This window comes from Streptomyces sp. NPDC126497 (assembly GCF_040302425.1).
Taxonomy (GTDB): Bacteria; Actinomycetota; Actinomycetes; order Streptomycetales; family Streptomycetaceae; genus Streptomyces.
Genome location: NZ_JBEORT010000058.1, coordinates 1 through 43,466 on the forward strand (window position 1 = coordinate 1; position 43,466 = coordinate 43,466).

General features: G+C 72.4%; 39 protein-coding genes and 1 pseudogene. 14 read left to right on the plus strand and 26 right to left on the minus strand.

Annotated features, from left to right (window positions below):
• Positions 1-249: 249 nt before the first annotated feature.
• From ABTY20_RS22650 to ABTY20_RS22660, 3 genes are read right to left on the minus strand one after another with little or no spacing between them, the layout of a single operon-like run.
• On the minus strand, positions 250-1,146 hold the full coding sequence (locus ABTY20_RS22650) for a carbohydrate ABC transporter permease (protein WP_351998832.1): 897 nt from the start codon (positions 1,144-1,146) through the stop codon (positions 250-252).
• 1 nt (position 1,147) lies between these two features.
• Positions 1,148-2,050 (minus strand): carbohydrate ABC transporter permease, encoded by a 903-nt coding sequence (locus tag ABTY20_RS22655; RefSeq protein ID WP_351998833.1) that lies wholly within the window; start codon positions 2,048-2,050, stop codon positions 1,148-1,150.
• Entirely contained in the window at positions 2,047-3,357 is a 1,311-nt protein-coding gene (locus ABTY20_RS22660; protein ID WP_351998834.1) for an extracellular solute-binding protein, read from the minus strand. Before ABTY20_RS22660 ends, ABTY20_RS22655 begins: the two co-directional genes overlap by 4 nt.
• Before the next feature lie 486 nt (positions 3,358-3,843).
• On the opposite strand from ABTY20_RS22660, the gene ABTY20_RS22665 reads away from it, so the two are divergent.
• Positions 3,844-4,872, plus strand: a complete 1,029-nt coding sequence (locus ABTY20_RS22665; protein ID WP_351998835.1) for a LacI family DNA-binding transcriptional regulator — start codon at positions 3,844-3,846, stop codon at positions 4,870-4,872.
• Between the two features lie 161 nt (positions 4,873-5,033).
• Here the strand turns inward: ABTY20_RS22665 and ABTY20_RS22670 are convergent, their stop codons facing one another.
• Positions 5,034-6,053, minus strand: a complete 1,020-nt coding sequence (locus ABTY20_RS22670) for a helix-turn-helix transcriptional regulator (protein WP_351998836.1) — start codon at positions 6,051-6,053, stop codon at positions 5,034-5,036.
• Positions 6,054-6,212: 159 nt separating this feature from the next.
• Here ABTY20_RS22670 and ABTY20_RS22675 point away from each other — a divergent pair, with 159 nt between their 5' ends.
• The 3 genes from ABTY20_RS22675 (at position 6,213) to ABTY20_RS22685 (ending at position 9,145) form a co-directional block, all read left to right on the plus strand.
• Complete coding sequence (locus ABTY20_RS22675) at positions 6,213-6,635, plus strand: VOC family protein (protein WP_351998837.1); 423 nt, start codon at positions 6,213-6,215, stop codon at positions 6,633-6,635.
• A 236-nt stretch (positions 6,636-6,871) separates the two neighbouring features.
• The gene (locus tag ABTY20_RS22680; protein WP_351998838.1) at positions 6,872-7,966 is read left to right on the plus strand and encodes a winged helix DNA-binding domain-containing protein; all 1,095 of its coding nucleotides are present in this window, start codon (positions 6,872-6,874) and stop codon (positions 7,964-7,966) included.
• A 162-nt stretch (positions 7,967-8,128) separates the two neighbouring features.
• A complete protein-coding gene (locus ABTY20_RS22685) occupies positions 8,129-9,145 on the plus strand; it encodes a LacI family DNA-binding transcriptional regulator (RefSeq protein WP_351998839.1) in 1,017 nt (338 codons plus the stop codon).
• 25 nt (positions 9,146-9,170) lie between these two features.
• Here ABTY20_RS22685 and ABTY20_RS22690 read toward each other — a convergent pair whose 3' ends face one another.
• The 5 genes from ABTY20_RS22690 to ABTY20_RS22710 all read right to left on the minus strand — a co-directional run bounded on the left by ABTY20_RS22690 (position 9,171) and on the right by ABTY20_RS22710 (position 14,734).
• Positions 9,171-10,871 carry a CocE/NonD family hydrolase gene (locus ABTY20_RS22690; protein WP_351998840.1) on the minus strand — a complete coding sequence of 567 codons (1,701 nt, stop codon included), beginning with the start codon at positions 10,869-10,871 and terminating at the stop codon, positions 9,171-9,173.
• Positions 10,872-10,924: 53 nt separating this feature from the next.
• Entirely contained in the window at positions 10,925-11,440 is a 516-nt protein-coding gene (locus ABTY20_RS22695) for a hypothetical protein (RefSeq protein ID WP_351998841.1), read from the minus strand.
• Positions 11,441-11,512: 72 nt separating this feature from the next.
• The gene (locus ABTY20_RS22700; protein ID WP_351998842.1) at positions 11,513-12,406 is read right to left on the minus strand and encodes a carbohydrate ABC transporter permease; all 894 of its coding nucleotides are present in this window, start codon (positions 12,404-12,406) and stop codon (positions 11,513-11,515) included.
• Positions 12,406-13,434 carry a carbohydrate ABC transporter permease gene (locus tag ABTY20_RS22705; protein WP_351998843.1) on the minus strand — a complete coding sequence of 343 codons (1,029 nt, stop codon included), beginning with the start codon at positions 13,432-13,434 and terminating at the stop codon, positions 12,406-12,408. The genes ABTY20_RS22700 and ABTY20_RS22705 overlap by 1 nt, the downstream gene beginning before the upstream one ends.
• 10 nt (positions 13,435-13,444) lie before the next feature.
• Positions 13,445-14,734, minus strand: a complete 1,290-nt coding sequence (locus ABTY20_RS22710; RefSeq protein WP_351998844.1) for an ABC transporter substrate-binding protein — start codon at positions 14,732-14,734, stop codon at positions 13,445-13,447.
• 386 nt (positions 14,735-15,120) lie between these two features.
• On the opposite strand from ABTY20_RS22710, the gene ABTY20_RS22715 reads away from it, so the two are divergent.
• Positions 15,121-16,668 carry a GH39 family glycosyl hydrolase gene (locus tag ABTY20_RS22715; RefSeq protein WP_351998845.1) on the plus strand — a complete coding sequence of 516 codons (1,548 nt, stop codon included), beginning with the start codon at positions 15,121-15,123 and terminating at the stop codon, positions 16,666-16,668.
• A 134-nt stretch (positions 16,669-16,802) separates the two neighbouring features.
• Positions 16,803-17,483, plus strand: coding sequence for a 2-phosphosulfolactate phosphatase (locus ABTY20_RS22720; protein WP_351998869.1), 681 nt, complete (start codon positions 16,803-16,805; stop codon positions 17,481-17,483).
• Positions 17,484-17,601: 118 nt separating this feature from the next.
• On the opposite strand, the gene ABTY20_RS22725 is transcribed toward ABTY20_RS22720, so the two are convergent.
• From ABTY20_RS22725 to ABTY20_RS22735, 3 genes are all read right to left on the minus strand, one after another.
• On the minus strand, positions 17,602-18,486 hold the full coding sequence (locus ABTY20_RS22725) for a fructosamine kinase family protein (protein ID WP_351998846.1): 885 nt from the start codon (positions 18,484-18,486) through the stop codon (positions 17,602-17,604).
• Positions 18,487-18,714: 228 nt separating this feature from the next.
• The gene (locus tag ABTY20_RS22730; protein ID WP_351998847.1) at positions 18,715-19,626 is read right to left on the minus strand and encodes a DMT family transporter; all 912 of its coding nucleotides are present in this window, start codon (positions 19,624-19,626) and stop codon (positions 18,715-18,717) included.
• Positions 19,623-20,441, minus strand: coding sequence for an SDR family NAD(P)-dependent oxidoreductase (locus ABTY20_RS22735; RefSeq protein WP_351998848.1), 819 nt, complete (start codon positions 20,439-20,441; stop codon positions 19,623-19,625). The genes ABTY20_RS22730 and ABTY20_RS22735 overlap by 4 nt, the downstream gene beginning before the upstream one ends.
• Before the next feature lie 141 nt (positions 20,442-20,582).
• Here ABTY20_RS22735 and ABTY20_RS22740 point away from each other — a divergent pair, with 141 nt between their 5' ends.
• On the plus strand, positions 20,583-21,158 hold the full coding sequence (locus ABTY20_RS22740) for a TetR/AcrR family transcriptional regulator (protein WP_502991864.1): 576 nt from the start codon (positions 20,583-20,585) through the stop codon (positions 21,156-21,158).
• A gap of 84 nt (positions 21,159-21,242) precedes the next feature.
• Here ABTY20_RS22740 and ABTY20_RS22745 read toward each other — a convergent pair whose 3' ends face one another.
• Positions 21,243-22,307, minus strand: a complete 1,065-nt coding sequence (locus ABTY20_RS22745; protein WP_351998850.1) for a GNAT family N-acetyltransferase — start codon at positions 22,305-22,307, stop codon at positions 21,243-21,245.
• A gap of 30 nt (positions 22,308-22,337) precedes the next feature.
• On the opposite strand from ABTY20_RS22745, the gene ABTY20_RS22750 reads away from it, so the two are divergent.
• Together ABTY20_RS22750 and ABTY20_RS22755 are read left to right on the plus strand one after the other, a co-directional pair.
• Complete coding sequence (locus tag ABTY20_RS22750; protein ID WP_351998851.1) at positions 22,338-22,802, plus strand: MarR family winged helix-turn-helix transcriptional regulator; 465 nt, start codon at positions 22,338-22,340, stop codon at positions 22,800-22,802.
• A 91-nt stretch (positions 22,803-22,893) separates the two neighbouring features.
• Positions 22,894-23,904, plus strand: coding sequence for a questin oxidase family protein (locus ABTY20_RS22755; protein ID WP_351998852.1), 1,011 nt, complete (start codon positions 22,894-22,896; stop codon positions 23,902-23,904).
• 139 nt (positions 23,905-24,043) lie between these two features.
• Here ABTY20_RS22755 and ABTY20_RS22760 read toward each other — a convergent pair whose 3' ends face one another.
• On the minus strand, positions 24,044-24,823 hold the full coding sequence (locus tag ABTY20_RS22760; protein WP_351998853.1) for a DUF429 domain-containing protein: 780 nt from the start codon (positions 24,821-24,823) through the stop codon (positions 24,044-24,046).
• A 401-nt stretch (positions 24,824-25,224) separates the two neighbouring features.
• Between ABTY20_RS22760 and ABTY20_RS22765 the strand changes: the two genes are divergently transcribed.
• Positions 25,225-25,644, plus strand: coding sequence for a hypothetical protein (locus ABTY20_RS22765; RefSeq protein WP_351998854.1), 420 nt, complete (start codon positions 25,225-25,227; stop codon positions 25,642-25,644).
• A 24-nt stretch (positions 25,645-25,668) separates the two neighbouring features.
• Here the strand turns inward: ABTY20_RS22765 and ABTY20_RS22770 are convergent, their stop codons facing one another.
• Complete coding sequence (locus ABTY20_RS22770) at positions 25,669-26,190, minus strand: DUF4396 domain-containing protein (protein ID WP_351998870.1); 522 nt, start codon at positions 26,188-26,190, stop codon at positions 25,669-25,671.
• A 585-nt stretch (positions 26,191-26,775) separates the two neighbouring features.
• Positions 26,776-27,921 (minus strand): SGNH/GDSL hydrolase family protein, encoded by a 1,146-nt coding sequence (locus ABTY20_RS22775; protein ID WP_351998855.1) that lies wholly within the window; start codon positions 27,919-27,921, stop codon positions 26,776-26,778.
• A gap of 225 nt (positions 27,922-28,146) precedes the next feature.
• Here ABTY20_RS22775 and ABTY20_RS22780 point away from each other — a divergent pair, with 225 nt between their 5' ends.
• Both ABTY20_RS22780 and ABTY20_RS22785 read left to right on the plus strand, forming a co-directional pair.
• On the plus strand, positions 28,147-28,443 hold the full coding sequence (locus ABTY20_RS22780) for a hypothetical protein (RefSeq protein ID WP_351998856.1): 297 nt from the start codon (positions 28,147-28,149) through the stop codon (positions 28,441-28,443).
• A 578-nt stretch (positions 28,444-29,021) separates the two neighbouring features.
• Positions 29,022-29,471 carry a VOC family protein gene (locus ABTY20_RS22785; protein WP_351998857.1) on the plus strand — a complete coding sequence of 150 codons (450 nt, stop codon included), beginning with the start codon at positions 29,022-29,024 and terminating at the stop codon, positions 29,469-29,471.
• A 145-nt stretch (positions 29,472-29,616) separates the two neighbouring features.
• On the opposite strand, the gene ABTY20_RS22790 is transcribed toward ABTY20_RS22785, so the two are convergent.
• The 4 genes and pseudogenes from ABTY20_RS22790 to ABTY20_RS22805 form a co-directional block, all read right to left on the minus strand.
• Positions 29,617-30,969, minus strand: coding sequence for an endonuclease domain-containing protein (locus ABTY20_RS22790; RefSeq protein ID WP_351998858.1), 1,353 nt, complete (start codon positions 30,967-30,969; stop codon positions 29,617-29,619).
• Between the two features lie 251 nt (positions 30,970-31,220).
• Positions 31,221-31,583, minus strand: a pseudogene (locus ABTY20_RS22795) (MFS transporter); the annotation flags it as partial.
• Positions 31,584-31,726: 143 nt separating this feature from the next.
• The gene (locus ABTY20_RS22800; RefSeq protein WP_351998859.1) at positions 31,727-33,895 is read right to left on the minus strand and encodes an MMPL family transporter; all 2,169 of its coding nucleotides are present in this window, start codon (positions 33,893-33,895) and stop codon (positions 31,727-31,729) included.
• 26 nt (positions 33,896-33,921) lie between these two features.
• Positions 33,922-34,470, minus strand: a complete 549-nt coding sequence (locus ABTY20_RS22805; RefSeq protein WP_351998860.1) for a TetR/AcrR family transcriptional regulator — start codon at positions 34,468-34,470, stop codon at positions 33,922-33,924.
• A gap of 177 nt (positions 34,471-34,647) precedes the next feature.
• Here ABTY20_RS22805 and ABTY20_RS22810 point away from each other — a divergent pair, with 177 nt between their 5' ends.
• Complete coding sequence (locus ABTY20_RS22810) at positions 34,648-36,849, plus strand: TerD family protein (RefSeq protein WP_351998861.1); 2,202 nt, start codon at positions 34,648-34,650, stop codon at positions 36,847-36,849.
• 135 nt (positions 36,850-36,984) lie between these two features.
• Here ABTY20_RS22810 and ABTY20_RS22815 read toward each other — a convergent pair whose 3' ends face one another.
• The 5 genes from ABTY20_RS22815 to ABTY20_RS22835 all read right to left on the minus strand — a co-directional run bounded on the left by ABTY20_RS22815 (position 36,985) and on the right by ABTY20_RS22835 (position 41,302).
• Positions 36,985-37,221, minus strand: a complete 237-nt coding sequence (locus tag ABTY20_RS22815) for a hypothetical protein (protein ID WP_351998862.1) — start codon at positions 37,219-37,221, stop codon at positions 36,985-36,987.
• Positions 37,212-37,544, minus strand: a complete 333-nt coding sequence (locus ABTY20_RS22820; protein WP_351998863.1) for a DUF952 domain-containing protein — start codon at positions 37,542-37,544, stop codon at positions 37,212-37,214. The genes ABTY20_RS22815 and ABTY20_RS22820 overlap by 10 nt, the downstream gene beginning before the upstream one ends.
• 110 nt (positions 37,545-37,654) lie before the next feature.
• Positions 37,655-38,212, minus strand: a complete 558-nt coding sequence (tpg, locus tag ABTY20_RS22825; RefSeq protein ID WP_351998864.1) for a telomere-protecting terminal protein Tpg — start codon at positions 38,210-38,212, stop codon at positions 37,655-37,657.
• A 12-nt stretch (positions 38,213-38,224) separates the two neighbouring features.
• Entirely contained in the window at positions 38,225-40,435 is a 2,211-nt protein-coding gene (gene tap / locus ABTY20_RS22830; RefSeq protein WP_351998865.1) for a telomere-associated protein Tap, read from the minus strand.
• A gap of 282 nt (positions 40,436-40,717) precedes the next feature.
• Positions 40,718-41,302, minus strand: a complete 585-nt coding sequence (locus tag ABTY20_RS22835) for a TetR/AcrR family transcriptional regulator (RefSeq protein ID WP_351998866.1) — start codon at positions 41,300-41,302, stop codon at positions 40,718-40,720.
• A gap of 236 nt (positions 41,303-41,538) precedes the next feature.
• Here ABTY20_RS22835 and ABTY20_RS22840 point away from each other — a divergent pair, with 236 nt between their 5' ends.
• Complete coding sequence (locus ABTY20_RS22840) at positions 41,539-42,411, plus strand: SGNH/GDSL hydrolase family protein (RefSeq protein WP_351998867.1); 873 nt, start codon at positions 41,539-41,541, stop codon at positions 42,409-42,411.
• A gap of 42 nt (positions 42,412-42,453) precedes the next feature.
• Here the strand turns inward: ABTY20_RS22840 and nadE are convergent, their stop codons facing one another.
• Complete coding sequence (nadE, locus tag ABTY20_RS22845) at positions 42,454-43,284, minus strand: NAD(+) synthase (protein ID WP_351998868.1); 831 nt, start codon at positions 43,282-43,284, stop codon at positions 42,454-42,456.
• Positions 43,285-43,466 lie beyond the last annotated feature (182 nt).

A 43,466-nucleotide genomic window follows, 5' to 3' on the forward strand; every position in this document is an offset into this window, starting at 1 on the left:
ACTTCGCCGCCGTTGGCGGACGCGCCGACCCACACGCCGTACAGCTGGGCGATCTTCTCGTCCAGCGTCATCGCGTCGATCAACGCGTCGACCCTCGCGGTGACGGAGGTGGTGGGGTCGTTCCAGAGGGGGATTGCGGAGGTGTTCTCTACGGCCACGTCGGCGTTCACTTTCCTCCCACGCCCGTCGGACCCTTGACCAGGGCGGGACGGGCGAACCGGTAGACGAGTGGGTCCGTGCCTGCGCCGGTCACCGGCCGAACCCCGCGGTCAGCCCGCTCAGCAGCCGGCGGCGGCCGAAGGCGTACAGCACCAGGACGGGCAGCGTGGTGAGGACGACGGCCGCGAGCACGGCGGGGACGTTGACCCCGTACTCGCCCTGGAAGGTCCACAGGGCGAGCGGCAGGGTCCGGCGGTCCGGGCTCTGGGTGAGGACCAGCGGCAGCAGGAACCCGTTCCAGATGGTCAGGGCGTTGAAGATGCTCACGGTGAGGATGGCCGGCCGGGTGAGCGGCGCCGCCAGCCGCCACAGCGTCGTCCATTCGGTGGCGCCGTCGACCCGCATCGAGTCGAACAGCTCCTTGGGCACGTCGCGGATGAAGTTGGCGAGCACCAGCACCGAGAGCGGGATGGCGAAGGCGATCGACGGCAGGATCAGCGCCGCCAGACTGTCGTACAGGTTCAGTTTGATGATGATCAGGTAGACCGGGATCACCGTCGCCTGCAGCGGGATGGCCAGGCCCATGAGGAACAGCCCGTTCACGGCACGGAGGACCCGCATGCGCCAGCCGCGGACGATCGCGTAGGCCGCCATGAAGGAGACGACGACCGCCGGCACCACGGCGCCGACGGTCACCACGACGCTGTTCACGAAGTACTGCAGGAAGTCGGACTCGATGACCAGCCGGTAGTTCTCCAGTGTCGGGTCGCCCGACGGCACCAGCGGGTTGCTCGCGTAGTAGCGGGTCCGTTCCTTGAGGCTGGTGATGAGGGTCCAGTACAGGGGCACGGCGACGACGGCGAGCCAGAGCCATCCGGCCAGGCCCCCGGCCCAGTTGCGCCGGCGGGCCGCCGGGCGGGGGCGTCGTCGCCCTTCGTGGTGGGTGACCTTCTGCGGTCGTCGCGTCCTGGTCGGCGTGGTGGTCACGTCAGGCCCCCTCGAGTTGGCTCGCGCCGGCGTCCCGGCCTCCGAGGCGGCGCAGCAGCAGGGCGAGGGCGAGACCCACGAGGACCAGGATGACCGCGATGGCGCTGGCGGGTCCCATCAGGCTGGCCTGGAACCCCCGCTTGTACATGTCCAGTGCGAGGACCCGGGTGGCGTCGCCGGGGCCGCCCTCGGTCAGGACGAAGATGAGGTCGAAGAAGGTCAACGACCCGACGACCATCAGCGTGGACGAGGTGATGACGGTGTACTTCAGCTGCGGCAGCGTGATGCTGAAGAACTGCCGGATCCGTCCGGCGCCGTCCAACTGCGCGGCCTCGTAGAGGGACTTCGGGATCTGCTGGACGCCGCCCTGGTAGATCAGCGAGTGGAACGGGACGAACTGCCAGGAGACGACGAAGACGACGACCCCGAACGCGAGCCCGGGCCGCCCCAGCCAGTCCTGGCTGAGCGCCTGGATCCCCAGTCCGGCGCCGAGCCCGAAGTTGGGGTCCAGCAGGGCCTCGTAGGCGATCGCGATCGCCGCGGAGCTGAGCATCAGCGGGACGAAGTACACCACACCCAGCACCGCGCGGTAGCGCTGGCGGCCCGCCAGGAACGTGCCCAGCAGAATGCTCAGCGGCGTCTGCACGACCCAGGACACGGCCATCACCAGGAACGTCACCCAGAGGGCGTGCGGCAGCCCGGGGTCGGTGAGCACCGCACGCCAGCTGGTCAGCCCCGTAAGGCGGATGGCACCGATCCCGTCCCAGGTGGTGAAGCTCAGCACGAAGACACCGACGAGCGGGACCACGGCGAAACCGACGAAGACCACCAGCGCCGGCACCGCCAGCCACGGCAGGACGCTGCGCGGCTCGCGACGCCGCGGCAGGCCGGTGAGCGCGCTCATGCGCCGGTGACCGCGTTGAGGTTGCGGGCGAACTGCTGGGGTGAGATCGACAGTTGGAACAACTTGACGATGTTGTCCAGCATGGTCTCGGCGGCGGTCGGACTGAGCGCCTGGTCCCAGGACTGGACGAACACCTTGGCCTTGCTGGCGATGTCGTACGTGAACCGGAGGAAATCGGCGTTCTCGGAGGCGGCCAGCAGCTTCTCCGTGCCCAGCCGGATCGGGACCGACCCGTTGCCGATCCACTTCTTCACCTCCTCCTCCTGGAGGACGCCCGTGGCGAAGAAGTCCTTCGCGACCTTCTTCTGCTCGGCACTGGCCTTCGAGGAGATGGACAGGTAGTGGGCGGGATTGCCGACGGTGTCGCTCGGATCGCCCTTGCCGCCCTCGACGGGCGGGAAGGTCATGTAGCCCAGCGAGCCGCTGGAGACGAAGTCCCCGCCGTCGGTCTGCTGGATGCCGTACGACCAGGCGCCGTGCAGCATCATGGCGGCCCTGCCGGTGTACAGCAGCGCCTGATCGGCGTTGGAGTCCGCGGTGATCGAGGAGAAGCCCTTGACGAACCCCTCGGCCTTGACCAGGTCCTGCAGTCTGGTCAGCGCCGTGATGGCGTCCGGGTGGGACCAGGCGTTCTTCTCGCCTTCGACGACGGCCTGGAAGACCTCGGGGCCACCGACGCGGTCGAACAGGAACTCCAGCCACATCATGTTCGTCCACCGGGACTGGCCGCCGAGGGCGAACGGCGCTATGCCCTTCGCGTTGAACCTGGGCACCAGCGCCATGATGTCGTCCCAGGACTCCGGCGGTTCCGCACCGACCTGTTCGAAGACCCTCCTGTTGTAGTAGAGGACGATCGGCTGCACGGTCTCGCACGGCATCGCGTAGATCCTGCCGTCGACGGTCGCCGCGCCGAACGAGGACGGGAACAGCCCCTTCTTGACCTCGGAGTGCTCGTCGAACCACGAGGTGAGGTCCTCCACCTGACCCGCTTCCGCGTAGGCGCGCAGCGTCCCGCCGCCCCAGCCCCAGATGATGGTGGGCGCCTGCCCGGCACCGATGGCGGTCTTGATCTTCGTCTTGTACGCGTCGTTCTGGAAGGTCGTGTCGTCGATCCGCTCGTCGGGGTGGGCCTTGTTGAACGCGTCCACGGCGCCGGCCCTGACGCCTTCCTGCGGCTGTCCGTTCAGGTACCAGTACGTGGCACCACCGCTCTTGCCGGGTCCTGACGAGCCGCCGCAGGCCGTCAGCGCCGCGGAGACCGGCACGGCGGCCGCCAGACCGAGGAGGGTACGTCGAGAGAGCGCCATGATTTTCTCCGCACTCGAGAGCCGTCGGCTTCTCGTGAGTCATGGTGAAAGGTTTTCGAAAATTCCTTCTTCTAGCTCTGCTCGTGCAAGCTAGGTTTCGAGCTGATGCCCTGTCAATACACGTGCAGCCGCGCGCTGCGGGACGGAGAACGTCCGTGCAGTATCGGCACCTGAGGGCTCCAGGAGAGCCTGGGCCGGCTCCGAAACCATTTCGAAACAGGCCGGTCGAGGGCGGGGGTGACGCAACGGCTGCGGGCTGACACACTGTCGGCGCAGGTCATACCGGGCCGCCGGGGCCCGGTGCCGCCCCCGCCGGACCGGGCCGGCGCCCTCCTGGCCGGGACGACACCGGCGCGCGTCATGGCGGAGTGCGGAGCGAGCACGCCGGCCGGGCCGCGTTCACCGGTACGGTTGACCGGATCCGTCCGCGTGGCCGGTCCGACCGTCGGGTAACCACACCGGTGGGCCCACAGCTGAGAGGAACCGATGCGACCGAACGCCAGACGCACCACTTTGGCGGACATCGCCCAAGCGGCTGGGGTCTCCGTCGCGACCGTGTCCAAAGTGGTCAACGGTCGCGGTGACGTGGCGCCGCACACCCGTGTCCGTGTGCAGGAGCTGCTGCATCAACACGACTACCTCGCGCCCGTGTTCCGCCACACCGAGGCCGTCGAGAACCCGACCATCGAGGTGCAGTTCAAGGGCGACCTCAAGTCGTACGTGGCGGAGACCCTGGAAGGCATCGTCGACTCGGCCGCCGAATCGGGGGCCTCGGTGGTGGTCAGCAAGGCGTCCGGCGCCCCGCACTGGGCCCGGGACCTGGTCTCGGCCGGGCGCCGCGCCGTCATCGCGGTCACCAGCGTGTACACCACGGCGCACCTGAACGAACTGGCCCGGTCCGGGCTGCCGCTGGTCGTGCTGGACCCACTGCACCTGCCGGACAGCCGGGTCAACAGCGTCGGGGCGACCAACTTCGCCGGCGGTCTGGCCGCGACCCGGCACCTGCTCTCCCTGGGCCACCGTCGCATCGCCTACCTCGGCGGACCGGCCATGGCCGTCTGCAACCAGGCACGCGTGCACGGCTACCGCGCCGCCATGGAGGCCGAAGGAGCGCAGGTGCCGGACGCCTACGTCCGGTCCGGGGAATTCACGTACGAGACCGGCTTGCGCGGCGCCACGGCGCTGCTGGGCCTGGAAGAACCCCCCACGGCGGTCTTCGCGGGCAACGACGAGATCGCCCTCGGTGTCATCGAGACCGCTCGCGCCCGGGGCCTGCGCGTTCCCGAGGACCTGAGCGTGGTCGGCTTCGACGACACGAGCCTCGCCCGGATGGCCTCACCGCCCCTGACCACCGTGCGCCAGCCGCTCCGGGAGATGGGCGCTGCCGCCCTGCGCACCGCCCTGCGCCTGGCCAACGGCGAGAAGGTCGAGTCCCACCACATCGAACTCGCCACCGACCTCGTGGTGCGCGCCTCGACGGCACCGCCTCGGGAGGAAACCCCGGCGCACGGGTGAGCGCGGGTTTCGCCGCCGGCGGCATGCCGGAGGGCAGGTCCGACAGCCGGAACGGCACCGGCTCGCTCTGACCGGCCGCGACGACCAGGTCCTCCACGGTCTGCGCAGGGCGTCGAGGCGTCCCCGTCCCCGAGGGGGCAGGTGTCGTCGACGCCCAGCCCTCATCGGCTCGGGTCAGGAGCTCCAGCGGGTCGGCCCGGCGGACCGGTCTCCGCTCCTGCGGCGCGGGCGTAGCGGGCGGCGAGGTCCGCGCACGCCGCGGCCAGTTGCGGTGGGCCGATGACCTCGACGTCGGTGTCGAAGTGGCCGAGGACGGTGGCGAGTGCGGTCCAGGACCAGGAGCCGAGGGTGAGCCGGCAGCGGTGGGGGCCGAGTTCCTCGACGATTCCGTCCTGGACGAAGGGGGCGACGTCGGCGGCCGGGAGGTGGAGGACGACCTCGCCCCGGCAGGGCCAGTCGGTGGTGGTGCCGTCGTTGCCGCGGAACCGGCCGGTGATGAAGGTGGAGACGTCGCCGCCGGGAAGTTCGCGTGGGGTGAAGCGGGGGCCGGCGGGTGTGCGGAGCCGGATGCGGTCGACGCGGAAGGTGCGCCAGTCCTCGCGGTCGAGGTCCCAGGCCACGAGGTACCAGCGGTGGCGCCAGGTGACCAGGTGGTGGGGTTGTACGCGGCGGGGGGCGTCGGCCGGGGCGCCCGAGCCCGGGGTGTGGTCGAGGCGCAGTTCCTGGCGGGCATGGATGACGCGGCTGAGCTCCATCAGGACCTGGGGGTCCACCTCGGGGGCGTCGCCGGCCGCGGGCGGTCGGACGGCGGTGACGCGCAGCAGGTCGATGCGGTGGCGCAGGTGGGACGGCATGACCTGGCGGAGGGTGGCCAGGGCCCGGGCGGCGTCTTCGGCGACGGCGGTGCCGGTGGCCGCGGTCTGCAGCGCGACGGCCAGGGCGACGGCTTGGTCGTCGTCGAACAGGAGGGGTGGCATGCGGGTGCCGGCCTCCAGCCGGTAACCGCCGGCCGGTCCTTTGACGGTGGTGATCGGGTAGCCGAGGCCGCGCAGCCGGTCGATGTCACGGCGCACGGTGCGCGAGGTGACGTCCAGACGCCCGGCGAGATCCTCGCCGGACCAGTCGCGGTGGGTCTGGAGCAGCGAGAGCAGCGCGAGCAACCGGGAGGACGTCTTCTGCATGAGATCCATGATCCCCGAAGTGGAGGACACATCCTGTCCGGTACTCCTGCCACTGTGGCGTACGAGCCGCCCAGGAGACATCACCCCTGGTCACGGCAGTCGCTGCCCGGACCGGCCGGGCCGGCGGCGCATTCGTCGCACCGAGGCAAGGAGCGGACCATGTCCGTCACGACCACCACTCACCTCAACTTCCGGGGCGCCGCACGCGAGGCGCTGGACTTCTACCGGTCCGTCTTCGGCGGACGCACCGTCGCGGTCACCTACAAGGACGCGGGCGCCGTGCAGAACGAGAGCGAGGCGGACTGGGTGATGTGGGGCGAGGTGGCCGGTGACAACGGCTTCCACGTCATGGCCTACGACGTGCCCTCGCAACTGCCCTGGAACCAGGGTGAGAACCCGTTCTTCGTCTCCGTACGCGGTGACGACGCCGAGGAGATCAGCGCCCTGTGGGGCAGGCTCGCCGAGGATTCGGCCGTCGTGCGCCCGCTGGAGCCGGCGCCGTGGGCGCCGCTGTACGGCATGCTCACCGACCGCTTCGGCGTCACCTGGGTCCTGGACGTCACCGCCCCGTACCACGGCTGAACCGGCCCGGCAGCAACCACGCCGTCCGGACCCCACGGCACCACGCGCGGTCCGGACGGCGCAGGCACCGAACACGTACAGCAACGGAAGGAAACGGGCACCGTGCGCATGCGGAAACCGGGACGGCCCCGTACCGACGTCAGCCCTCCGGACGTCTCCTGCGCACCTCCCTCCCCCACCCGCACGAGCCCGCCCCGACGCCCGCCCCGCAAACCGAGCCGCAGCCCGAGCACACCATGACCCTCCTCGACAACCGCGCCCTCAACCGCGCCACCCTCGCCCGCCAGCACCTGCTCACGCGCACCGACGCCTCCGTGTCCGAGGCGGTGGCCCACCTGTGCGGCCTGCAGGCGCAAGAACCCCAGGAACCCTTCATCGGCCTGTGGTCCCGCCTGGCCGACTTCGGACCCGAACGGCTCGACGCCGCGCTGACCGGCCGCACGGTGGTGCGCACCCACCTGATGCGCCGCACCGTCCACCTCGTCACCGCGGACGACGCCCTCGCCTGGCGGGCCCGCCACGACACCATGCTCCGCCAACGCGTGCTGGGCACCTACCGAAGCGAACTGGCCGGCATCGACGTGGACGAGGTCGCCGCAGCGGGCCGCGCGGTGACGGCCGACCAGCAGCCCCGCACCATGCGCGAACTCGTGCAGGCCCTCGAGGACCGCTGGCCCGGCCCACCGCGCCGCGTCCTGGGCGAGCTGCTCGTCGCAGCCCTGGTCCCCATGGCCCAGCTCCCGCCCCGCGGCCTGTGGCAGCAGAGGGCAGGCGTGCGCAACCTGCCGTTGGCCACCTGGCTGGAACGGGACATCGACCCCCTGCCCAGCGGGGACGGCGATCCCGTCGGGCGGCGACTGCTGCGCCGCTACCTCGCCGCCTACGGGCCCGCGGCCTGCGCGGACCTGCGCGCCTGGTGCGGCCTCGCCGGTCTTCCCGCCGCCGTCAAGGCCTGCCGGGAAGAACTCGTCGTCTTCCGCGACGAACGCGGCCGCGAACTGCTCGACCTGCCCGACGCACCCCGTCCCCACCCCGACACCCCGGCCCCCGTCCGGTTCCTCCCGGCCTTCGACAACGCCATCCTCGGCTACCACGACCGAAGCCGCATCATCGACGCCCCCCACCTCGGTCTGTCCGTGGCAGGCCACCGCACGGTCCTCGTCGACGGACGCGTCACCGCCACCTGGACCGTGCGGGACCACCGGCTTCGCATCAGCCCCCTCCGCCCCCTCACCGCCCCGGAACGGGATGCCGTCCACGCCGAAGCCCAGGGCCTGGCCACCTTCCTGGACGAAGGCGTCGAGGACGTCCGGATCGGCGCCGAGGAGTGACGGTCACGTGCCCCGGCCCCCCGACGGACCGGACCCGCCCGCCGCCGGCCCGGCCCGGCCCGGACGGGGTGCCTTCCCGGCCCGGACGGCCTCCTCGACGGTTGGGCTAACCTGTCCCCCATGCCCCCCCGACCGGCCGGATCGCGCCCCACACTGTCCTTGGTGGCCAAGACCGCCGGTACGAGCGTGCCCACCGTGTCCAAGGTGCTGCGAGGCGGGACCGACGTCTCGGCGGAGACGCGCGCGAGGGTCATGGAAGCCGTGCAGGCCGTCGGCTACACCCGCCGGGCCGGGTCCAAGGGCGAGAGCGTGAGGGACGAGGGCGGCTTGTCCAACGCGCTCGACCTCGTGGTCACCCACTTCGAGGGGTCATGGGCGAACCTGCTGACAGCCGGGGTCGGGCGGGAGGCGGCAGCAGCGGGACTCGACGTCGTGCTGACGCTCGCCGAGCCGCACGGCGACTGGGTGTCACGGGTTCTGAGAAGGCGCACCCTCGGCGTGATCGGGACGCTGGTCGATCCCGCCTCGGCGCAGTTCGGCGCACTCTTCGCCGCGGGCGTCCCCGTGGTGCTGATCGACCCGATGAGCACACCGCCGTCAGGCGTGTCGAGCGTCGGCGTGGCGAACTGGGAAGGCGGCCGGATGGCCGCCGAGCACCTTCTGTCCCTCGGCCATGTGCGGATGGGGGTGGTCGCCGGCCATGCCCGCCATCTCTTCAGCCGGGCGCGCGTCGACGGTTTCCGCGCGGCGGCCGACACGGCGACCGCCGGAAGTGCCACGGTGTCGGTGGCCCACGGCGGATGGAACCGCGCCAGGGCGACGACCGCCACCCACACCCTGCTCGACAGCGACCCGGGGATCACGGGGATCTTCGCCTGCGCGGACTCCATGGCGCTCGGCGTCTACGACGCATTGGCCGCCCGGGGTCTGCGGACTCCCGAGGACATCAGTGTCATCGGCTTCGACGACCTGCCCGAGGCGCAGTACATCACCCCCGGGCTGACGACCGTCAGACAGCCCAGCACCGAGTTGGGCGCCGCGGCGGTCAAGCTCCTGATCGAGCTCTCCCGGGGCGAGGACGGCGGCGTCCGGCCGCCCGCCCGCATGAAGCTGGCCACCGAGCTGGTCGTCCGTGCCTCCACCGGGCCCGCCCCGGCGGCCGCGGCTCCACGCCGGTGACGCGGGCGGGCGTCTTCGGCCGGTCTCATCGCGGTGCCGTCGTCACGACCTGGAGGACCAGGCGGCTCGGACGGGCAGCGCCCTGAAGGATCGTGTACGCGGCCGTGGTGGGCCGCGTGGTCGCCCCGGCCGGCTCGAAGGCGTTGCGTCCGACGTCCCAGCGGGGTGACGAACTCGGTGCGATGTCGACGCGCACCCGGTGGCCCGGCAGGAAGGTGTGCGCCGTCGACCAGAGGTCCACGACGAACTCCTGCTCCCGTCCCGGCTCGACCGGCAGTCTGTCGCCCAGGCCCGTGACCGGGTCGACGGACCGCGCCGACCCCCGCTGCACGCCGTCGGTGACGACGCGGCTGCTGCCGTCCGGGTGCTCGTCGCACAGCCGCACGACCACGTCCGCGTCCGTTCCCGTGGTCACGAGGTGGACGACGGCATGGACCGGGCCCAACACGGTGAGTTCCTCGGCGAGCGGCACGGTGCGCCACGAGACCACGTCCTGCCTCGCCTCGACCGCCGCCTGGTCGGCGGGTCCCGCCTCGAACGGCGCGAAGAGGAGCACCGCACCGCCGCACGTCGGTACCGGGGATGCCGGATCGCTGGTCAGCCGCCGCCCACCGCTCTCGGCCGGCCCGGTCGCGAGCGTTCCCCCGGAGTTCAGGTACAGCTCGAGCGTCCGCGTGTCGCGCGGGGGGAACTCGTCCAGTTCGATCCACCGGTTGGAGCCCATCAGGAACACGCGCACCGGCGGCTCGTCCGCCGCGCCCGCGCGCAGGGCACTGTCGAACCACCGTACGTGCTGCGCGGTGAGGTCTCCGCCGCCGCCGGGACCGTCGGCGGCGGCACCCGGTCCGAAGTCCACGCCCGCCGTCCGGCCCGACAGGTTGTCGTGCGTCCAGGGGCCCACCAGAAGACGGGGCACCGGCCCGCCGGCGTGCTTCGCGCGGAGCGCCAGCCGCCGGTGGATCTCCAGGGTCGATCCGAGGAAGACGTCGAACCACCCGCCGATCAGGAAGACCGGAACGTCGATCGCGTCGATCCGGTCGACGATCCTTCCCTCGCGGTGGCGCGCCGACCCGAGCGGCTCCCGCAGCAGGTCCAGACCCCACCCGACGATCGCCTCGGCGTCCCATCCGCCGTGCGGGGCTCCGGCCCGGAACGCGTCGCGGGTCGTGATCGCCCGCTCGGTCGCTTCCCACCGCTTCCGCTCGGCCTCCCGTTCGCGGGCGGTGCCGATGCGCGCGATCGCGTCCGGGGCGATCGCGTAGTGCGTCCACGCGAGGGTGCTGCCGATCTCCGGCACCCCGCCGCGGAACCGGAAACCGTCGAGCGCCGACATCGCCGGCGTCATGGCGGGAGCGATCGCCCGCAGCGCCGGAGAGCCTCCCAGAAGGGCGCCGAACTGGGTGTCCGAGGCGTAGGACGCGCCCCACATTCCGACGGTGCCGGTGCATTCGGGACGTGCCGCGAGCCACGCCACGGCGTCGGCGCCGTCGGCCACCTCCTGTGCACAGGGATCGAAGACGCCCTCGGAGCCGAAGCGGCCCCGTACGTCCTGGAGCGCGACGAGGTAACCGGCGGCGACGAGGCGTCCGACGTCGAGCATCCCGTCGTGTTCCTCACGGGTCACGTCGTAGGGATGGCGGGTCAGCAGGGCCGGCCACGGCCCGGTCCCGTGCGGGACCAGCAGGACGGTCCGCAGCCGTGTTCCGTCGCGCAGCGCACAGGTCACCTCGCGGCGCTCGGCTACCGGGTCCGGTTCCTGAACGGGACTCGGGTCGCCGCTCACCGGAGGGCGACCGCCGTCCACGACGGCGGCGGCGGTTCGGTGCCGAAGGAGACGTCGATCTTCCTGGCGGAGCGTCTCCCGTGCCCCGCGTGGTCGGCGGTCGCGACGACTTCGAGGTCCTGGCCGGCCCGCTTCGTCGCGGCGGCGGTGCGGGCGGCCGGCTTGCCGTGGTCGTCCGCCGTCATGGATCCGGCCTGCCGGGGGCCGTCCGTCCCGTTGCCGAGGCACCGCATGCGCACGTCGTGCGGTTCCGGTGTGCCGTTGGCGATGCGCGGGTCCGACAGCGTCGTGCCGGGCGGGTGGTGGGCGTACTCGAGCAGGTCCGGGGCGGGCAGGAGGCCTCGTGCGGCCACGTCGGCCGCCGGCATCGGCTCGGAGTCGGTGGGCTCGAGCCGTCCGGCGAACTCGTCGGGGCCGGCCCTGTCCGATTCGAGCGGGCGCCGGGCGAGGTCGCGGCGCCGGACAGGAGCGATGACGGCCCTCCTGTCGAGTTCGATGTGGGCGCGGGGCACTGCGGCGGTCCTTTCCGGGGGACGGCGCGGGGGCGGGCGTGGGACGGTCCCGTCCGGGTGCCGGCGGCGGTGTCAGCCCTTCACGGCGCCGGTGAGGCCGCCGACGATCCGCTTCTCGAAGACCGAGAAGAAGACCAGGGCGGGCAGCATGGCGAGGGAGGTGAAGGCGAGAACCTTCGCGGTGTCCGTGGAGTACTGCGAGGAGAACACCTGGACGCCGAGCGGCAGGGTGTAGTTCGCCTGCGAGTTGAGGACGTACAGGGGCAGCAGGTAGTTGTTCCAGCTGCCGACGAAGCCGAGGATGCCGACGGTGACCACACCGGGCAGCGACAGCGGGACCACCATGCGGAAGAAGAACCCGAGCCGGCTCATGCCGTCGATCGCGGCGGCCTCCTCGATCTCGTTCGGGATGGCTCTGAGGAACGGCACGAGGATGATGACGGTCGTCGGCAGGCCGAAGGCGATCTGCGGGATGATCACGCCGAGCAGGTTGTCGACGAGGCCGAGGTCCTTGACGACGAGGTACAGCGGAGTGATCGCGATGACCATCGGGAACATCAGGCCCGCGGCGAACAGGGAGTACATCGCGCCCTTGAGCCTGAAGTCGTAGCGTGCGATCACGAAGCTCACCATCAGACCGAGGGCGACGATGCCGACGGTACTGGTGATCGCGACGATGAGGGAGTTGGCGAACTCGCCCCAGAACACCGTCGACTTCAGGATGCCGAGGTAGTTGCCGGCCACCCAGGGGCGTGGCAGGGCGGCCGGGTCCGTGGTGATCTGCGCGTTGGTGCGGAATCCGCCGAGCACGATGTAGAGCACCGGTGCGACGCAGACGCCGACGAAGAGCAGCGCGATGAAGTAGGTGACGGGGCTGCCCCACTTCTGCGGCTTGTCACGGCGGCCGGCGGGTGCCTTCGGCTCCGGCGCGGGAGACGTCCGGGAGGTGGCGGTCGTCACGCTCATCACACGGTCCCTTCGGTGACGGCGCCCCTGAGGTCGCGGCGCAGGACGAAACGCTGGTAGACCAGCGCGACGACGAGCGAGATCACGAACATCACGACCGCGACGGCGCTGCCGTAGCCGTAGTTGCCCGCGTTGCGGCCCTGGGCGAGCATGTAGATCGCCATGGTCGAGGTGCCCGCGGTGCCCGAGACGTACTGGCCCCAGATGATGTAGACGAGGTCGAACAGCTGCAGCGAGCCGATGATCGACAGGAAGGCCCAGATGCGGATCGTCGGTCCCAGCAGCGGCAACGTGATGCGGCGCTGGATCTGCCAGTAGGAGGCACCGTCGATCTGCGCGGCCTCGAAGATCTCGTCGGGGATCGACTGCAGGCCGGCGAGCATCAGGATCACCGCGAAGCCGATGTACTTCCACGTGATGATGGCCATCAGCGTCCAGATGGCCAGGTCCGGGTCGGCGATCCAGTCGGCTTCCAGGGAGCCCAGGCCGATCCGGTGCAGCAGGTCGTTGACGGCTCCGTTGCTCTGGAGCATCAGGCTCCAGCCGGTGCCGACGATGATCTCGGAGATGATGTAGGGCACGAAGATCAGGACGCGGATCGTCGAGCGGCCGCGGATCCTCTGGTTGAGCAGGAGCGCGAGGCCGATCGCCAGCGGTCCCTGGATGACCAGTGAGAGCACCAGGATCAGGGCGTTGTGCCACAGCACGTCGTGGAACGCGGGGTCGGTGAGGATCAGCTCGTAGTTGTTCAGGCCGACCCAGTCGGTGGGCTCTCCGTAGCCTTTCCACTGGTAGAAGCCGTAGTACGCGGCAAGCACGACCGGGAGGATCACGAACGCCAGGAACGTGATGATCGCCGGTGCCGACAGGACCGCGATCTCCAGTCGCGTCCTGGCACGGCCCCGGCGGCGCGCAGCCGCTCGCGGCGGAGCCGGGGGCGCGGCCGTGGCCGTGGCCGCGCCCCCGGCTCCGGGCGTGCCCTGCGCCTCGCGGCCGCCGGCCGTGTCGGTGCCCGGGGTGTCGCTCATGTCTGCTCGATCAGCCCTTCTCGGCGGCGGCCTTGACGTCCTTGACGATGTCGGCGGCGGAGCCCTTGCCGGCCATCAGGTTCACGACGGCGATGTTCATGGCGTTGCCGACGTTCTGGCCGTACACCGTGTCGAGGAACTGCATCGAGTAGGCGGCCTTGTTGAAGGTCTCCAGTGCCGAGATGTTGTAGGGCTCGGTGACGACCCCCTGGGCCGCCTTGTTCACCGGGATGGTGTCGAAGGCCTCGGCGTAGGCCTCCTGCTGTTCCTTGGTCACGACGAACTGGAGGAAGCCCAGGGCCTCCTCCGGTGCGTTCCTGGAGAGCGAGTAGCCGCCGGCGCCGCCCATGACGGCGGTCGGGTCGCCCTTGCCGCCGGGCACGGCGGGGAAGGGGAACCAGCCCAGGTCGGGGAGCGGCTTCTTGTCCGGGGTCAGATCGGCGATCACGCCGGGATTCCAGTTGCCCATGAGTTCCATGGCCGCCTTGTGGTTGGCGATCATGCCCGCCGAGGATCCGGCGCCCTGCTGCGACGTCGCCGTCAGGAAACCCTTCTGGAAGGGTTCGGTCTCCAGGAGGTCGGCGAGGTCCTCGCCGGCCTCGGTCCAGCACGGGTCGTCGAACGTCAGCGACTTGGCGGCCTTCTGCATGGTCTCCTGGCTGCACTCGCGCAGGGCGAAGGTGTAGTACCAGTGCGCGGCCGGCCAGGCGTCCTTGGCGCCGACCGCGATCGGCGCGACCTTGATCGCCTTCAGCTTCGCGACGGCGTCCTTCAGCTCGTCCATCGTCGTCGGCGGCGCGGTGATGCCGGCCTTCTTGAACAGGTCCTTGCTGTAGTAGATGCCCTCGGGCTGCGTGTCGAGCGGCATCGCGTAGACCTTGCCGTCGATCGAGACGCCTTCGAGGGCCGCCTCGCCCACGTTCGCCCTGTCGGCGTCGGTCAGTTCCAGAGCCCGGATCTGGCCGGCGTCGACCATGGCCTGCATCTTGCCGCCACCGCGCTGCAGGAAGACGTCGGGCGCGGAGTTCGAGTTGAGCGCGTTCTGCAGCTTGCCGTCGAGGTCTTCGTTCTGAACCGACTGGATCTTGATCGTGACGTCCGGGTGCAGCTCGTGGTACGCCTTCGCGGCGTCCTTCCAGAACTCCACGCCGCGCCCCTCCATCGCGTTCGTCCAGAGGGTCACCGTGCCCTGACCGTCGGACGAACCGCTGCCGTCGTCGCCGCCGGCGCAGCCGGCAGCGGCGAGTGCGACGCACAAACCGATCGCGGCAGCCGTCGCGCTGCGGGTCTTCCTCGTCATCGTGGAAACTCCCTGATCTGTCGTCAGTGATCCGACTGCCAATAGTTTGCGCAAAGTAACGGGCCATCCGCGAAGCAGGAGCAAGGTGTACCGCCCAAAATGAACGAGGGGCAACCAGCAGTTTTCGCAAGTTGCGCAATCGTTACCGATACAGGATCCGCCGTATGCGATCACGAGCCGGTCCGGCGACGAGCAGGAACCCCTCCCGTCGTCCCCGGCCGGCCGGGGCGGGCCCCGGGAGGACTCCGGCAGACGGGCCGCCCGGCATCTTGACGCCGTTTCCCCCGTCTCCCTACGGTGCGCAGCACGTTGATCCGGGAACGGTTGATCCGCCCTCCCGCCCCGGCGAGTCCCGTCCACACCGCACCGCAGCGAAGGAACCCACCATGCGGACCGTCGTCCCCCGGCAGCCGACAGCCCGGCTCTCCGACGCCTGGCGCCACTGTGTCGGCACGGGCCGATTCGACCTCGCGCTGCGGCGCGACTACCAGGAGTCGCTCGGCCTCGTCCAGCGGGAGATCGGTTTCCGCCACATCCGGGGGCACGGCCTGCTCAGCGACGGGATGGGCGTCCACCGCCCCTACGACCACGCCGGCGAGCGGCGCGTGCGCCACGCCTTCACCTACGTCGACCAGGTCGTGGACGCCTACCTGGGGATGGGCATCGCACCCTTCCTCGAACTCGGCTTCATGCCGTCCGGGCTCGCCTCCGGCGACGACACCGTGTTCTGGTGGAAGGGCAACGTCACCCCTCCTCGTGACGAGAAGGAGTGGGCGGACCTCGTCCGCGCCGTCATCGGGCACCTGGTCGACCGCTACGGCATCGACCGGGTGCGCCGGTGGCCGATCGAGGTGTGGAACGAGCCCAACCTGGCGCCGTTCTGGTCCGCGGACCAGAACGCCTACCACCGCCTCTACGAGGTGACCTCGCTGGCCGTCAAGGAGGTCGACGCCGACCTCCAGGTCGGCGGTCCCTCACTGGCGCCGGGTTACGAGGACGGGTGGATCCAGCGCTTCGCCGAGTTCGTCGAGGCCCGCGACCTGCCGATCGACTTCGTGAGCCGCCACGCCTACTCCTCCGGCCCCGTCCAGCCCGTGCCGTTCGGCTCCCACCAGACGCTCATGCCGGCGTCGGCGCTGCTGGAGCAGTTCGGCGCCCCACGGCGGCAGCTGGCGGGCACCGGACTCGCGGACCTGCCGCTCCACATCACCGAGTTCAACTCCTCGTACCGGCCGGACAACCCGGTCCACGACACCGCGTTCCACGCGGCGTACCTCGCACCGGTGCTGGTGAACGGGGGCGACCTCGCGGACTCCTTCTCCTACTGGACGTTCAGCGACGTGTTCGAGGAGGTGGGCGTCCCCACCGCGCCGTTCCACGGCGGCTTCGGCCTGCTGACGCACCGTCAGATCAAGAAGCCGACCTACCACTTGTACGCGTTCATGGCCGAGATGGGCGAGCAGGTGCTCGCCCGGGGCGAGGACCACCTGGTGACGCGGCACGGCGACGGACGCGTCACCGTGCTGGCCTGGGCGCCGGCCGACCCGGCCGGCGGCGATCCCGTCGACGGCCACAGCGTCCGGCTGTCCCTGCCCGTCGGCGCCCCGGACGCGCGGGGCTCCGCCTTCGCGCTCCGCCGCTCCGTGAGCGAGGACGCCGGCAACCCCTGGGCCGCCTGGCGCGAGATGGGGCGGCCGCTCGCGCCCGACGACCGCCGGCTCGACGCTCTGCGCGAGGCCGCCGAACCCGCCCGCTCGCACCGGAGCGTGCCCGTCGCCGACGGGCGCGCCGACGTGGACCTCGTCCTCGGCCGCAACGAGGTGACGCTGCTGGAGCTCACCGCGGTCGTCGACGAGACGCCGGAGTGGTGGAGCGACGACCGGCTCTTCGGCCTCGGCGGCGAGGACGCCGACGTCCCCGCGGACCGGCCGTGAGCGCCCCGCTGCGCAAGGCGCTCCCGACGGACGCCCGGACCGCCCCGGACGTGGGCGCGCACAGCGCCACGTCACCGGTCCCGAACCCGCCCGAGCAGCCTTCATCGCCGCCGGGCGTCTTTCGCTTCCTCGGCATCGCCGAGCTGGTCGAAGCCCCGTCCGTGGCGGTCGTGGTCGACGTCATGCGTGCCTTCACGGTGGCTGCCTGGGCCTTCGCCCAGGGAGCGGAGAAGATCGTTCTTGCCGGGTCTCCGGACGAGGCCCTGGCCCTCAAGGCTCGTCACCCCGACTGGGCGACGCTCAAGGACGGTCCGGCCGCGCCCGGGTTCGACCTGGTCAACTCGCCGGGTCTGCTGCGGTCCGTCGACCTTCGCGGACGGACCGTGGTGCAGAAGACCACGGCAGGGACGGTCGGCGCCCTCGCGGTCAAGGAGGCGTCGCTGGTGCTGTGCGCCGGCTTCGTGGTGGCGGGGGCCACGGCCCGGCTCCTGCATACGCGCGGGAGTGACCGTGTCACGTTCGTCATCACTGGTGAGGACGGGCAGGCCGACGAGGATCTGGCGTGCGCGCAGTACATCGCCCGGAGAGCCACCGGGGCGGGGACGGACGCGGCCGAGTTCCTCCGCCGCGCCGGCGACTCGCGCGCTGCCGCCGAGCTGGCCGAGGGCGTGCGCCAGGGAGTCCATCCCGATGACGTCGCACTCTGTCTTGAGGTCGACCGGTTCCCCTTTGCCATGGTGGCGGCCCTGGAAGGCCCGCTCATGGTCGTCCGTCCGTGCGCCGTGCCCCCGCCCGGCGACGATGCCCCGATCTGATCGCCGGGTCCCCGTCCCCCGTGCGGGAGCCGGCGCCCGGTCGGGCACACGGCATCAGCCGCCCGCCCTGACGGCGGTGGCCCGGGGCGGCGCGGTGCGTCGCGCTTCCCGCGGGGGCTCAGGGCCTCCGCCGGAACGGGGCGAGCGTGGCGCGCACCAGGTCGGCGGCGCCCCAGTCGGGGTCGAACTGGGCGATCACGGCCAGGTGTTGACGCAGCTGGAGGATCGGCATCCGTTCGCGCCAGTCGCGGTCGAGCCCGGTCAGCTCGGCGTACAGCTCGAAGAACACGTGCGCCTCGGGCGGCGGCGCCGTCGTCCACAGATGGGCCAGGTCGACCTCGGCCCATGTGTACGACACGGCCGGGTCGATCAGTGCGGGCCGCCCGTCCGGGGCCGCCATGACGTTCAGCGCCCACAGGTCGCCGTGCGTCAGGCACGCGGGCCTGACCGGCAGCAGCTCGGGCAGCCGCTCGCAGAGCCGCTCCAGTGCCGTCCGGTCCGCGGCGTCGAGCGCCTCCCGGACACGACGCTCGCCGAGCCAGCGCAGCAGACGGTGCTGGGCGAAGAACTCGAACCCGTCGTCGGCCCAGGTGTTGACCTGCCTGCGACGGCCCAGCCAGTTGTCCCGGTGCCACCCGAATCGGGGGTGCCGCGTGGTGGTGTGCAGGCGGGCGAGCGCATGCGCGAGCCGCTCCCAGAAGGCCTCGGTGTCCGGCCGGGGCTGCAGCACCGACAGCACGAGCAGGTCGCGGTCGGCGAGGATGATCTCGGGCGTGACGATGCCGCCCGTCTCGCGCAACGCGGTGAGCCCTTCGGCCTCCGTGGTGAAGGCGTCGTCCGACGGCGGCTCGCCGAACGCCTTGACGAACACCGACGTGCCGTCGGTGCGGCGTGCGAGCCCCGCGGTCGCGGCGAGACCTCCCGTGGCCGGCTCGAGCGCGACGACGTCGGTCAGACCGGCCGCGCGGAGGCGTTCGAGCAGGAAGGACGTCACCTCTGTCATGGATGTGCTCCTCTCCGTCGGTCCCGCATCATGGCATCAGGGGTGGGCCCGCGGCGGCCCGTCCACCGGGTCCGGTGGGGCCGCGCACCCTCGCCTCCGCCCTGCCGGCCGTCTGTCCGCGCGTGGCCTCGCGGGGACCGGGGAGCCGTCGGCCTGCTGCGGGACCCGGAGGCGTCGCCCGGATCCGGTGCAGAGGTGTGCGCGGGGACGGGTGCCGTGGAACGCCGATCAGGCCGACTCGTGAACACCGGTACGGGGTTGTTGCGGCCCCGGGCTGTCGCGGCCGGGGCGTCGCAGGCCGACTGCGACGCCGACTGCGACGAGCAGGGCTCCGGTGACGTCGGCGGGGCCTGCCCGGCCGAGGCCGAGTACGACGGTGGTGAGCAGTGCGCCCACCGGCACGAGGCCGGCGAAGAGGCCCGCGCGGTCGGCGCCGAGGCGGCGCAGCGCGTCGTACCAGAGGAAGAAGGCGGCGGCGGTGACGATCGCGCCGAGGTAGCCGAAAGCGGCTGCTTCGCCGGGTGTGGGCAGGCGAAGGGAGGCCGTACCGTCCAGGGCGAGCCCCGTCGCCAGGAGCATGGGCACGGACAGGGCGGCGGGATAGGCGGCGACCCTCAGGGGGCCGAGTCTGGGCAGGAGCGGGACGGCCAGCAGGGAGAAGGCCACCTCGCCGGCGAGTGCGCCGAGGGACAGCAGGAGGCCCCTCACGCTGCCCGAGCCGAGGCCGGCGGCGACGGCCGTGCCGAGCGCCACCACGACCGCGGCGCCGACGGTGCGGGGCGCGGGGCGCCGGCGTTCCGTCAACGGCCCCATGAGCGCGAGCACGAGAGGGACCGCTCCGACCACAGCGGCGATCATGGCGGGCCCGGCGTGCCGGGTGGCTTCGACGAGGAAGACGTTGAACCCCGCCAGGCCGGTGGCGGCCAGCGCGGTCAGCAGCAGGACGTCACGTGCGGTCAGGCGCACGCGGGGCAGGCGCCGGTGGCCCACGACGGCCAGCAGGATCGCCGCGGCGAGCGCATAACGCAAGGCTTGTCCTGTGAGGACCGGGTAGTCGGCGATGGTGGCGGAGACCGCGGTCGAGGTGCCGACGAGCAGCATCGCCGCGGCGGCGCCGACAGGGGCGGTGGAGGCTCTCATGCGGCGTGCTCCGGCGATGTCGAGGGGGTGGCGGAGGCGGCCAGGACCTTGCGGGTGACGCGTTCGGCGACGGCCGCGACCAGGGTTCGGGGGCGGCGGGGTGTCAGGTGTGCGGCCAGGGCGTTGCCGAGTCCGGGGGCGACGTAGCCGCGGTCGCGCTCCAGCGCGCGCAGCGCGGCGCGCACGACGGGCTCCGGGGTGGTCATGGAGCCGGTGACGGCCGCCCGGCGGGTGCCGATGGTGTCGAAGAAGGCGGTCTCGACCGGACCGGGGCACAGGGTGAGCACGCGGATGCCGCGCCGGCGGTACTCCTGGCGCAGGGCGAGGCCGAAGTTCAGCACGAAGGCCTTGGCCGCCCCGTAGACGGCGAAGTACGGAGAAGGCTGGAAGGCGGCGTTGGAAGCGACGTTGACGACCGCGCCCCGGCCGCGCTCCAGCATGCCGGGCAGCAGCTCGTGGGTGAGGTCCACGAGCGCGACGACGTTGACCATCAACTGGTCGTGGTCGCGGGCCCCGGAGATCTCCTCGAAGCGGCCGCAGGTACCGAATCCGGCGTTGTTGACCAACAGGTCGACGCTCAGACCGCGGGCGGTCAACCGCTCGGCGACGCGGCGGCCCGCGTCCGGTTCGGCGAGGTCCTGGACCAGTACATGCGCGCGGACACCGTGCTCGGCGATCAGGCGCTCGGCGAGGGCGGCAAGCCGGTCGCCGGAGCGCGCCACCAGGATCACGTCGTGTCCCCGGGCGGCGAGCTGCGCGGCGAACTCCGCGCCGAGGCCGGACGACGCGCCGGTGATGAGGGCGGTGCTGCTCATGCGCTTCTCCTTCAGTCAGGGGCAACTGGGGTGAGTATGTATCAGTAATTCGATGAGTCGCAACACCAATGTTGCAGTTAAGGACAGCATTGCGTCACGGATGTACGATGTGCCTGGTCAAGCGGTCCAGTAGGAGGCGTGATGGGTGAGACGGCGGGACGATCGCTGCGGGCGGACGCGGAGCGCAGCGTGCGCGCGATCCTGGAAGCGGCCGAGCGGGTGCTCGCCGAGGACCCCGGTGCCTCCATGGAGCAGATCGCCGCAGCCGCGGGAGTGGCCCGCACGACGATCCACCGGCGGTTCGCCAACCGGCAGGCACTGATCGAGGCGTTGGCGTCGTCCGCCGCCCGTCAGCTCGCCCGGGCGGTGGACGACGGCAGGCCGGACACCGCGCCGCCGCTGGTGGCGATGCACCGGATCACGGCCAACGTGCTGCAGGTCAAGAGCGCCTGGGCGTTCGCCCTGGAACTGCCGGCCGACCCGGACGGCGAGGCCGCCGCCCTCCACCAGGACATCGCCCGCAGATGCGTCGCCGTGCTCAAGCGGGCCCAGGACGACAGGCTCATCGACGGAGCGGCCGACCTCGACTGGGTACGCCGGGTCTACTACGCGCTCATCGGGGAATCGCTGCGCGGCAACGCGGACGGCGCCGACCCGGACACCCTCGCCACCCGCATCATCGACACCCTGCTGCACGGCGCCGGCCCGCGCGCCTGAGCCGGGGGCCGTGGTCAGGGGTCGCGGCCGGCCAGGGCGCAGCACCGGGGCGGGGTGGCGCCGGCAGGCCGGCGGCGCCCGCGCTCAGGCGGGGACGGCCTTGGCCAGGCTCACCACGCCGTCCTCCTGCGCACCGGGAAGCGGGACGTACCCCTGCCCCTGGTAGAGGGTGAGGTTGCGGTGGCTGGCGGCACCGGTGAACAGGACGACGCGCCGGCAGCCCTTCCCGGCCTCCTCCGCCTGGCGCAGCAGCCACCGTCCCACGCCGAGGCCCCGCAGGTCGGGGGCGACGGCGAGCCGTCCGATGTGCAGGTCGGCGCCGGTGCGACGCGTGCGGACCATCCCGAGCAGCCGTCCGTCCCGCCACAGTCCCGTCGTGTGCCAGTCGGCCAGCCAGGCGCGCACGTCGTCCGGCGACTCGTGCAGCGGCGGGATCGCCAGGGTGTCGTTGGCGAGCGCCTCCTCCACCCAGCAGCAGCGCTGCAGCACCGTCACCTCGGGGGCGTCGTCCGGGCCGAGACGCCGCGCGTACGAGCCGGGGAGCGGGCCCTCCACGGCGTCCGCGTGTCCGCGCTCACGCAGTGGAGCCAGGGCCCGTGAGACCCGCACCAGTTCCGCCAGCATTCCCCCGGCCGCGTCGGCGTGACGCGCCTCGGGGGCGAAACGGTCCTCCCGCATCGCGTCCGCGATCCGTATCGCGACGGTCGAGCCCAGGGGCACCAGGCGCAAGGTGGTCACCACCTGCTTGGCGTGCTGGACCGCGCGGGTGCCGGCCGAGGTGTGGCCGTAACTGACGAAGCCGACCGGCTTCCAGGCCCACTCCGGGCCCAGGTAGTCGAGCGCGTTCTTCAACGTGGCCGGCATGCCGTAGTTGTACTCCGGCGTCACGAAGACGAAGCCGTCCGCGTCTTCGACGATCCGGCTCCACCGGCGGGTGTGTTCGTGCTGGTGGACGCCGGTCGAGGGGTGCTCCTCCTCGTCCAGGAAGGGCAGGTGCAGATCGCCGATGGCCAGGGGCACGAGGTCCGCCCCGAGCGCTTCGGCGCCCGGTGCGAGTGTCTCGGTCAGCCACCTGCCGACGTCGGGACCGAGCGCGCCGGGGCGGGTGCTGCAGACCAGGAGGAGGATGCGGAGCCGTTTCGTTGTCATGGAAATGAAATTAGCCGGTAGATTGGTTACATGTCAACGAACAGGACGGACTCCCCGGTCCGCTGGCTCACGCCCGACGAGGAACACGCTTGGCGGGCCTACCTCCGCATGGTGACCGCGGTGCGGGCCCGCACCGCGCAGGACCTTGCCGCACACGGGCTGTCCGAGCCGGACTACGAAGTGCTCAGCACCTTGTCCGAACGCGCCGACGGAACCAGCACGCTGCGCGAGCAGGCCGCCAAGATGGGGTGGTCACGCAGCCGCCTGTCCCGCCACGCCACCCGCATGGAGGCGCGTGGTCTCATCCGGCGCGCACCGGACCCCACCGACGGAAGGGGCTGCCTCCTGGTCCTCACCGAGACGGGGCGGGACACGCTCCGGGAAGCAGCCCCGACCCATGTCGCCTCCGTGCGCCGGCACCTCGTCGACCGGCTCGACCCCGAGGAACTCGCAGCGCTCGGCCGCATCGCCGAGAAGATCACCGACGGTACGTGAGGGCATCCACGGGGGTGGGTCGGAGGTCCTGGGCGGGGCTTACGCCTCCAGCCCGTTACGCCGCCGGGATGTCCTGCCTACTGTTCCTGCCATGGATACGACAGGGACTCTGGACGAGGCTCTCGAGCGACTGCACGGCTCGGGACCCGAGCGGCTCGGGCGGCTCACCAACCACGCGCCGATGGCCGTCGAGGCCCTCGCCGCTCGCGGACAGGCGCACGCGGTGCACCGCTGGCTCGACCTGTACGCACACAAGCTCGAGGAGTTCCCGTCCCGTGTCGAGCCGGTCACGGACGACGGGTGGCTCTCCGCGCTCGGTGATCCGCGTCGCGTGGCCGACTGGATCGGCTACTTCGAGCGCGAGGTCGCCGAGCGTCCGTGGCGTGAGGTGCTCACGCGGTGGTGGCCCCGTCTCCTCCCCGGCGTGTACGGAGGCTCGACGCATCCGGTGATCCGGGTGGGCCACGCCGTGCGCACACTCCTGTCCGACGAGATCACCGAGCCTCGTCTGGCCGAACTCGCTCACGGCCTCGGCTACTGGGCCGCGCGCCACCGCCCCGTCGCAGCTCCCGCCCCGCTGCCCGGCGCCGGCAGTGCGGCCGCCGCTCTCGACACGGTGCCGTCCATCGCCGTGCAGGAGGGCGGCTTCCCCGCTCGGCTGGACCGCGTCAGGGCCCTGCCGGTGTGGGCGTCCGCGGTGACGGAACCGAGCGACGTGTACCGCCACCTCGCCGAGCTGGTGCGGGCGGCAACACACCGGTACGCCACCCACGGCCACGGCGAGGAAACGATGCTGGTCCACGCGGCCACGGCCCCCAACGCCGTGCTGCGCGCCCTGCCCGCGCTCCCACCCGCCCTGTGGCCGTCGAGCCTGCAGGCGGCCTGGACGGCCTCCGCGGCGGTGACCGCGATGTACGCGCCGGCCACCCCGGTCGCGTACACCCCGCCCGGCACCGTCACTCCCGAGGAAGTTCTCGAGCGGGCCCTGGCACACGGCGACGAACACGTCATCAAGCTGACGGACACGGCCCTCGATGTCGGCGACGGTCCGGCCCTTGCGGCGGCTTTGCGTTCCATGGAGCTGAGCACCCCGTGGGGATGAGGGGCCTTGCCCCGGGCCTCCCCCGCGGAGGCGGACACGGATCGGGCGCCCTCCCGACGGCGTCGCGGTCCCGTCAGCCCACCGAGGCCCTCGAAGCGACCCCGGCCGCCCGGCTTTCGCGGCAGCGTGCCGTGACCGGTCAGCCGGCGCAGGTCGAGGACCGTGCCGCGGCCCCGTCCTCGGGGTGCGGCAACAGCGCCCATGACCCCGGCACCGGCAGGTGGATCCAGCCCTCGATGCGGGCGTCGTCGAGTTCCGTCGCCTCGGGGCGGGTGGTCAGACCACGTGCCACCGCACGTGCCGTCAGTGCGCAGACCAGCGCGTCGAAGGCGTGCTCACTCGCGTCGTAGGCGTGCGCCGTCGGCTCGTCACACCGCAGCCAGGGCGCGGCGGCGAGCAGGGCGTCCATCCGCCGGGGGCCGTCGAGAAGCCCCCAGCGGTGCCGGGACGCCTTCGGGTACACCTCGGCGATCGGTCCACGCCCCGTCCGGTCGACGCGGACGCCGCGACGGTTGAGCTCGTCCTCCAGATGAGCCCACCGCGCCACCATGGCGCCGATCCGGTCAAAGGGGGCCGGAAGCGGGGGCGCGACCGGGTGGATCCGGTCGCGCACGATCCGGTCCGTGAGGCGGTAGCGCAGGTGGTCCTTGCGGTAGCGCTCGCTGTCCTGGCCGCGGCCCGGCCACGGGTTCCCGGCGAGGTGCGCCCCGACCGCGCGCACGAACGCGGCCGGCCACCCGAACGGCGTGTCGACACCGGCCCGGTCGCCGGGACGCAGCCCTGAGAGTTCGTTGATCAGCAGGTCATCGGTGCACGTGAGAGCAGGTGGCCCGACCGCGGCCGTCCCGCCCGCCCACTCCACCACCGACATCGCCGTCTTGGAACGGTCGGCTGACAGATCGACCCCCACCGTGCGCATGCCGCCCATGGTGGCAGCTCCCGCGCGCGCGTGGTCCCGTGGACTCGATCGTCCGTACGGGTCGATCGAGTTCGCGTCCTCGCCGTTGCCGGTACCGCCGGATCCTCCCGGTCGGCCTGAAGCGGGTGGCACCGCCAGTGCGGCTGTAAAGCCGTGGCCAGAACCCAAGGGCGGCAGTTGAACAGCCTTTGGCCGGCATTCCGGCCGCGCGTTACGCTGCGCTGGCTCCGCCCGGTTGACGCCGGTGACCACGAAGGCGGTCGGACGGCGTGGACCGTGTCCGTTGAGGGTGTCCGCTCCTTCAGCGCCGTCAAGCGCTGCTCATCCGGAACCGTTCCCGAAAACCGTTGGCGTGCACATGACTTTGCTCCTGTCCCGCATCGCCAGGAAGGAAAGCGACCATGAAGCGATCGAATCGTGTGAAGGCGTTGGCGGCACTCTCGGCGGCGGCGGCCTGCCTCGCGGTGGCGCCGACGGCCTCTGCCACGCCCGTCGGGGCTGCCGCGCCCACCTGCGTCACCGACAGCGCAACGAAGAACTTCGGCCGTGGCGAGATCAGCATCTGCATCGAGAACGGCCGGGCGCACGTGACCGGATGGGTGGAGGACCTGAAGCCGGGCGGCTGGGTGGACGGGGTGTGCGTGGCCTGGTACATGACCTGGAAGACCGCCTCCGGAGACGACTGGAGTTTCGCGCCCGTGGCCTGCGGACACGCGGGTGGCGCCTACGTGAGCTTCGACTACGACCCGTCGGACTGGTCCGGGGGCCCGCAGGGCATCACGGGCGTGGAGGACGTGTCGTTGGGCATGTTCGACGCCTGACAGCGGCCGACCCGCCGCTGCGGGTCAGTGGTAGGCGTGGACGACCGCGTGGCCCTTGCCGCGGCCGATCATCCACTTGTTCACCGGGGTGGTGATCAGGAAGGCGATCGCGAAGCCGCCCAGGATCGAGGTCCAGAACAGCCGGTCGGACAGGTGGGCGTCCATGGCTCCGGGAACCAGGGCGATGATGCCGTTGTCGACGAGTTCCATCACGGCGATGGAGACGGTGTCGGCGGCCAGCGCGACCTTGAGGGCGGCCTTGAAGTCCAGACCGGCGCGGCGGACGGCGAAGAGGGTGAAGGAGTAGCCGAACACGAAGGCCAGGGCGATGGCCAGGACCATCGTGGGCACGTTGCCCCACATCAGGGCGGTGCCGATGACCATGCCGAGGATCTCGCCGACGGCGCAGCCGGTCAGGCAGTGCAGGGTCGCTTTCGCCGCCGTGGACCATGAGGCGCCGACGGTGGGACCGTGGTGGTGCGTGCTTCGACCGTGAACGCCGGCGTGGCCGTGTGCGGTGCTGGAGTGATGTGCGCTGCGGTCCATGACCGTCACCCCGCTCTCGTCCGGTGTGACCCTCCAGCGGGTCCTCACACATGTGGACTATATACCCCGTGGGGGTATTCCGGAATGGTGGCCGGGGTGGGAGGAGCCGGGCGCATACGGCACGTCGCCGCGGGGGCGGGACCGGCGGATCCCGCCCCCGGCGGGCGAAGGGGCCCGCTCCGTCGGTGCCGGTCCGCGCCGGGGAGTCCGACCTCCCGGAACCTCCGCGGACCGCCACTGCGGTGACCCCGGTATCGCGCGACGTGTCGGCGTCACGCTGCACGGCCCACCGCGCGCCCGCGGAGTGCGGCGCGGCCGACGCCGCCGAGGACGACAGGAACGCCACGGTCAGCGCCGGCATCACAGCCGGTGACCGCAGGCGATGGAAGATCATGGTCCGAGGCCGGGAACCGTGAGGGCCGCCGGCCCTCCGGGACGCGCCCCTGCTCGGACGGGGGCCGGCCGGATGGACGCCCGTTCCCGGACGGGAGCCGCAGCCCTTGCGCAGCCGCGTCCGGGGTGTCGCCCGCGGCCTCGGCGCACGTGGACGGTCCGGGCCCCGCCCGGCCCGGACCGTCCTCCCGGTCACCAGGTCAGCGGCAGAGTGGCGAGGTGCCGGTCGAGCAGACCGGAGATGATCCGGTGGTCGTGGAGCGAGGGGTGCCAGTCGCAGCCGAGCCGGTCCAGGCCGGGATCGTCGTAGTGCCAGTGGCTGACCCGGCCGTCCCCCCGCGCGTTGCGGTCCTCGACGATGCCCTGCGTGGTCTCGGCGAAGGCGGTGCCGGACACCGGGGTGGCGCTGACCACCAGGAACGTCCTGCTTCCGTAGCGGGCCCGCAGCTTGTCGAGGAAGCCGTGGTAGGCGCTCGTGTAGGCGGCGATCAGTTCGCTCTGCGTGGCCCACGGCTCGCCCGGGCGGAGCGGGGTCGAGAAGTCGTTGATGCCGAGGCCGATGACGACGACCTGCGGCCGCCAGCCGCGCGGCTTCCGCCAGACGTCGCCGGCGACGTTCAGCAGGGCCCGGTCGTAGTAGGTGCGGTAATCGGTGCCGGGGTCGCCGCCGTTGTAGTTGCGGACCATGCCGCGGCCGGAGAACGCGTTCTGCTGGTGGTCGGCGCCGAGCTTCCGGGCGGTGAGGGCGCCGAAAGCGAGGTCCGCGTTGCTGTTCCGGTCGACTCCCCCGTTGGCGGAGCAGTCGCGCGTGTCCGACGCGTTGCCGTATCCGGCGGTGAAGGAGTCGCCGATGAACTCGATCTGCCTGCTCCGCGCCGCGGGGGCGGCGAGGATCTTCCCTCCCCGGGCGGCGACGAATCCGCCGAAGCGGCCGGCGGCCCACGGGCTCTCCGTCCGCTTGACGAGCCGCACGGTGTGCTCGGTGTCGGCGAGGCCCTCGACCCAGGACGTGGTGCGCCCGGGAGTCACCAGTGTGCCGACGGTCGTCCCGTCGATCCGGACGTCGTAGTCGTTGACGGAGTCGTCGAGCACGACTCCGACGCCGGTGCCGCGGAACCGGCCTTCGAAGGCGATGCCGGGCCAGGTGTACCGCACCGAGCCGTCGGCTGCCTCCTTGACCCGGCCCACCGTCCGGAACCCGGCGAAGGCGGCGGACGGCGGGGAGCGGTGGGCGGCGGGCGCCTGGGAGGGAGCGGCCGCGGCGGTGACACCCGCAGTGACGCTCGCGGCGGCGGCCGTGAGCAGTGCCCGCCGGGAGAGAGGGGGAGCGGTGCGCATGAGCGGTCCTTCCGGTGTCGGGAGATCTGCACGTGCGGTGGTGCGGGAGCGCTCCCATCATGGCCGTGCCGGTGCGGCGTGGGGAGTGGCCGGTGAGGCCGTTCTGAAGACCCTCCCGGAGTTCGCCGGCGGCGCGCGGCCGCATCGGCCCGGCTCACCGACCCCGCGGGCGCACCCGGTCACGGCGCCGACCACGCGGCCCCGGGGGGGGAGACCGTCACGCGGGTGCGCCACGCGGCGCTCGTCCTGTCCGACGGCCGGGTCGCCGGGCGCGTGCGGACCGGGTTCACGGGCAGCGGGCGGCTGTCCGAACCCGGTGAGCTGCTGCGGCAGTGGGTCCGGCTCGGCGCCCGGACCCCGCCCACCGGCTCCGCTCCGGGGCGCCGGCTGCTGTACCGGCTCGGCGACGTGGCACTGCTGCCCTGGTCTGGTGGGGGCCGCGGCTGCTGCCCGTCCTGCTCGACCGCGTCACCTGCCCCGCCTCCTCGCTCGGCGCCGTCGCCGCCACCACCCTGGGCGTGATGGTGAGCGAGGCCCGGCGCTCGCTCCTCTCCTGTCAAGGCAGCACCGGTGGGCCCCTGCTCTTCTCCGTCTCCGTGGGTTCAGGCGTGCCGGCGACTCCCGTCCTCGGCGTCCTCGCCGGCCGCGCCGGCCATCCGGATCCGCAGCCGCGCACAGCAGCCCGCACCGCCGGCACCGTGGACCCGGCGGCACCGTGGAACCGGCGTCCCTTCCGTGATCCTCGGGGACGCCGGTCGGCTCCGTGGTCCGGGACCGCTCGGGTCACCCCGCGGACCGGGCCGCCGACGTCTCGTGCCAGGCCGCCGCCGAGGGCACCGCGCTCCCCCCGTCCCGGCCGGCGCCGCCCTCGTCCGAGAACCTGTACCTGCGGAACCGGCGCGGGAATCCCCCCGGCCGGAGGGCGGCGGAACCGCCCGGCACGTGGTCGGGCCCGGCGAGCCGGCCTCCTGCGCGGCGCCGGGGACCGCCGGGCCCTGCGGACCGGACGCCACGCGCCGAGGCTCCGTCGGTGGGGATGCCGGGTCGTTTTCCCCGGGCGGGCCGCGTTCGGGCGGAGCCGTGCCGGGCACCTGGGTCCCATGGCCGATGACGCAAGCCGTATCCGGCTGGTGCAGACCGTGCTCGACAGCACCGACGCCCGTAGCCTCGCCGAGTTCTACCGGCGCCTGCTGGGACTCGACTACGCCGAGGGCGACGAGCCGCCCCCGGCCGGGCAGCCGGACGAGCACGGCGGGGACTGGCTCGTACTGCGCCGCCCCGACGGCGGCCCGCAGCTCGCCTTCCAGCAGGTGACGTGCCTGCGTGAACCGGACTGGCCGGACGGCCCGGTCCCTCAGCAGATGCACCTCGACCTGAGCGTCACCTCACTGGAGGAACTGCGGAGCCAGCACGAGCGCGTGCTCGCCCTCGGCGGCAGCCTGCTCAGCAACCGTGACCGGCCGGACCCCGACGACGAGGAACGCTTCCGTGTCTACCGGGACCCCGAGGGCCACCCGTTCTGCATCTTCGTCGCGGAGCGGAACGGGTAGCCCGCAGGGTGCTGTACACGGCCCGGCCCCCGGGGTCCCGCCCGGTGGGGCGGTACCGGGGTGTTCCGGCAGCCCGCGCGGCGGCCGCCGGAGCCACCGCGCAGCCGCACCGGTCGACGTCGGCGTCGGGTCCCTCGTCGCCCGCTCAGAAAAGCGCCAGACCCTCACCGTCGGTGTCCGCGACGACCGGCCGGAACCGGTCCGGGAGGCCGTCCAGACGGTCGGGTCCGGCCTCGGCCGCCACGGCGGGGGCGGTCTCGGCCAGCCAGGCGCGAAAACGCTCGGCGGCTTCGCGGTAGGGGATCTGCGCCAGCACACGGTGCTCGCCGGAGGGACACAGGTCGACGGCGACGGTGAACAGGCAGGAGGCAGGCGCGCGGTGGCTGCCGGTCCAGGACACGCGCAGCGCACCGCAGGGTCTGCGCCCGCGGGAACCGTGGGGGTCGCGGTGGGTCGGGCGCAGTGACCGGCAGGCGGTGTGGGCGGTCCACGCGGCGAGGTGGGGCAACGGCAGCACGGCACGGGCGCGGCAGCCGGGACAGCGGTGCCAGTGGCGGAGCCAGTCGGTGGCGTGGGTGTGGAAGAGCCGTGTGTAGTGCTGGGACACGCGGATGTCGTTGCTGTAGAGGTGGTCCGGTCGCTCCTGCGTGTTGCAGGAACGGCAGACGGGGGCCCGGACGTAGCCGTGTTCGTGGCAGTGGTCGAGTACGGCGGCGGGCGCGGTGCGGCAGACGGCGCAGCACCACCCGGCCACCTTGCGGGAGGTGCCGGGTTTCCTGCTGAGGACCGCGTACAGATGGCCCTTCAGTTCCTCGTGGTACGGGCGCAGGGGGGCGGTCGGACCGTCGGGACTCGTCGTCTGCCGGACGTCGGCGGGCCGGTCCTGCCGGCGGCGGGAAGGCGACTCGGTGACGGTTGCGCCTGCCTGACGCGTCCGCGCGGCTCGCAGCCACCGCATTTCGGTGTGCTCGGCCGCATCCAGCAGCCTGACCGCGGCGCGCGGCAGCCACCACGTCCGCGCCGTCCGGTCACGGGTCCTCTCCACGAGCATCCGCCGCCAGTCGATCCCCGCCAGATGGTGCGGCCGGTCGCCGTCGCATCGTGCCGCCCGCCCGGGCTCGTCCCCTCCCCCCAGTTCCCGGGCTATGCGCCGGCGCCACCGCAGCGGCGTTCCCTCCTGGTGCTCCTGCGTCGGCCCGTCACGGAACGGACCGATGCGGACCAGGTCCTGACGGTCCAGCTCCACCGCGTTCAGCTCCGCCGCCGCCCGGCGCACCTCGCTCTCCGGGACGCCCCACCGGCCGTCGCCCGCCTCCACCGTCGTCACCACACGGCCGCCGAGCAGGACGTAGCCTCCTCGGGCATGGGCCGGAGGGCGGGTGAACGCGGCGGAAGCCGTCGGCACGGCGCTGTCGGCCGTCAGACCGGCCCACAGGGCGTCCGCGGCCTCCAGGGTGATCAGGCCGCCCGCGCGGCCCGGGATGACACGCTCCGACATACCGACAGGCTAACGGCCGCTCCCCCGCGGGGCGGGCGCCGCTCCCGCCGTTCCGCCGCGCCGGACGACCTCCCGGCCGGACCGAGCAGCAGTGGTCGCCGCGGGTCCGCCGACGGTTTTCCGGGCCCGCAGCCGCGTCCGCGGGACGGACGGCGACGGGCCCGGGCACGTCGGGGAACGACGGCCCCGGTGCGCGAGCGCCGCGCGGGGCCGGGTGGCCCTGCGCGGAGCGGTCTTCGGGGAGCGGGGGTTCATCGACGGCCGGTGCCGGTGCCCCGCAGCGGGCCGGGCTGCCGGACGGAGGACGGCGGGGCGTCCGTGTCGTCCGCCCGCGCATCCGGAGGAGCTCCGTGGTGCGGTGCGGGGGGTTCGGGCAGCGCGCGGAACAGCAGCCAGCACACCGACGGCATGAGGACCAACGGTGTCAGGGCGGTGCGCAGGGACGTCACGTCGGCGATGCCGCCGATGACGGGGCCGGTCAGGCCGCCGACGCCGACGGCGAGACCGAGCGTGATCCCGCCGGCGGTGCCGACCCGTGAGGGCAGGTGGTCCTGGCCGAGCGTGACCTGGAGCGAGAAGGGCACGTACAGGCCGACCGAGGTCGGTGCCACGAACCGGAGGAACGCGGACGAGCGATGACGACGGCCCGGAGACGGCGCGCTCCCCGGTGCGGTCCGGTGAGGGGGAAGAGAGCGGGGAACGGAAGAGGACGGGGCCGCCGCGCGGCCCCGTCCTCCGGTCTGCGGTCCGGCGCGGGTCAGACCGGGACGGGCGTTTCGTCGCGCGTCTCCGCGTCCAGTCGCCGGCTCAGCTTCTCGCCCTCGATGTCGAGGTCGGGCAGGGCCTTGTCGACGGGCCGGGGCAGCCACCAGGCGGCACGGCCGAGCAGCGACATCACCGCCGGGACCAGGGTCATGCGGACGACGAAGGCGTCGATGACCACGCCGACGGCGAGGGCGAACCCGATGGATTTGATGATCGGGTCGTCCATCAGGACGAAGCCCCCGAACACGGAGGTCATGATGAGCGCGGCGGCCGTGACGACACGGGCGTTGTGGCCCATGCCGCTGACCATGGCCGCCTGCGGGTCGGCGCCGTGGACGAAGTCCTCGCGCATGCGGGAGACGAGGAAGACCTCGTAGTCCATGGCGAGGCCGAACAGGATGCCGATGAGCAGGATCGGCAGGAAGCTCACCAGCGGGCCGGGGGTGTCGACGCCCACCAGGCCGGCGAGGTGGCCCTCCTGGAAGAGGGCGACGGTGATGCCGAAGGTCGCACCCACGGTGAGCAGGAAGCCCAGGGCTGCCTTCAGCGGCACCAGGACCGACCGGAAGACCAGCATGAGCAGCAGGATGGACAGGCCCACCACCAGGAGCAGATACACCGGCAGGGCGTCGGCGAGCTTCTCCGAGACGTCGATGCCCAGGGCGGTCGCGCCGGTGAGGGCGATGTCGGCGCCCTTGATGTCCGCGACCCGGTCGCGGATGTCGTGGACGGCGTCCTCGGTGGCGACGGCGGTCGGGCCGGCTTCGGGAATGATGGCCAGCAGGGCGGTGGTGCCCTTCTCGTTCAGCTGCGGCGGGGCCACGGTCAGGACGCCGTCGGTGTCCTTGATGAGGGAGGTGGCCTTCTCGGCGGCGGCCCCGGTGGACCGCGCGTCCTCACCGTTGACGACGGCGACGAGACGGCCGTTGAAGCCCTCGCCGAAGCCCTCGGACGTCAGGTCGTACGCCTCGCGCGCCGGGGATCCCTCGGCTGCGGTGCCCGCGTCCGGCAGGGCTATGCGCATGTCCTGGGCGGGGAGGGTGAGCGCGCCCAGCCCGAGGATGCCGGCGACCAGGAGCGGCACGCGCAGCTTGGCGACGAGCCGGCCCCAGGCGAAGCCGAAGCCTTCGGCGACGGCGCCTTCCCCGGCGGTGTGCCCCTCCGGGTGGCGCTGCTTGCGCGGCAGGATCTTCTTGCCGGCGAAGGAGAGGAAGGCCGGCAGCAGGGTGAGGGCGACCAGCACGGCGACGGCGACGGTGCCCGCCGCGGCCAGGCCCATCACGCTCAGGAAGGGGATGCCGACGACGGAGAGGCCGGCCAGGGCGATGACGACGGTGACGCCGGCGAAGACGACGGCGGAGCCGGCGGTGCCGGTCGCGCGGCCGGCGGCCTCCTCGGGCCGGAGGCCCTCGGCGAGGTACTGGCGGTAGCGGGAGGTGATGAAGAGCGAGTAGTCGATGCCGACGGCCAGGCCCAGCATCAGCGCCAGGATGGGGGCGGTGGAGGTCAGTTCGATGACACCGGTCAGGGAGAAGAGGCCGGCCATGCCGACCGCGACGCCGATCAGCGCGTTCAGCAGGGTCATGCCGGCGGCGACCAGCGAGCCGAAGGTGACGACCAGGACCACCGCGGCGACCAGGACGCCGAGCGCCTCGGTGGAGCCGACCTCCACGTCACCGCCCATGACCTCGCCGCCGTGCTCGACCCGCAGGCCCTCGGCGTCGGCGCCGACGGCCTCGTAGGCCGACTTCTGCTCGTCGGTGACCTCGTCGGCGGTCTTGTCGAACTGCACCTGGATCAGGGCGTAGCGGCCGTCCTCGGAGACGGAGCCGACCTGGAACGGGTCCATGGCGGCGGTGACGCCGTCGATCCCCGAGGCTTCCTTCACCAGGGGGGCCACCGCGGCGGGGGCCAGCTTCCCGCCCTCGGGCGCGGCGACGACGATGGTGCCGGTGGCTCCGCCGGCCTGTGGGAACTGCCGGTCGAGGTCGTCCAGCGCCCGCTGGGACTCGGTGCCCGGCATGGAGAACTTGTCACTGGTCGGGCCCATCAGGGTGGCGGCTCCGACACCCAGCAGGATGAGCAGGAGCAGCCAGACCGCGGCTATTCGGCCTCTTCTGCGGAAGGAGAACCGCCCGAGCCGGTACAGCAAGGTCGCCATGGAGGAGGGGTCTTTCCGTTAGGGGGTCAACTGGGGGTGTGGTCAAGCGTCCGCAGCGCACTGCGGATCATTTCGGCGCGCAGCACCTCGTCCGGCGCCACCTCGTCGTCGGTGGCGCCCGTGATGAAGACGGCGCCCAGCACCATCCACGCCGCCACCCGGTCCGGTGCCCTCCGGGAGCGGCCGGCCAGCGCGTCCAGCAGTCTGTCCGCCAACTCCATGACGCCGAGGTCCTGGTGGCAGGACATCTCGGCGATGTCCTCGAAGAGGAGCCGGATCTCGCGGCGGAACCGCAGCGTCAGGTCGACGTATCCGACGACGGTCTCCTCCACCAGCCGGCCGCCCTCCAGTCCGGCCACGCGGTCGAGCAGCGTGGCGAGGGCGTCCCGGGCCGGGGACAGCAGCTCGGTGAGGATCTTCTCCTTGCCGGCGAAGTGGTAGAGGAGCGACGCCTTCGAGCAGCCCGCGTCGGAGGCGATGTCCTGCAACGACGTGCCGCGGAAGCCGTGCACGGCGAACAGTCGCAGTGCCGACTCCAGGATCTGACCGCGCATGGCGGAGGCGGAGCGTGCCATTCCTCAACCGTAACTGTCCGATCGGTCAGAACTGACCGATCGGACAGCGTGGCGCTGTGGCTTGCGTCACTCTTCCTGCCCCAAGGTCCAGGGAGCGCATCACAAGCGGGAACCGGAAGAAGAGGGCGACGGGAAACTCCCGTGCGTCGGCTCGCACGCCTCTGCGATCATCCCCGGATGACGCACCATCTCGAATCGCTGGTCATCCGGCACACCCACCGCCTCCCCCGCCCCCAGGGCTCCGCGGGCGAAGGAGCCACCGCCGCACGGCGATTCGACGCGGCCTTGGCGTCCGCGGGCTTCAAGCTCTCGGCGGAACTGCTGGAGCGGCTGTCCGGGCTGTCCGAGGCCGCGGTCGTCCGCACCGCCAGGCGGACGCTGCACGCCGTGAGCGAGATGGTGGGCGATCACGTCCGGCACAACGCGTACTTCATCGACTTCCCGGAGAACGTGCCGGACACCGAGGAGTTCTGGATGCGGTGCGTGACGGAGGCGCTCCTCGACGACACGTCGCGGGACGACGTGCTGACGCGGCTCGCACACGGAGCGCTGGACCTGCTCGGTCTCCCCAGGTACGGCCGCTACCAGCACACCTACGAGGAGATGCTCGCGGCGCAGGACGAGCTGATCGCCTCGGCGGGCGACCGGGTGACCGTCCTGCACCTCGGGCGGGACCTGGGCGACGAACTCACGGACCTGTACCTGGCCTTGGCGGGCAGCACGACGCCACTGGGCGAGGACCACCTGCGCGACCTCGAGATCCTCGCCGGGCACTGCGCGTCCGGCCCCCAGCCGGAGTCGATGCCGGTCCGGGAGAACCGGGCTGTCGTCAACAGGGCCCGTCTCGCCGTCGGCGCGGATCTCCTGCTGGACACCGTCACCGATGTGCTGCGGCTGGCCTGCGCGCTGTCGGGCGGCGACGTGACGCTGCAGGAGCCGACCCGGTTCCGGACGCTCTCGCGGCCGGTCCGCCGCGCGCTGCTCGCGGGCCTCGACGCCGTGGTCGCGGCGAACCCCGCCGGACCGGCCGATGTGCACGCGCACCGCGAGCCCTTCAAGCGGCTCGGCGAGCGTCTCCACCCGCACGAGTACCCGCGCTGGCCGCACGCCGCCGATGTGTTCGCCGTGGCGCGGGGCGAGAAGGAGGCACGGTCCTTCGACAGCCGTGTCGAGGCGTTGCTCGACGAGTCCGACGTCCTCGGTGCGGTACGGCTGTTGACGTCCGCGCCCGGCAAGCTGTTCCGCGCCCTGGACCGCCTGCTGCGCACCGCCGCCGACCAGGAGCAGCGGGACGCGGTGGTGGACGCCGCGGTGCGGGTCGCTCCCGAGGTCTCCGGCCGGGTCGTGCTCTCGGTCCGCGAGCACTTCCAGAACCGGGAGCGGGAGACCGGCGAACCCCGGATCTTCGTCAACCGCCGGGGCCGGGGCCGGGCAGCCCCCGACGCCCGGCGGCCGGTCCCCGCCGCCGACCGCGACCGTCTGATCGCCGCCCTCGACGCCGAGACGCGCCGCAGGCTTCCGGCACCGGGCCGGCTGCTGCTCGACCCCGACGTCCTCGACGTGGCGCTCCCGCTCAGTGGCAGGGCGACCGCGGCCGGGCTCGGCGTACTGCCGCGAGGTTCGCTCTCGGCGGTCGACGGCGAGCGGCTGCGCTTCTTCGTCCACTGGAAGGAGACCGGGCGCCGGACCGACTACGACCTCTCGGCGCTGCTTCTCCGCAGCGACTACGGCACCGACTCCTGGCTCTCCTACACCTCCCTCAGGACCGTCGGGGGCAGGCACTCGGGCGATGTCACCGAAGCGCCCGACGGAGCCTCGGAGTTCATCGACCTGTCCTTGGACCGGGTGCGCAGCGCGTTCATCGTCCCGCAGGTCAACATCTACGCCGGCGAGGGCTTCGAGGAGGTCGAGGAGTCGTTCTTCGGTTTCATGCTGCGCGACGGTGAACAGAGGGGCCGGCCGTTCGAGCCGCGCACGGTGCGCATGAAGTCGGAGCTCCGCGGGGCGGGCCGGGTGGCGCTGCCGCTGGTGTTCCGGCGCGGGGACGACGGCCGGTGGCGCGCCACGTGGCTGCACCTGTATCTGAAGGGCGTCTCGTCGGCCAACCGGGTCGAGGAGAACCAGGTGTCGGTGTCCAAGGTGGTACGCGCCGTCGTGGAGCGCGAGTACCTGACGGTGCGATACCTGACCGACCTGATGTCCGGCGACACCACGGCCGTGGAACTGTGGGACGGCGGGCCGGTCCCGGACGAACCCGTGATGTACATCGGTCTCGAACGCCCCGAAGGGCTGCACCCGGACTCCCAGGTCGTCACCCCCGAGAATCTGCGCGACGTGATCCCGGGCCGAGTGCTAGCGTTGTCCGCGGCGAGGCCATGAAGGGGCTTCCTTCTCAATTCCTTCCTGAAACAAGCTCTTTCGCTTTCCTCGCCCTCGACGTCACTTCGGGCGGCGCCCGCACTCACCCTGCGGGCGCCGCCCGAGCCGTGTGGGCGGGATCCGGAGACGGGCCGGCTAACGGCTCCTGACGAAGCAGAGCGTTCCGCCGTCCTGGTCGGGTGTGGTGCCCGCACACGCCGACTCCCGGCCCCGGGGAGGCGACGGCGTGGGGCCGGCCTCCTCCCAGCCGTACCGCCGCGGCTCCGTCGAGTCCTGCAACCACAGGGTCAGCCCGCCCGCGGCGGTCCCGAGGATCAGCCACGCCACCACCGCCCACCGCCACCACCTGCGGCGGCGGTCCGTCAGCGCCACGGCTCCACCCTCACCACCGCATCCACCGGAATCGGACCGTACACATGCGGGAACTCCTCGGCGCCGGGCTCCGGAGCCTCGTACTTCACCGGCACGTCCAGCCGCCCGGGGTCCACGACGAGCACCACCAGTTCGTCGGGACCGTCGTAGGAGCCGTACAGGAAGGCCGCCACGGAGGGGAGTTGGGCGCGCGTCGCGCAGTGGACGAAGCCCTCCTGCGCGAGGGTGCGACCGCGCGTCGACAACCGGTACGCGCCGTGTTCACGGGCCGCGTCCCACAGGGAACGTTCGGTGATGTGGAGTATGTACGCGTCTTCGGGCATGGGCTCACGCTACGGTCCCCGCCGTGCCGCCCGCGCGCGAACACCGATCCCGGCGTTTCCGGGCCCGGGTCCGGACACGGACGAGGACCCCGGGCGGGCCGGCACGGAGGTCACAGGTCGAACTCCAGGTGTTCGACGTCGGTGAAGCGGACCTCTTCCAGCTGGCCGGCGCGGCTGCCGTTGTCCTGGAAGTACACCTCCCTGAGCGCTTCGGCGGCGATCTCCTGCAGCCGCTGGTCGCCGGCGCCGGCCTGCTGGGCGTCGAAGAGACGGGCGGCGTACTGCGGCGGCAGGGCGACGGTCAGGTGGCGGATCCGGTCCTCGTCCGTCGAGCCGATCGGCGCGGTGTAGCCGATCCGGGCGCGGGTGTCGATGACGATGCCGCCGGTGGTGGCCGCCCTCGCCCTGGCCCTGGCGCGGATCTGCGGCTGCCAGCGCTTCTTCACCTCGCGTTCCAGACGGGCGGCGAGGTCCGGGCGGGGCTTTCTGATCTGGCCCTTCACGTACCGTTCGACGGTGCGCTGGGAGACGCGCAGCGTCCGGGCGACCGCGCGGGTGCCCTTGAGCTGTCTGACCAGGTACCGCATCTGGGCGGGTGCGCTCTTGGGCGCCGGGCGGGTGAACGCCTTCTGCACCGCCGCGTCCAGGCCGTCCCCGAACAGGGTCATCGTCGCCTTCTCCTACTCGCCGTTGTCGATGTCGGTGACGGTGCCGTCCTTGATGTAGCGGGCGAGGTTGAGCTCCGGGGCGTCGAACCGGTCACGGACCTCCTCGCCCCACAGGACGCTCTGGGTGCCCTCGTGCTTGACCAGACCGGGGTTGACGCCGAGCTTGAAGCCGCCGGGCAGCGGCTTGCCGCCGGAGTAGGGCAGGAAGTCCAGCGGCGAGGGCCCGTCTGCCGCGTAGACGACGCAGTCGGACAGGATCGCGACCGGGTACTGGCCGGTGAAGGCCGCATGTTTGACGATCTTGCGGTGGAGGTTGACGCGGGTGCGGGAGATGACGGCCGCGCGGATGTCCGGCCGCCACGTCGGGCGGGACAGGGCGCGCCACGGCTGCCCGGGCCGCCAGCCCTCGCCGCGGGGACGCTCGCGCAGCTTGCCCAGGCCGCCCTTCACGGTCGCCTTGATCGCCGAAGCGACGATCGCCAGCTGCGGGTCGCGCTCCCTGTGGCCGTCCATCGCCGCGAGGAAGTCGGCCGGCGCCGTGTCGGCGTGCACGCCGAGGTCGGCCATCGTGGCCAGGTAGGCGTCGCGCAGCCGCTGGTACCAGTCGTCCAGGTAGCGGCCGTTGTCATACCGGACGTACGCCTCGAGCGGTTGCACCTCGTAGCCGAGCTCGACCGCGTACGCGACGGTGGGCGTGGCGTACCAGGCCGGACCCCGGGGGCGGTCCCCCTTCGGTGTGAACGGGCTGGGCAGCAGGCCCGCGTCCAGCTCCGCCCACCTGTCCTTGCCGACCTTCACCCTCGACAGGTCGACGTGGGAGAGGTCGACCAGCCAGGAGCCGGGCAGCTTCGGGTCGAACACCGGGTTGGTGACGTGGGTGGGTGCGCCGAGGCCGACGACCAGGCCGTTGGCGCCGGCGGCGAAGGCCATGTTCACGTCGATGCCGACCAGGTGCCGCAGGGTGCACTCGGCATCCGTCATCGGCCGCGCCCAGTCGTACGCCTCCTCGAACAGCTTCTCGTCGGGACCGCGGACGTGGAAGCGTGGCAGGCCCGCCAGGAGGGGGTGGCCGTCGGGGGCCTCGCACGGGGCGCAGTCCACCGGGTCCTTGCCCAGTGAGCCGGGGTTGCGCTCGGAGTGCCGCTTGCCCGTCGCGTCGGGTGCGGAGGCGCGGGTCGGTGGGTGCAGCGCGGTCATCAGCTCCAGGCCGGTGACGGCGGTGGAGCCGCGCGGTGTCATCACCCGGGAGGCGTACACGCCCAGGACGCGGGCGAGGTCCGCCGGCGGGAGTTGCGCGGCCCCGCCCCAGTGCCGGGAGTCGAGGGCGTGCCAGGACGGGACGCACAGCTGCACGCAGGTGCGTTCCGCGCCCCGTGCGGGGCGGTAGATCCGCGCCCACGGCCCGAAGCCGCGTTTCGTCAGCTTCCACTCCGCGCGCGCGAGCTGCCTGACGACCTTGTGGCCCTCCGGGATCCGCCCGGCCAGCCGCTCCTCGTCGGTGAGGGCGACGGGGAGGCCGTAGCGCTCCAGCGCGGCCTCGGTGAGCACGAGCAGCGGATCGGCGTCCCGGCCCGGCCCGGACAGCTTAGGCTGTCCGAGCCCGGCCTCCTTCAGCGTCCAGTCCACCAGGGCCGGGAGGGACTTGGCGGGCACGTCCAGTACCAGGCCGCCGGTGCAGTACGCCAGCACCCGCCCGTTCGCGTCGACGTCGACGACCGCGAGCGGTCCGTTCCCGAACCGCGGACCGGCGGCGCCCCCCGGGATGCCGGCCGGAGCCGCCGTCCGCGGGTCCGGGCGCCGTGACGTCGTCGACGGCCCGGGGGTGCGCGGTGCGGCGACCGGACGGGACGGGGTGGCGCTCCCGGCCGCGGCCTCGGGTCCGCGGTCCGTGGACGGGGTCCGGGGCTTCGGCTCCGGGGGCGCCGGAACGGTGGGCGTCCCGGGTGTCACTGCGTCCTCACCCCTGGTGCCGGAGTCGGCCGGGGCGGGGTACAGCTCGGAGAGTCCGTCCAGGAGACGCGCGTACGCGTCGCGCTCCGGCGGGCGGGGCTCGGTCTTGCCGGATTCCCAGCCGCTGACCGTGGCCCGGCGCACCTGCAGCGCGGTGGCGATCTCGTCGATCGTCAGGCCGTGGGCCTTGCGCAGACGCCTGCGCTCTTCGGGTGGCGGCAGAGGGGCGCGGGACGCGAGGAGCGCGTCGACCCGGTCGAACAACTCGGACATGGAGGGCCTCCTGTTCCTTGATCATAGCGTGGAACGTACGGATCGAGTACGCATCACGTACGGAACGCGTACGAGTCGCGCGCGCATACCGCTCGGTCCGCGCAGGACGCAGGAAGGCGTCCGGCACGGCGGTGATGTGTCACCGCTGCCGACCGCCCGGCCCTGCCGTACCGGCCGCCGCCCACCCCTGACGTGACGGTCCGGACGGTGAAGGGGGCCGGACGGTGCGGCGAAGCCGGAGGTCTCCGCCCGGCTCCCCGCGTTCGCGTCCGGACACGCGGCTCACGGGACCGCACAGGCCGCGGCGGCGTCAGCGGTTCCGGGGGGCAGCACCCCTTGGAGCAGTGCGCCGTACCGTGCCGCCAGCTCGGCACGGTCCATGCGGAGCAGCCCCTCGTCCCCGACCACCCACAGGGCGTACAGCAGTCCCCCCGCCAGGGCGGCCGCCATGCGCGCGCGGACGTCGGCGTCGGGGCCGGGGAGACGACGGCGCAGTGGTGCGACGAAGAGGTGTTCGTGCGTCTCGCGCAGACGCGCGTGGATCTGCGGTTCGCCGCCGCCGTGCACCAGGGCCAGGAAGACGCCCCGCGCGGAACCGCCGAGTTCGACGAGGAGTTCGGCGAGTCGCTCCCCCAGGTGCTCCAGGGGCACGTCGAGCAGCGGCTCGTCGTCGATCGTCAGGTGCATCGTCTCCAGGAACAGCAGCTCCTTGCTCTTGAAGTGACGGATCACCAGCGCGGGGTCCGTGTCGGCCGCCGCCGCGATCTGGCGGACGGTGGTCCTGGAGAAGCCCTGGCTCCGGAAGAGCCGGGCAGCGGCCGAGTGGATGGCCTCGCGGGTCGTGACGCTGGAGCCGGTCTGCAGCATGCGGGACAGGATAGGGGCCCCGACGCTTCGCACCTGCGGGTTCGCGCGCCCGCGGAGGTGAGCGGGGAGCCTTTCGTGAGCATTTCAAGAAGTCCGGTCAACAATGTTGACTCCCCGTCGGGGGCCCTGCACATTACTTGACGGTAGAACCGTTCGGTAAGGACGCGGTCCGGCACCCCCTGCGCCCGCTCCGCCGGCCGCCACCCCGCCGCTCCGCCCCCGGGAAGAGGGATCACATGCCGAAGCACGTCCTGCGGAATGTCATGGCCACGTCAACCGCGCTCGTCAGTGCACTCGCCCTCGGTCTCACGGGCGGCGCCGCGCACGCCTCCGCGTCCCTGGACTACGTCGCCCTCGGTGACAGTTACAGCGCCGGGTCGGGCGTGCTGCCCGTGGATCCCACCAATCTGCTGTGCCTGCGCTCCACCGCGAACTACCCCCATGTGATCGCCGCCCGGACCGGCGTCCACCTGAAGGACGTGACCTGCGGCGCCGCCCAGACGAAGGACTTCACCACGGCCCAGTACCCCGGGGTCGGACCCCAGGTGAACGCGCTCGATGCGGGCACCGACCTGGTGACGCTGACGATCGGCGGCAACGACAACGGCACCTTCATCAACGCCATCACGGCCTGCGGCACCGCGGGCGTCCTCAGCGGGGGCAAGGGCAGCCCCTGCAAGGACCGGCACGGCACCTCCTTCACCGACCAGATCGACGCGCGCACCTACCCCGCGCTGAGGGCCGCCCTGCAGAGCGTTCGCGCCAAGGCGCCCCACGCCCGCGTGGCGGTCCTGGGATACCCGTGGATCACGCCGGCGGAGGCCGACCCCTCCTGCTACGTGAAGCTCCCGGTCGCCGCCGGTGACGTGCCGTACCTGCGTGGCATACAGGCCCATCTGAACGCGGTCGTCGAACGCGCCAGCGAGGAGACCGGCGCCACCTTCGTGGACTTCTCCCGGATCTCCGAGGGCCATGACGCGTGCAAGCCCGGCGGCACCCGCTGGATCGAGCCCCTCCTCTTCGGCGGCAGCCTCGTGCCCGTCCATCCCAACGCCCTCGGGGAGCGGCGCATGGCCGAGCACACCATGAGCGTCCTCGGCCTGAGCTGAGGGCGGCGCACTCCACCCGCGCCGCCCGCCCCGGCCGGCCGGTCAGGGGGCGGCGGGCAGCCGGCGCTTGTGGTCGGTGAGGCGGTAGCGGCGGACGATCGTCTCGAAGGCCTGCTCGTCCACCGGCTTGCCCTCCAGGAAGTCGTCGATGACGTCGTAGGACACCCCCAGCGCGTCCTCGTCGGCCTTGCCCTCGTCGAGGCTCTCCAGATCGGCCGTCGGGACCTTCCACACCAGCTCGGCGGGGGCGCCCAGCGCGTCCGCGACGGCGCGCACCCGGCGTTTGGTCAGGCCGGCCAGCGGGACGAGGTCGGCGGCCCCGTCGCCGAACTTGGTGAAGAACCCGGAGACCGCCTCGGCGGCCTGGTCCGTGCCGACGACCAGCCCCTCGTGCGCGCCGGCCACCGCGTACTGGGCGATCATCCGCTGGCGTGCCTTGATGTTGCCGTGCACGAAATCCTGGTGGTGGGCGTCGCGGAAGCTCACCCCGGCGGCCAGCGCGGCCTCGAGCGCGGCGTCACCGGCGGGCTTGATGTCCACGGTCAGCACGTGGTCGGGCCGGATGAAGGAGAGCGCGAGCTGGGCGTCGTGCTCGTCGGCCTGGACCCCGTAGGGCAGCCGCATCGCATAGAACCGTGCTTCGTGTCCGCCGGCCCGCGCCCGTTCGACGGCGAGCTGGCACAGCCGTCCCGCGGCGGTGGAGTCGATGCCACCGCTGATGCCGAGCACCAGGGCGCGCAGGCCGGTGGAGGTCAGCCGCTCGGTGAGGAAGGCCACCCGGCGCTCGATCTCCCGCTCGGCCTCGAAGGTCTCGGAGACGCCCAGTTCCCGGGCGATCTCCTTCTGCAGGGCGATGGACGCCGGCTCGCTCACGTCTGCTCCTCGTTCCGGTTGGCGATGTGCTGTCGTTTCCCCGGCTACCCAGGAGCCCTCCGGAGAATCCGGACGGGAGGGAGTGTCCCCCTCCGTCATGAGGTGACCTCCGTGCCGCCCGGCCGCGGCGGCGTCCCGCCACCGCCGCGGCGGTGGCGGGACGCGCGCGGTGCGCCTCCCGG

What these genes read in the sequence shown, in the direction of transcription:
- ABTY20_RS22655 (WP_351998833.1), bottom strand. Translation starts at nt 2,050, where the DNA reads ATGAGCGCGCTCACCGGCCTGCCGCGGCGTCGCGAGCCGCGCAGCGTC.
- ABTY20_RS22660 (WP_351998834.1), bottom strand. Translation starts at nt 3,357, where the DNA reads ATGGCGCTCTCTCGACGTACCCTCCTCGGTCTGGCGGCCGCCGTGCCG.
- ABTY20_RS22665 (WP_351998835.1), top strand. Translation starts at nt 3,844, where the DNA reads ATGCGACCGAACGCCAGACGCACCACTTTGGCGGACATCGCCCAAGCG.
- ABTY20_RS22670 (WP_351998836.1), bottom strand. Translation starts at nt 6,053, where the DNA reads ATGCAGAAGACGTCCTCCCGGTTGCTCGCGCTGCTCTCGCTGCTCCAG.
- ABTY20_RS22675 (WP_351998837.1), top strand. Translation starts at nt 6,213, where the DNA reads ATGTCCGTCACGACCACCACTCACCTCAACTTCCGGGGCGCCGCACGC.
- ABTY20_RS22680 (WP_351998838.1), top strand. Translation starts at nt 6,872, where the DNA reads ATGACCCTCCTCGACAACCGCGCCCTCAACCGCGCCACCCTCGCCCGC.
- ABTY20_RS22700 (WP_351998842.1), bottom strand. Translation starts at nt 12,406, where the DNA reads ATGAGCGTGACGACCGCCACCTCCCGGACGTCTCCCGCGCCGGAGCCG.
- ABTY20_RS22705 (WP_351998843.1), bottom strand. Translation starts at nt 13,434, where the DNA reads ATGAGCGACACCCCGGGCACCGACACGGCCGGCGGCCGCGAGGCGCAG.
- ABTY20_RS22710 (WP_351998844.1), bottom strand. Translation starts at nt 14,734, where the DNA reads ATGACGAGGAAGACCCGCAGCGCGACGGCTGCCGCGATCGGTTTGTGC.
- ABTY20_RS22715 (WP_351998845.1), top strand. Translation starts at nt 15,121, where the DNA reads ATGCGGACCGTCGTCCCCCGGCAGCCGACAGCCCGGCTCTCCGACGCC.
- ABTY20_RS22725 (WP_351998846.1), bottom strand. Translation starts at nt 18,486, where the DNA reads ATGACAGAGGTGACGTCCTTCCTGCTCGAACGCCTCCGCGCGGCCGGT.
- ABTY20_RS22730 (WP_351998847.1), bottom strand. Translation starts at nt 19,626, where the DNA reads ATGAGAGCCTCCACCGCCCCTGTCGGCGCCGCCGCGGCGATGCTGCTC.
- ABTY20_RS22735 (WP_351998848.1), bottom strand. Translation starts at nt 20,441, where the DNA reads ATGAGCAGCACCGCCCTCATCACCGGCGCGTCGTCCGGCCTCGGCGCG.
- ABTY20_RS22740 (WP_502991864.1), top strand. Translation starts at nt 20,583, where the DNA reads ATGGGTGAGACGGCGGGACGATCGCTGCGGGCGGACGCGGAGCGCAGC.
- ABTY20_RS22745 (WP_351998850.1), bottom strand. Translation starts at nt 22,307, where the DNA reads ATGACAACGAAACGGCTCCGCATCCTCCTCCTGGTCTGCAGCACCCGC.
- ABTY20_RS22750 (WP_351998851.1), top strand. Translation starts at nt 22,338, where the DNA reads ATGTCAACGAACAGGACGGACTCCCCGGTCCGCTGGCTCACGCCCGAC.
- ABTY20_RS22755 (WP_351998852.1), top strand. Translation starts at nt 22,894, where the DNA reads ATGGATACGACAGGGACTCTGGACGAGGCTCTCGAGCGACTGCACGGC.
- ABTY20_RS22760 (WP_351998853.1), bottom strand. Translation starts at nt 24,823, where the DNA reads ATGCGCACGGTGGGGGTCGATCTGTCAGCCGACCGTTCCAAGACGGCG.
- ABTY20_RS22765 (WP_351998854.1), top strand. Translation starts at nt 25,225, where the DNA reads ATGAAGCGATCGAATCGTGTGAAGGCGTTGGCGGCACTCTCGGCGGCG.
- ABTY20_RS22770 (WP_351998870.1), bottom strand. Translation starts at nt 26,190, where the DNA reads ATGGACCGCAGCGCACATCACTCCAGCACCGCACACGGCCACGCCGGC.
- ABTY20_RS22775 (WP_351998855.1), bottom strand. Translation starts at nt 27,921, where the DNA reads ATGCGCACCGCTCCCCCTCTCTCCCGGCGGGCACTGCTCACGGCCGCC.
- ABTY20_RS22785 (WP_351998857.1), top strand. Translation starts at nt 29,022, where the DNA reads ATGGCCGATGACGCAAGCCGTATCCGGCTGGTGCAGACCGTGCTCGAC.
- ABTY20_RS22790 (WP_351998858.1), bottom strand. Translation starts at nt 30,969, where the DNA reads ATGTCGGAGCGTGTCATCCCGGGCCGCGCGGGCGGCCTGATCACCCTG.
- ABTY20_RS22800 (WP_351998859.1), bottom strand. Translation starts at nt 33,895, where the DNA reads ATGGCGACCTTGCTGTACCGGCTCGGGCGGTTCTCCTTCCGCAGAAGA.
- ABTY20_RS22805 (WP_351998860.1), bottom strand. Translation starts at nt 34,470, where the DNA reads ATGGCACGCTCCGCCTCCGCCATGCGCGGTCAGATCCTGGAGTCGGCA.
- ABTY20_RS22810 (WP_351998861.1), top strand. Translation starts at nt 34,648, where the DNA reads ATGACGCACCATCTCGAATCGCTGGTCATCCGGCACACCCACCGCCTC.
- ABTY20_RS22820 (WP_351998863.1), bottom strand. Translation starts at nt 37,544, where the DNA reads ATGCCCGAAGACGCGTACATACTCCACATCACCGAACGTTCCCTGTGG.
- tpg (WP_351998864.1), bottom strand. Translation starts at nt 38,212, where the DNA reads ATGACCCTGTTCGGGGACGGCCTGGACGCGGCGGTGCAGAAGGCGTTC.
- tap (WP_351998865.1), bottom strand. Translation starts at nt 40,435, where the DNA reads ATGTCCGAGTTGTTCGACCGGGTCGACGCGCTCCTCGCGTCCCGCGCC.
- ABTY20_RS22835 (WP_351998866.1), bottom strand. Translation starts at nt 41,302, where the DNA reads ATGCTGCAGACCGGCTCCAGCGTCACGACCCGCGAGGCCATCCACTCG.
- ABTY20_RS22840 (WP_351998867.1), top strand. Translation starts at nt 41,539, where the DNA reads ATGCCGAAGCACGTCCTGCGGAATGTCATGGCCACGTCAACCGCGCTC.